The 57,671-nt window shown below is 72.6% G+C and carries 41 protein-coding genes and 8 pseudogenes (2 of these 49 running past the window's edge); 28 read left to right on the top strand and 21 right to left on the bottom strand.

Features of this window, described 5'->3' with window-relative positions; genetic code table 11:
- Both OJ254_RS07015 and OJ254_RS07010 read left to right on the top strand, forming a co-directional pair.
- Positions 1-69, top strand: the final stretch of a protein-coding gene (locus OJ254_RS07015; protein WP_265365078.1) for an ABC transporter substrate-binding protein. Its footprint begins 867 nt before the window's first position; only the last 69 of its 936 coding nucleotides appear in the window; its start codon lies beyond the left edge, outside the window; it ends in the stop codon at positions 67-69.
- 64 nt (positions 70-133) lie between these two features.
- Entirely contained in the window at positions 134-1,453 is a 1,320-nt protein-coding gene (locus tag OJ254_RS07010) for a coiled-coil domain-containing protein (RefSeq protein WP_265361669.1), read from the top strand.
- Positions 1,454-1,661: 208 nt separating this feature from the next.
- Here OJ254_RS07010 and OJ254_RS07005 read toward each other — a convergent pair whose 3' ends face one another.
- Together OJ254_RS07005 and OJ254_RS07000 are read right to left on the bottom strand one after the other, a co-directional pair.
- On the bottom strand, positions 1,662-2,804 hold the full coding sequence (locus tag OJ254_RS07005) for an NADH-quinone oxidoreductase subunit D (RefSeq protein WP_261956385.1): 1,143 nt from the start codon (positions 2,802-2,804) through the stop codon (positions 1,662-1,664).
- Between the two features lie 249 nt (positions 2,805-3,053).
- Positions 3,054-4,090: pseudogene (locus OJ254_RS07000) on the bottom strand (SAM-dependent methyltransferase).
- Between the two features lie 172 nt (positions 4,091-4,262).
- Between OJ254_RS07000 and OJ254_RS06995 the strand changes: the two are divergent.
- Together OJ254_RS06995 and OJ254_RS06990 are read left to right on the top strand one after the other, a co-directional pair.
- Positions 4,263-5,468, top strand: coding sequence for a sensor histidine kinase (locus tag OJ254_RS06995; RefSeq protein WP_265361668.1), 1,206 nt, complete (start codon positions 4,263-4,265; stop codon positions 5,466-5,468).
- Positions 5,469-5,692: 224 nt separating this feature from the next.
- A pseudogene (locus OJ254_RS06990) lies at positions 5,693-6,370 on the top strand (response regulator); the annotation flags it as partial.
- Positions 6,371-6,481: 111 nt separating this feature from the next.
- On the opposite strand, the gene OJ254_RS06985 reads toward OJ254_RS06990, so the two are convergent.
- Together OJ254_RS06985 and OJ254_RS06980 are read right to left on the bottom strand one after the other, a co-directional pair.
- Positions 6,482-7,591 carry a DUF5937 family protein gene (locus OJ254_RS06985; RefSeq protein WP_265361667.1) on the bottom strand — a complete coding sequence of 370 codons (1,110 nt, stop codon included), beginning with the start codon at positions 7,589-7,591 and terminating at the stop codon, positions 6,482-6,484.
- A gap of 533 nt (positions 7,592-8,124) precedes the next feature.
- Complete coding sequence (locus OJ254_RS06980; RefSeq protein WP_423835850.1) at positions 8,125-9,408, bottom strand: threonine aldolase family protein; 1,284 nt, start codon at positions 9,406-9,408, stop codon at positions 8,125-8,127.
- 473 nt (positions 9,409-9,881) lie between these two features.
- Between OJ254_RS06980 and OJ254_RS06975 the strand changes: the two are divergent.
- The 10 genes and pseudogenes from OJ254_RS06975 to OJ254_RS06930 all read left to right on the top strand — a co-directional run bounded on the left by OJ254_RS06975 (position 9,882) and on the right by OJ254_RS06930 (position 18,560).
- Positions 9,882-10,913 (top strand): annotated as a pseudogene (locus OJ254_RS06975) (Rossmann-like and DUF2520 domain-containing protein).
- A 21-nt stretch (positions 10,914-10,934) separates the two neighbouring features.
- Positions 10,935-12,086, top strand: coding sequence for a pantoate--beta-alanine ligase (gene panC / locus OJ254_RS06970; protein ID WP_265361666.1), 1,152 nt, complete (start codon positions 10,935-10,937; stop codon positions 12,084-12,086).
- Positions 12,083-13,857: pseudogene (locus OJ254_RS06965) on the top strand (L-aspartate oxidase). The gene panC and the pseudogene OJ254_RS06965 overlap by 4 nt, the downstream one beginning before the upstream one ends.
- A gap of 63 nt (positions 13,858-13,920) precedes the next feature.
- Positions 13,921-15,006 (top strand): carboxylating nicotinate-nucleotide diphosphorylase, encoded by a 1,086-nt coding sequence (gene nadC / locus OJ254_RS06960; protein ID WP_265361665.1) that lies wholly within the window; start codon positions 13,921-13,923, stop codon positions 15,004-15,006.
- Positions 15,007-15,011: 5 nt separating this feature from the next.
- Complete coding sequence (locus OJ254_RS06955; protein WP_030416769.1) at positions 15,012-15,809, top strand: type III pantothenate kinase; 798 nt, start codon at positions 15,012-15,014, stop codon at positions 15,807-15,809.
- Between the two features lie 178 nt (positions 15,810-15,987).
- Positions 15,988-16,605, top strand: coding sequence for a hypothetical protein (locus OJ254_RS06950; protein WP_265365077.1), 618 nt, complete (start codon positions 15,988-15,990; stop codon positions 16,603-16,605).
- A 61-nt stretch (positions 16,606-16,666) separates the two neighbouring features.
- Positions 16,667-16,846 (top strand): hypothetical protein, encoded by a 180-nt coding sequence (locus OJ254_RS06945; RefSeq protein ID WP_261956375.1) that lies wholly within the window; start codon positions 16,667-16,669, stop codon positions 16,844-16,846.
- 178 nt (positions 16,847-17,024) lie between these two features.
- Positions 17,025-17,540, top strand: coding sequence for a BlaI/MecI/CopY family transcriptional regulator (locus OJ254_RS06940; protein ID WP_423836003.1), 516 nt, complete (start codon positions 17,025-17,027; stop codon positions 17,538-17,540).
- 9 nt (positions 17,541-17,549) lie between these two features.
- Positions 17,550-18,068: an amino-acid N-acetyltransferase gene (locus tag OJ254_RS06935; protein ID WP_030801698.1), complete on the top strand. Its 519-nt coding sequence runs from the start codon at positions 17,550-17,552 to the stop codon at positions 18,066-18,068.
- Positions 18,069-18,224: 156 nt separating this feature from the next.
- On the top strand, positions 18,225-18,560 hold the full coding sequence (locus tag OJ254_RS06930) for a histone-like nucleoid-structuring protein Lsr2 (protein ID WP_030416764.1): 336 nt from the start codon (positions 18,225-18,227) through the stop codon (positions 18,558-18,560).
- Here the strand turns inward: OJ254_RS06930 and OJ254_RS06925 are convergent.
- Positions 18,491-19,224, bottom strand: a pseudogene (locus OJ254_RS06925) (SCO3374 family protein). The gene OJ254_RS06930 and the pseudogene OJ254_RS06925 sit on opposite strands and share 70 nt — an antisense overlap.
- Before the next feature lie 498 nt (positions 19,225-19,722).
- Between OJ254_RS06925 and OJ254_RS06920 the strand changes: the two are divergent.
- Positions 19,723-22,246 (top strand): annotated as a pseudogene (locus OJ254_RS06920) (ATP-dependent Clp protease ATP-binding subunit).
- 315 nt (positions 22,247-22,561) lie between these two features.
- Here OJ254_RS06920 and OJ254_RS06915 read toward each other — a convergent pair.
- Positions 22,562-25,135, bottom strand: a complete 2,574-nt coding sequence (locus tag OJ254_RS06915; protein WP_265361663.1) for an NACHT domain-containing protein — start codon at positions 25,133-25,135, stop codon at positions 22,562-22,564.
- A 58-nt stretch (positions 25,136-25,193) separates the two neighbouring features.
- The gene (locus OJ254_RS06910; protein ID WP_481004321.1) at positions 25,194-28,418 is read right to left on the bottom strand and encodes an NACHT domain-containing protein; all 3,225 of its coding nucleotides are present in this window, start codon (positions 28,416-28,418) and stop codon (positions 25,194-25,196) included.
- Positions 28,419-29,098: 680 nt separating this feature from the next.
- Here OJ254_RS06910 and OJ254_RS06905 point away from each other — a divergent pair.
- Positions 29,099-29,797: a M23 family metallopeptidase gene (locus OJ254_RS06905; protein ID WP_265361661.1), complete on the top strand. Its 699-nt coding sequence runs from the start codon at positions 29,099-29,101 to the stop codon at positions 29,795-29,797.
- Here OJ254_RS06905 and OJ254_RS06900 read toward each other — a convergent pair.
- Entirely contained in the window at positions 29,779-30,393 is a 615-nt protein-coding gene (locus OJ254_RS06900; protein ID WP_265361660.1) for a TetR/AcrR family transcriptional regulator, read from the bottom strand. The genes OJ254_RS06905 and OJ254_RS06900 overlap by 19 nt on opposite strands.
- A 146-nt stretch (positions 30,394-30,539) precedes the next feature.
- Between OJ254_RS06900 and OJ254_RS06895 the strand changes: the two genes are divergently transcribed.
- Entirely contained in the window at positions 30,540-32,174 is a 1,635-nt protein-coding gene (locus OJ254_RS06895) for an MDR family MFS transporter (RefSeq protein ID WP_265361659.1), read from the top strand.
- A 389-nt stretch (positions 32,175-32,563) separates the two neighbouring features.
- Here OJ254_RS06895 and cseC read toward each other — a convergent pair whose 3' ends face one another.
- The 5 genes and pseudogenes from cseC to OJ254_RS06870 form a co-directional block, all read right to left on the bottom strand.
- Entirely contained in the window at positions 32,564-33,865 is a 1,302-nt protein-coding gene (gene cseC / locus OJ254_RS06890) for a two-component system sensor histidine kinase CseC (protein WP_261956367.1), read from the bottom strand.
- An 8-nt stretch (positions 33,866-33,873) separates the two neighbouring features.
- Positions 33,874-34,585 (bottom strand): annotated as a pseudogene (gene cseB, locus OJ254_RS06885) (two-component system response regulator CseB).
- A 9-nt stretch (positions 34,586-34,594) separates the two neighbouring features.
- On the bottom strand, positions 34,595-35,047 hold the full coding sequence (locus OJ254_RS06880; protein ID WP_265361658.1) for a hypothetical protein: 453 nt from the start codon (positions 35,045-35,047) through the stop codon (positions 34,595-34,597).
- A gap of 497 nt (positions 35,048-35,544) precedes the next feature.
- Entirely contained in the window at positions 35,545-36,165 is a 621-nt protein-coding gene (locus OJ254_RS06875; protein WP_078871998.1) for a SigE family RNA polymerase sigma factor, read from the bottom strand.
- Positions 36,166-36,891: 726 nt separating this feature from the next.
- A complete protein-coding gene (locus tag OJ254_RS06870; RefSeq protein ID WP_265361657.1) occupies positions 36,892-37,851 on the bottom strand; it encodes an HhH-GPD family protein in 960 nt (319 codons plus the stop codon).
- A 672-nt stretch (positions 37,852-38,523) separates the two neighbouring features.
- Between OJ254_RS06870 and OJ254_RS06865 the strand changes: the two genes are divergently transcribed.
- The 3 genes from OJ254_RS06865 to OJ254_RS06855 all read left to right on the top strand — a co-directional run bounded on the left by OJ254_RS06865 (position 38,524) and on the right by OJ254_RS06855 (position 41,495).
- Positions 38,524-39,003: a pyridoxamine 5'-phosphate oxidase gene (locus OJ254_RS06865; RefSeq protein ID WP_265361656.1), complete on the top strand. Its 480-nt coding sequence runs from the start codon at positions 38,524-38,526 to the stop codon at positions 39,001-39,003.
- A gap of 745 nt (positions 39,004-39,748) precedes the next feature.
- On the top strand, positions 39,749-40,153 hold the full coding sequence (locus tag OJ254_RS31480; protein ID WP_423835849.1) for a hypothetical protein: 405 nt from the start codon (positions 39,749-39,751) through the stop codon (positions 40,151-40,153).
- Between the two features lie 352 nt (positions 40,154-40,505).
- Positions 40,506-41,495 (top strand): NAD-dependent epimerase/dehydratase family protein, encoded by a 990-nt coding sequence (locus tag OJ254_RS06855; protein WP_265361654.1) that lies wholly within the window; start codon positions 40,506-40,508, stop codon positions 41,493-41,495.
- A gap of 286 nt (positions 41,496-41,781) precedes the next feature.
- Here OJ254_RS06855 and disA read toward each other — a convergent pair whose 3' ends face one another.
- From disA to OJ254_RS30945, 4 genes are all read right to left on the bottom strand, one after another.
- Positions 41,782-42,906 (bottom strand): DNA integrity scanning diadenylate cyclase DisA, encoded by a 1,125-nt coding sequence (disA, locus tag OJ254_RS06850; protein ID WP_030415811.1) that lies wholly within the window; start codon positions 42,904-42,906, stop codon positions 41,782-41,784.
- A 125-nt stretch (positions 42,907-43,031) separates the two neighbouring features.
- Positions 43,032-44,444, bottom strand: a complete 1,413-nt coding sequence (gene radA / locus OJ254_RS06845; protein ID WP_265361653.1) for a DNA repair protein RadA — start codon at positions 44,442-44,444, stop codon at positions 43,032-43,034.
- A 517-nt stretch (positions 44,445-44,961) separates the two neighbouring features.
- The gene (locus OJ254_RS30950; RefSeq protein ID WP_341483791.1) at positions 44,962-45,588 is read right to left on the bottom strand and encodes a hypothetical protein; all 627 of its coding nucleotides are present in this window, start codon (positions 45,586-45,588) and stop codon (positions 44,962-44,964) included.
- A gap of 261 nt (positions 45,589-45,849) precedes the next feature.
- Positions 45,850-46,140: a hypothetical protein gene (locus OJ254_RS30945; protein WP_341483790.1), complete on the bottom strand. Its 291-nt coding sequence runs from the start codon at positions 46,138-46,140 to the stop codon at positions 45,850-45,852.
- On the opposite strand from OJ254_RS30945, the pseudogene OJ254_RS31475 reads away from it, so the two are divergent.
- Positions 46,097-46,222, top strand: a pseudogene (locus OJ254_RS31475) (hypothetical protein); the annotation flags it as partial. The gene OJ254_RS30945 and the pseudogene OJ254_RS31475 overlap by 44 nt on opposite strands.
- Positions 46,223-46,643: 421 nt before the next feature.
- Here OJ254_RS31475 and OJ254_RS06835 read toward each other — a convergent pair.
- Positions 46,644-47,480, bottom strand: a complete 837-nt coding sequence (locus OJ254_RS06835) for a DUF3109 family protein (protein WP_265361652.1) — start codon at positions 47,478-47,480, stop codon at positions 46,644-46,646.
- 140 nt (positions 47,481-47,620) lie between these two features.
- On the opposite strand from OJ254_RS06835, the gene OJ254_RS06830 reads away from it, so the two are divergent.
- The 3 genes from OJ254_RS06830 (at position 47,621) to ilvD (ending at position 51,693) form a co-directional block, all read left to right on the top strand.
- Positions 47,621-48,544 carry a Ppx/GppA family phosphatase gene (locus OJ254_RS06830; RefSeq protein ID WP_265361651.1) on the top strand — a complete coding sequence of 308 codons (924 nt, stop codon included), beginning with the start codon at positions 47,621-47,623 and terminating at the stop codon, positions 48,542-48,544.
- Positions 48,545-48,774: 230 nt separating this feature from the next.
- The gene (locus OJ254_RS06825) at positions 48,775-49,599 is read left to right on the top strand and encodes a sugar phosphate isomerase/epimerase family protein (RefSeq protein WP_265361650.1); all 825 of its coding nucleotides are present in this window, start codon (positions 48,775-48,777) and stop codon (positions 49,597-49,599) included.
- A gap of 240 nt (positions 49,600-49,839) precedes the next feature.
- Positions 49,840-51,693, top strand: a complete 1,854-nt coding sequence (gene ilvD, locus OJ254_RS06820) for a dihydroxy-acid dehydratase (protein WP_265361649.1) — start codon at positions 49,840-49,842, stop codon at positions 51,691-51,693.
- Between the two features lie 72 nt (positions 51,694-51,765).
- Here ilvD and OJ254_RS06815 read toward each other — a convergent pair whose 3' ends face one another.
- Together OJ254_RS06815 and OJ254_RS06810 are read right to left on the bottom strand one after the other, a co-directional pair.
- On the bottom strand, positions 51,766-51,978 hold the full coding sequence (locus tag OJ254_RS06815; RefSeq protein ID WP_265361648.1) for a DUF397 domain-containing protein: 213 nt from the start codon (positions 51,976-51,978) through the stop codon (positions 51,766-51,768).
- Positions 51,960-52,802 carry a helix-turn-helix domain-containing protein gene (locus tag OJ254_RS06810; RefSeq protein ID WP_265361647.1) on the bottom strand — a complete coding sequence of 281 codons (843 nt, stop codon included), beginning with the start codon at positions 52,800-52,802 and terminating at the stop codon, positions 51,960-51,962. Before OJ254_RS06810 ends, OJ254_RS06815 begins: the two co-directional genes overlap by 19 nt.
- A 179-nt stretch (positions 52,803-52,981) precedes the next feature.
- On the opposite strand from OJ254_RS06810, the gene OJ254_RS06805 reads away from it, so the two are divergent.
- Entirely contained in the window at positions 52,982-53,200 is a 219-nt protein-coding gene (locus OJ254_RS06805; RefSeq protein ID WP_265361646.1) for a hypothetical protein, read from the top strand.
- Positions 53,201-53,330: 130 nt separating this feature from the next.
- Here OJ254_RS06805 and OJ254_RS06800 read toward each other — a convergent pair whose 3' ends face one another.
- Positions 53,331-55,826 carry a serine/threonine-protein kinase gene (locus tag OJ254_RS06800; protein ID WP_265361645.1) on the bottom strand — a complete coding sequence of 832 codons (2,496 nt, stop codon included), beginning with the start codon at positions 55,824-55,826 and terminating at the stop codon, positions 53,331-53,333.
- 269 nt (positions 55,827-56,095) lie between these two features.
- On the opposite strand from OJ254_RS06800, the gene OJ254_RS06795 reads away from it, so the two are divergent.
- The 3 genes from OJ254_RS06795 to OJ254_RS06785 all read left to right on the top strand — a co-directional run.
- Entirely contained in the window at positions 56,096-56,404 is a 309-nt protein-coding gene (locus tag OJ254_RS06795; protein ID WP_265361644.1) for an SH3 domain-containing protein, read from the top strand.
- 230 nt (positions 56,405-56,634) lie between these two features.
- Positions 56,635-57,240 carry a hypothetical protein gene (locus OJ254_RS06790; RefSeq protein ID WP_265361643.1) on the top strand — a complete coding sequence of 202 codons (606 nt, stop codon included), beginning with the start codon at positions 56,635-56,637 and terminating at the stop codon, positions 57,238-57,240.
- 290 nt (positions 57,241-57,530) lie between these two features.
- Positions 57,531-57,671, top strand: partial view of a hypothetical protein gene (locus OJ254_RS06785; RefSeq protein WP_265361642.1) — the beginning only. The gene runs 489 nt beyond the window's last position; only the first 141 of its 630 coding nucleotides appear in the window; it begins with the start codon at positions 57,531-57,533; its stop codon lies beyond the right edge, outside the window.

The following is a 57,671-nucleotide window of genomic DNA, read 5'->3' as shown; positions in this document are numbered from 1 at the left end:
GCCGCGCGTCTCAAGCCCGCGGATGTCGCACGGTCATATGTGGAGTCCAAGGGACTGGTCAGGAAGTAACCAGCCGGAAACGGATTTGTGGGCCGGGCCCCATAGATCCCGCACGCACGGTAAGTTTCTGGCCATGCCACGAGGACGCCACCGCCATTCCCCACCCCTCCACCGGCTGCTTCCTCCCACGACGGTCGCCGGTGTGTCCCTTGTCTGCGCCGCGGGCCCGTGGTTTGTCGGCGATGATCTGGTCCAACGCGTGCTCGCCGCGGGCGCGGCGGCCGCGGCCGTCACCGGCGCCGTCCTGCTGCGGAGCTGGGACCGCAAGGCCGGCCGACGGGTCGCCGAACTCACCCGCGCCCGGGTGCGCGACGAGTGGCGCACCGAGGAACGGATAGCCGAGCTCGAAACGGACCTCGAGGAGTCCCGCGAGCTGCGCACCGCCCTCGACACCAAGCTGCGCGCAAAGCGCGCCGAACTGGCCCGGCTGCGCAGCGAACACGCCGAGCTGCTCCGCCGTTACGCCACCGCCGAGACCGAGCGGGCCAGCGCCCTGGAGGGCCGCCGGCTGCTCGCCATAGAGGCGACCGCCCCGGCCCGGGCACTCCCGGCCGCCGCCGGCGCCACCCGGGTGCCCCGGCCCGCGGGAGCGACCAAGGCCACCGCCCCTGACGCCCCGTCAGCGGACCGCCGGGGACGAGCGGACGGTCAGACGTCGGCCCGTCAGGCGTCCGCGGACCGCCAGGCATCGGGCCGGCCGTCGACGGACCGGCCGGCGGCCCCGACCGCCGCTGCGTACGCGCAGGCCGACCAGGCGCTGTGTCAGCTGGCGCGCAACGCCGCCCGGCAGCGCGCCGCCGCCGAGCGGCCCGCGCAGTCCGCACCGGGCGGCCACACCGGCCAGGACGGGGACCACAGCCAGGGGAACGGCCAGGCGGCCGCCGCACAGCGCACGGGCGGCGCCCTCCCCGCCCGTACGGCCCCCGCCGCCGGACCCGCGCTCCGCCCGGTCCCGTCCGCCGCCGCGGTCGCCCCGTCCCGTCCCACCGCCCCGCGCACCGTGGGCGGCTTCGACTTCTTCGGCAACGCGACCGCCTCCGGCCCCCGTCAGCTGCCCGCGCCGCTGGAGGACGACCTGGCGGACGTCGTCGGCGACGAGGCCGTCGCCGAGCACTCGGCCCGTACGGCGGCCCGTGCGGCCCTCCCCGGGGCCCGTACGGAGACCGCGGACGCGCCGGAGGCCGGTGCCGCGCAGGCCGCCGGTGAGCGGGCCGCGGACGACGGGCGGGACGCGGAGGAGCCGGCGTCCGCGGCGTCCGCCGAGGGTTGCCAGGACGATGTGCCGGCCGCGGACGGCACGACGACCAGCGGCGTCGGCGAGGTCATCGACCTGACCGCCCACGACGAGACCGAGCAGCTCGACCTCGGCGCCCTCCGGAGCGCCATTTCCTGACCTGACCGCTGTCGTCCGAGCCGGCGGGCTCCCGACCGCCCGCCCTCGCTCCGCACTCGGCCCCGAAGCCCGACCGGCCCGAAGCCCGACCGGCTCCGGGGCCGAGCGGTTTTTGGGGCCGGGTGGTTTTCGAGGCCGAGGGGATTCGGGACGGCAGGGGCCAGCCTCGCGACACTGTTGTCCACAGGCTGTGGACAATGTCGCCGCTCTACTTGTCGATGTCGCCGACCACGAAGAACATCGAGCCGAGGATCGCGACCATGTCGGCGACCAGCGTCCCCGGCAGCAGCTCCACCAGCGCCTGGATGTTGTTGTACGACGCGGAGCGCAGCTTCAGGCGGTACGGCGTCTTGTCGCCCTTGGAGACGAGGTAGTAGCCGTTGATGCCGAGGGGGTTCTCGGTCCAGGCGTACGTCGTGCCCTCGGGCGCCTTCAGCACCTTCGGCAGGCGCTGGTTGATCGGCCCCGGCGGCAGCTCCGCGATCCGGTCCAGGCAGACGTCGGCGAGATCCAGCGCGTTGTGGCTCTGCTCCAGCAGGCACTCGAAGCGGGCCAGGCAGTCGCCCTCCTCACGGGTGACCACCTTGAGCGTGGACGCCAGCTCCCCGTACGCGAGGTACGGCTCGTCCCGCCGAAGGTCGAAGTCGACGCCCGAGGCGCGGGCGATCGGCCCGGAGACGCCGTAGGCGTGCACCGTTTCCGGGGCGAGCACCCCGACGCCGCGCGTCCGGCCGCGGAAGATCTCGTTGCCCAGCACCAGGTTGTCGAAGACGTCCATCCGGGACCGCACGTCCGCGACGGCCTGCCGGGCCCGGCCCAGCCAGCCGGCCGGCAGGTCCTCCTTGAGGCCGCCGACGCGGTTGAACATGTAGTGCATCCGGCCGCCGGAGATCTCCTCCATGACGGTCTGGAGCTCCTCGCGCTCACGGAACGCGTGGAAGACGGGGGTGATACCGCCCAGTTCGAGGGGGTACGAGCCGAGGAACATCAGGTGGTTCAGCACGCGGTTCAGCTCGGCCAGCAGCGTCCGCGTCCACACCGCGCGCTCGGGCACCTCCATGCCCAGCATCCGCTCGACGGCCAGCACCACACCCAGCTCGTTGGAGAACGCCGACAGCCAGTCGTGCCGGTTGGCGAGCATGATGATCTGGCGGTAGTCGCGGGCCTCGAAGAGCTTCTCGGCACCCCGGTGCATGTACCCGATCACCGGCTCCGCGTGCTGGATCCGCTCGCCGTCCAGGACGAGGCGCAACCGCAGCACACCGTGTGTGGAGGGATGCTGCGGGCCGATGTTCAGCACCATGTCGGTGCTCTCCGCCGCGCCGCCGATGCCGACCGTCGTCTCCGTCATGGGAACAGTTTCGCAGCCCGCCACCCCGGCGGACGTCCTGGGCCTGCGCCGTCCCACCCCTTGGAACGCCGCCACGGCCACCCGCCGGAACGCCTCCGTCCGGGAGCCGCCTCACGACTCGAACGGGCCCGGCCCTCGCTGCTGGAGCGGGCCCGGCCTTCGCTGCTGGAGCGGGCCCCGGCCCTCGCAGCTGGAGCGGCCCCGGTGGTACGGCCCGCGCTCCCAGCCGTACGGCCCGAGCTCCCGGCCTCACGGCTTGAGCAGGCCCGCGCACTCCCCGCCCACCGGCTCCACGAGCCAGCCGAAGCCGCCGAGGCCCGCCGGATCGGTCAGTTCCGCCGCCGCACCGGCCGCACCGAGGGCCCGGACGTACGCGGCCGGGTCGGTGGACGCCAGGGAGAGCGGCGGACGCCGGCCGTCCACCCCCAGGGCGTGCAGCGCCTCGCGCTGGGTCAGCAGCTCGGCCGACGGCCCCGCGCACGCGTCCAGCGCCACATGCGCCGTGATGTCACAGCTGCCGTCCGGGACGGGGCGCACCTCGCGGCCCTCACGGAAACCGGTGAGGGTGCCGAAGGGCGGACGGTCCTCCCGCGCATGCGCGTAGTCGGCGGCGACCGCGAGCCCGGCGCGCAGCGTACGGACGGCCCGCGCCCACGCCTCGTCCCGAGGACGCCCGATCTCCGCCCGGAGCCCGGGGGAGGGCGCGGTACGGCCGGTGGCAGCAGTGGACGGGGCCGGCAGGGGCGACCACCATCGCCGCAGCCACTCCGCGTCCGCGCCGTCGACCGGTTCACCCAGCCGCTCCGCGCCGTCCGCGCGGACCAGCACCCGGCGGGCCACACCGTCCCCGTCCGTCTCGACGACGTCCACCGGCACGTTGTCGAGCCATTCGTTCGCGAACAGCAGCCCGGTGACCGATTCCGGCGCCGGCAGCTCGTCCCGCCAGTCGATCCGCGGATCCAGCCCCCGGGGCGCGCGGCCCGCTCGACGGCGTACGGGCGGAGCCGGGCGGCCACCCCGTCCGGCAGCGCGGCCAGCACCCCCGTCAGCAGCTCACCGCGGCCCGCGCCCACATCGACCAGCGCCAGCTCCTCCGGATGGCCCAGCGCGCTGTCCACCCGGCACAGAAGCCCGGCGACGGCACCGGCGTACAGCGGGGAAACATGCACCGACGTGCGGAAATGGCCGGCCGGACCGGGGCCGCCGGACCGCGTGTAGAAGCCGTCGTCCGCCCCGTACAGCGCCCGCTCGGTCGCGTCCCGCCAGCCGCACCACTCATTCGTCACCACCCCACGGTACGGGCGGGGCACCAAGTCAACCCACGGGTTGATGTGCAGGCCGTCCCCCGGTCCGACACATTTGACGCATAGGGTCTCCACCTTGGGGAGTAGAGCTGACGTAGAGGATCGCCCCTCCGGTTGACTCGTACACCTTTCCGCTCTGCCTACGCTGGGTTACGTGCAGCGCCTCTATGACTTCCTCCGCAGGCACCCGACGGGAGTGGACACCTTCTGGGCCGTCCTTCTCCTCGGGTTCACCAGCCTGTGGATCGTCGCCGACGTGAGCGGCATGCGCCAGCTCCCCGCCGTGATCTTCACGGTCGGCCTCTGCCTCGTCGTGGCGCTGCGCCGCAAGGCGCCGGTGAAGATGCTGCTGCTGACGGCCGCCATCGGCGTCGGCCAGCTGATCTTCAACCTCCCGCCCAACCCGGGCGACTTCGCGATGTTCGTGATCACGTACACCGTCGCGTCCGGCACCTCCACCGCCCGCTGGGCCTCCCGCTGCGCCCTCCTCGGCGCCCTCGTCGGCCCGGCCCTGTCGCTGTTGCGCTTCGGGGAGGGACCCGGGAACCGGCAGCCGTGGGAAATGCTGTTCTTCACGGCGCTGCTCACCGTCCCCTTCGTGCTGGCCTGGGTCCTCGGCGACTCCGTGCGCACCCGCCGCGCCTACTGGGCCCAGCTGGAGGAGAAGGCCACCCGGCTGGAGAAGGAGCGCGAGGCCCAGGCCCGCATCGCGGTCGCCGCCGAGCGCGCCCGGATCGCCCGCGAACTGCACGACGTCGTCGCCCACAACGTCTCGGTCATGGTCGTCCAGGCCGACGGCGCCGCCTACGTCCTCGACGCCGCGCCCGAACAGACCCGGCAGGCCCTGGAAACGATCTCCGGCACGGGCCGCCAGGCACTGGCCGAGATGCGCCGCCTGCTGGGCGTGCTGCGCACCGGCGAACAGTCCGAAGGCGGCGAGTACGTCCCCCAGCCCGGCGTCGAACAGCTCACCGACCTCATCGACCAGGTCCGCGGCGCCGGACTGCCCGTCGAATTCCGGGTGGAGGGCGAACCACGCTCCCTGCCCAGCAGCGTCGAACTGACCGCGTACCGCATCGTCCAGGAAGCGCTCACCAACACCCGCAAACACGGCGGCCCCGACGTCGGCGCCACCGTCCGCCTCACCTACCAGGACGAGGACCTCGACCTGCTCGTCGAGGACGACGGCCGCGGTGCGCAGCACGAGCTCTACGAATCGGGCGGGGCGGACGGCCTCGGCCACGGCCTGATCGGCATGCGGGAACGGGTCGGCATGGTCGGTGGCACCCTGATAGCCGGCCCGCGCCCGGGCGGCGGGTTCCGCGTCAGCGCCGTACTCCCCCTGAAACCGGGCCGGTGAGCATGTGATGCGGTGAGCCGAGCAGGTCGCCCTCGCGGCGGCCCGCTCGCCCCACACAGCCCCACGCGACCCACACAGCCCCACTGGACCGGCACCGCCCGACTGGCGCCGCCCCACTGGACACACACAGCCCCACGCGACCCACTGCACCCTGCCCGACCCGCTCCACCCGATCCCCCTGCCCACCCGCTCCGCTCATCAGCCCACGAAGGGACCCCTCACCCATGACCATCCGCGTGATGCTCGTCGACGACCAGGTGCTGCTGCGCACCGGGTTCCGGATGGTGCTGGCCGCCCAGCCCGATATGGAGGTCGTCGCGGAGGCGGGGAACGGCGCCGAGGCGCTGGAGGTGCTGCGCTCCGCCAAGGTGGACGTGATCCTCATGGACGTCCGGATGCCGCATCTGGACGGCGTCGAGGCCACCCGCCGGATCTGCGAGGGCGGCCAGAAGGAGGACGCCCCCAAGGTGCTCATCCTGACCACCTTCGACCTGGACGAGTACGCCTTCTCCGCGCTCAAGGCCGGGGCCAGCGGATTCATGCTCAAGGACGTGCCGCCCGGTGAACTGCTCGCGGCGATCCGCGCGGTGCAGAGCGGCGACGCCGTCGTCGCACCGTCCACCACCCGCCGGCTCCTCGACCGCTTCACGCCCATGCTGCCCGCCACCTCAGGCGAGCCCAGCCGCCCCGAGCTGGAGCGGCTCACGGACCGCGAGCGCGAGGTGCTGCTGCTGGTCGCCCAGGGGCTGTCCAACGGCGAGATCGCGGCGCGGCTGGTGCTGTCCGAGGCGACGGTCAAGACGCACGTGGGCCGCATCCTGACGAAGCTGAGCCTCCGCGACCGGGTCCAGGCGGTGGTGCTGGCCTACGAGACGGGCCTGGTGCGGGCCGGCGGGCGGGGGCGTAGGGCCCCGTATCGGGGGCAGCGGGGGCGTAGGGGCCGACGGGAACGTAGGGCTGCGGGAGGCCGCGGGCGCGTAGCCAGGAGTCGGGGGGAGGTGCCGGGGAAGGTCTCAGCGCAGTACGCCCTCCAGGAAGTCGCTGCCCAGCCGGGCCACCACCTGGAGGTCCAGCTGGTGCAGCACATAGCGCCCACGGCGCCGCGTCTGGATCAGCCCGGCCTTCTTCAACGTCGTGACGTGCCGCGACACCTCCGGTGAGGTGATGCCGTACGCGTTCGCCAGCTCCCCCGTCGTATGCGGCCCCCGCGCCAGCGTGCGGCACAGCTGCATCCGCATCGGATGCCCCAGTGCCTCCAGCCGCTGCTGGGTGAGTTCGAGCGTGACCGGCGCCGGCAACTCCCGGCCGGCGACGGGGTACTGGATCACCGGACGCCAGCCCGGGGCGTGACTGACCAGCAGATGCGGCCAGCCGAACGACGTCGGCAGGAACGTGACACCGGGATCCCCGGGGTTCGCGAACGCCGTCGTACGGCCCCTGGCCAGCTTGTCCACGACGATGCGGACGCCGCCGCTCCCGTCCTGCGCCTCCTCCAGCGACAGCGCGGCCGAGGTCGCGGGCAGCGTCTCGGCCAGGCCCTTGCGCCGCAGCAGTTCGGTCTTGTGCCGGGCGTCGGCCGCCAGTTGGATCCCCACCCGGCGCCAGATGTCCCCGAAGAACGCGTCCTCGCAGTCCTCCAGCAGGCGCCGCAGCCAGATCCGCAGGCCGTCGGGGTCGGTGAGCATCCGGTCGGTGAAGGCCGCCTGCCGCGGACCGCGCGCCGCGGCCATCTCCCGTACCCGCGCCCGTTCTTCGGCATCGACCAGCGGCGACGGCGTGCAGCGGGTGTACGTCGTCGAGCAGGAGATCTCGAACGCGGCGGCCACGAACCGCTCGTCGTCGATCTTGTCGAGCTCGTCCAGTTCCTCGCCCAGCGTCGATCCGGGGCGGGCCGGCAGCAGGATGTCGGAACGGGAGGACCGCCACAGGAAGTCCGCCTCGCACAGCCGGTCGGCGAGGTCGGTCTTCAGGGCCGCGTTCGTGGCGGTGACCCAGCCGTGCAGCCCGGGGTGGTGCCCCGGCTCCGACAGCGCGTGCAGCGCGGCGGCCAGCTCCGCCAGGGGAGAGGGGGCGAAGACGATGCGCTCCGAAGGCAGCCCGGTGATGTCGATGACGTTGGCCATGTGCCCATCATGCGCGAGCCCGCGACCTGCACGGTCGTCGATTGACGGCTCCCGTCAATCGATGCGCCACGGGCGGACCGTCCGCTCCAGAGTGGCGGCATGAACGTGAACCAGCAGCACCTTCTCGACGCCTACCGAGCCGCCCGACGAGGCGAGACCACCCCGCCCCTCCCCGGCGCCCACACCGTGCGCACCGTGCGCGAAATCCGCTGGTGGCGACGCCTCCGGAGGGCGGCATGGGGAACCTCGGGCGCGGAGCGGGGTGCGGGCCGGGGCGCCGGGCGGGACGCCGCGAGTGCCGGGCGGAACGCCGCGAGTGCCGGGCGGAACGCCGCGAGCGTCGGGCGGAGAACTCCAAGTGCCGGGGGGGGCCGGCGTGGGGGAGTGGAGGGGGCGGGAGGCGGGGTGGGGTAAGGGGGCGGGGCGAGGGGTGCGAGGGACGGGCCTTGGGGGGCTCCCCCGGCCTCTCCCTCCCGCCTCCCCCGGGGGCCTCCCCCCCACCCCACCCACCCCACCCCCTCGACAAAGGCCCGTTAAGCCCCCGCCCCCGCCCCCGTCCTTGCCCCCGCTCCCACCTCCGCCCGCACCTCGTCCACGTACCGCACGAACTCCGCAACTGCCGTACGGACGTCCTGCGGTGTCCAGTCCAGGGCGGGCGCGGCGATGGTGACCTCGGTCAGGGCCACTCCCGGCGGTTCGGTCAGGCCTCGTTCGAACCAGCCGCGGAACAGCGCCGTCCTGCTCTCCTCCGCCTGCCGAATGACGGCCTCGTCCAGGACCTTCGACGGGTGCGGCAGCCACACCTGGAACTGATGGGTGTGCGGCACCTCCGGATTGACCCTGAACCAGGGCACGCCGGCCGCCGTCAGGCCCTCGCGCAGCGCCTGCGCGACGACCTTGGCGTGGGCGACGTACTCCGGCAGCCGGGGGAGTTCGCGGTCCAGGCCCGCGAGGGCGGCCAGTGCGGCGGGCCACTGCTGGAACAGCTGGCCGCCGTAGCGGTGGCGCCAGGCACGTGCCTCGGCGACGAAGTCCTCGGAGCCGGCGAGCGCGGCGCCCGATATGCCGTCCAGCGACTTGTAGTACGAGACGTAGACGCTGTCCGCGAGTGCGGCGATCTCGGGGAGGGTGCGGCCGAAGTGCGGGCCGCACTCCCACAGCCGGGCACCGTCGAAGTGCACCACCGCATCCCGGTCCCGCGCGGCCGCCACCACCGCGGTCAGCTCGTCCCATTCGGGCAGGACGAAACCGGCGTCGCGCAGCGGGAGTTCGAGGGCCAGGGTTCCGAACGGCTCCTGCAGGCCGTAGATCTCCTCGGCGGTCGGCAGTCGGGGCGCGCGGGTCGGATGGACCATCCGCAGCCCGCTGACCACCGCGTACGCGTCCCGTTCGTGCATCTCGAGGTGGGAGAGCGGATGGCCGGCGACCGTCGCGTTCCCCGTACGCCCCGCCCAGCAGCGCAGTGCCACCTGCTGCGCCATCGTGCCGGTCGGGAAGAAGGCGGCGGCCTCCGTGCCGAGCGCCTCGGCGGTGCGGCGTTCCAGCGCGCCGACTATGCCGTCGTCGTCGGCGTAGACATCGGTGAGGTTGTCCAGGTCGTAGGCGGTGGGGGCGTCGGCCACCAGGCGGTCCAGCCGCTCGCGGACCGTCTCGGGCCGCGGGCCGGCGCGAGCGACCGCTTCACCCGGCGCAGGGCGGCGATCCGCCGCGCATCCCGGGAGCCGCCGCTCCCGGCTGCCTTGCTCGCGCCGTGGCCGTGCTGCTCCCCCTCGCTTCCGTCCCCGCGGATGCCGGGCCGTCGGCAACGCCCTGGGCATTGCCTTCACCGACGCCCGCTGCGGCACCCTCGCCGCCACCTTCACCGTCGCGCACGCCGGCACTCTCACCGACACCCGCGCCGAAGCCCGTCTCGCTGCCCTTCATGATTCCCTCATCCCCTCATCCCCGTCATCCCCCTCATCCCCGTGATCCCCCTCATCCCCGCCATTTCCCTCGTCCCCCTGCTCCTTCGTGAGCCTGAGCCCGCCCTCGGCCTGCGCCCACCCCCCCTCGCGTGCCGTTTCGCCCGTGCGGTGGGTTGCCGTCGGGACCGATCATGGCGCAGCCGCGCACAGCCCGCGAGCCCTGTGGAAAACTCTGTGGATAACTCTGGTGGGAGATCTGGACGACACTGGTGAGAGATCCCCGTCTCACCCTCCGCACAGCTCTGAAGTCCCCCGGAAACACTCGCGTAGCATGGCGAGGAATCGTCCGGTACCCCCTGAGGACTGGAACGGAAGGCCATCGCCACGTGAACGCACATCCGCCCACCGAGGCCCAGGACCGCCCCGCCCGGCTGACCGTCGGGGTCGTCGGCGCCGGCCGGGTCGGCCCCGCACTGGCCGCGTCCCTGCAGCTCGCCGGGCATCGCCCGGTCGCCGTCTCGGGGGTCTCCGACGCCTCCGTCCGGCGGGCCGCCGAGCTGCTGCCGGACGTCCCGCTGGTCACCCCGGCCGAGGTGCTCGCCCGCGCCGAGCTGGTCCTGCTGACCGTCCCCGACGACGCCCTCGCGGGCCTGGTGAGCGGCCTCGCGGAGACCGGCGCCGTACGGCCGGGGCAGCTGCTGGTGCACACCTCCGGGCGCTTCGGAACGGCCGTGCTGGACCCGGCCACCCGGGCCGGGGCGCTGCCGCTCGCGCTGCACCCCGCGATGACGTTCACCGGCACCTCCGTGGACGTCCAGCGGTTGGCGGGCTGCTCGTTCGGGTGACCGCGCCCGAGGAGCTCCGGATGGCCGCGGAGGCGCTGGTCATCGAGATGGGCGGGGAGCCCGAATGGATCGCGGAATCAGATCGTCCGCTCTACCACGCGGCGCTGGCCATCGGCGCGAACCACCTGGTCACCCTGGTTGCCCAGTCGCTGGAGCTGCTGCGTGACGTGGGCGTGCAGGCCCCGGACCGGATGCTGGGCCCGCTGCTCGGCGCCGCCCTCGACAACGCGCTGCGGTCCGGCGACGCCGCACTGACCGGCCCGGTGCGCGCGCGGTGACGCGGGCACCGTCGCCGCCCACGTCGCCGAACTGCGCCGGCACGCTCCCCAGAACGTCGCCGGATACCTCGCGATGGCCCGGGCGACCGCGGACCGGGCGCTGGCCCACGGGCTGCTGAAGCCGGAGCTGGCCGAGGACCTCCTCGGCGTGCTCGCCGGTTCCGCCCCCGACACCACCACCGCCCCGGCGCGAGCGGCCCAGGACCGGACAACCCCGGCCAGGACGCCCCCGACAACGACGCCCCGACAAGGACAACCCCCACCACGACGGCCACGGTCCCGATGCCTTTGGTAACGGCCCCGAGGGAGACGAGCGATGACCCTGCTCCACACCGCCGCCGCGCTCCGTGACCTGCCCCGCCGTAGTGGCGCGCGGGCCGTCGTCATGACCATGGGGGCGCTGCACGAGGGCCATGCGACCCTCGTCCGCGCCGCCCGCCGCCGGGCCGGAGCGCAGGGCCAGGTCGTCGTCACGGTCTTCGTCAATCCCCTGCAGTTCGGGGCCGGCGAGGACCTGGACCGCTACCCGCGCACCCTGGAAGCGGACGTCGAGCTGGCCCTGGCGGCCGGTGCGGACGCCGTCTTCGCGCCGTCCGTCGACGAGGTCTATCCGGGCGGCGAACCGCAGGTCCGGATCACCGCCGGGCCCATGGGGACGCGCCTGGAGGGGGCCAGCCGGCCCGGCCACTTCGACGGCGTGCTGACCGTCGTCGCCAAGCTGCTCCACCTGACCGCGCCCGACCTCGCGTTCTTCGGGCAGAAGGACGCCCAGCAGCTCGCCGTCATCACCCGCATGGCCGCCGACCTCAACTTCCCCGTCGAGATCATCGGCGTCCCCACGGTGCGCGAGGACGACGGTCTCGCCCTCTCCAGCCGCAACCGCTATCTGTCCGCCCCGGAGCGGCGCACCGCGCTGACGCTGTCCGCGGCCCTGTTCGCGGCCCGCGACCGGCTCACCGCCGAGGAGGCGCTGCGCGCCCGGGCCGCCTGCACGGCCCACGCCGCCCAGGACCGTTCGGCTGCGCTGGCCGCCCTCGGGGAGGACCGGGCGGCCGCCGACGCGCACGCCGTCGCGTACGCCGCCGCGGTCCCCCGGCACGCGCCGTCCGTCGCGCGCGCCGCCGCCCGCGCCGTCCTGGAGGACGCCGCACGGCTCGACCCGCCCCTGGTGCTCGACTACCTGGCGCTGGTCGACCCGTCCGACTTCACGGAGATCTCCGACGCGTACGTGGGGGAGGCGATCCTGGCGGTGGCCGCCAAGGTCGGCACCACGCGCCTCATCGACAACCTCCGCCTCACCTTCGGCGCGGAGTCGCCGGCCTCCGGCGCCGCTTCCGGGTACCGCGACGACGCGGCGACCGGGCACCAGGAAGCTCCGGCCCCCGCACCCGCCGCCCGCGAGCGGTCCGCCCCCGCGACCGCCGCACCACCCACCCCACCCCCCGGCCCCCTCGGAGCGACCCGATGACCGCGCCCGCCACCGGAACAGCCACCGGCCCCGGCCCCGTACCCGGCACCGGCATACGTCTGAAGGCCCCCGCCCCCGGCTGGGCCATCGAGGCCGACGTCGTCGTCGTGGGGTCCGGTGTGGCCGGGCTGACCGCCGCCCTGCGCTGTGCCGCGGCCGGCCGGCGGACCGTCGTGGTCACCAAGGCACGCCTCGACGACGGCTCCACCCGTTGGGCGCAGGGCGGTATCGCCGCGGCCCTGGGGGAGGGCGACACCCCCGAGCAGCACCTGGACGACACCCTCGTCGCGGGCGCCGGACTCTGCGACGAGGCGGCCGTACGCCTCCTGGTGACCGAGGGCCGGACGCCGTCCACCGGCTGATCGCGGCCGGCGCCCGCTTCGACACCACCCCGGGCGGCGACGAGATAGCGCTCACCCGTGAGGGCGGCCACCACCGGCGCCGGATAGCGCACGCCGGCGGCGACGCCACCGGAGCGGAGATCTCCCGCGCCCTGGTCGAGGCGGTCCGCGCCGCCGGACTGCGCACCATCGAGAACGCCCTCGTCCTGGACCTCCTCACGGACGAGGCCGGCCGCACCTCCGGCGTCACCCTGCACGTCATGGGGGAGGGCCAACACGACGGTGTGGGAGCCGTGCACGCCCCGGCCGTGGTCCTCGCCACCGGGGGCATGGGGCAGGTCTTCTCCGCCACCACCAACCCGGCCGTGTCCACCGGCGACGGCGTCGCCCTCGCGCTGCGCGCCGGCGCCGAGGTGTCCGACCTCGAATTCGTGCAGTTCCACCCCACCGTCCTGTATCTGGGCCCGGACGCGGAGGGCCAGCAGCCGCTGATCTCCGAGGCCGTACGGGGCGAGGGCGCGCATCTCGTCGACGCCGACGGCGTCCGCTTCATGGCCGGACAGCACGAGCTCGCCGAACTGGCGCCGCGGGACATCGTCGCCAAGGCGATCCTGCGCCGGTCGCTCGAACAGGGCGTCGCGCACATGTACTTGGACGGCCGACACTTCGGCGCCCCGATGTGGGAGAGCCGTTTCCCGACCATCCTGGCCGCCTGCCGCAGCCACGGCATCGACCCGGTCACCGAACCGATACCGGTCGCCCCGGCGGCGCACTACGCCTCCGGCGGCGTCCGCACCGACCTGCACGGCCGCACCACGGTGCCCGGCCTCTACGCCTGCGGTGAGGTCGCCTGCACGGGCGTCCACGGAGCCAACCGGCTCGCCTCCAACTCCCTTCTGGAGGGCCTGGTCTTCGCCGAGCGGATCGCCGCCGACATCGTCGGGGGCGGCCTCGCGCCGCGCTCCGCGGACGGCCCCGCCCCGGTGGCCGGCGGGGCGCCGGCCGCGCCCCGGACGACCCTCCCGCTGCTGGCGCCCGAGACGCGCACGGCCGTCCAGCGGATCATGACCGCCGGCGCCGGCGTGCTGCGCAGCGCCGAGAGCCTCGCCCGTGCCGCCGCCGAACTCGACCGCATCCACCGGGAGGCCACCGAGGCGGCCGCCCAGGAGGCCGGCGCCCCGGAGGCCGCGCAGAAGGCCCCCGAGCCCGGTGTGGAGGCCTGGGAGGCCACCAACCTGCTGTGCGTCGCCCGGGTGCTGGTCGCCGCCGCCCGGCGCCGCGAGGAGACCCGCGGCTGCCATTGGCGCGAGGACCACCCCGACCGCGACGATGCCTCCTGGCGCCGGCACTTCCGCATCACCCTGGACGCGGACCGCGCGCTGACCATCCGTACGACCGAGGACGCCGGCTTCCCGCCGGCCCTCCCGTAGCCCGCCGGGCCCCCGCCCGAAGACCCCCACCGACCACCCCATCCCGAAGACGGAGCCCATCCCGTGAGCAGCACCCCCGACGACCTCCCCCTCCTCCAGATCGGCGGGCCCAGCGGCGGCACCCCCACCGGTGGCTGCGGCGACGCCTGCGGCTGTGGTGGCGGTGACGACGCCTCGTACGAACTCGACCCGCTGACCTGCGGGCTCGACCCCGATCTGGCCGCGCTCCTGGTGGCCGCCGGGCTCGACCCGGTACAGGTCGAGGACCTCGCGCACCTCGCCATCGAGGAGGACCTCGACCAGGGTGTGGACGTCACGACCGTGGCCACCGTCCCCGAGGACGCCGTCGCCACCGGCGACTTCACCGCCCGCGAGGCCGGCACGGTCGCCGGTCTGCGGATCGCCGAGGCGGTGCTGTCCATCGTGTGCACCGACGAGTTCGCGGTCGAGCGGCACGTCGAGGACGGCGACCGCGTCGAGGCCGGCACCAAGCTGCTGAGCGTCACCACCCGCACCCGCGACCTGCTCACCGCCGAGCGCAGCGCGCTCAACATCCTGGGCCGGCTGTCCGGTATCGCGACCACCACCCGCGCCTGGGCGGACGTCCTCGAGGGGACGAAGACCAAGGTCCGCGACACCCGTAAGACGACGCCGGGACTGCGCGCCCTGGAGAAGTTCGCGGTGCGCTGCGGCGGCGGCGTCAACCACCGGATGTCGCTGTCGGACGCCGCGCTGATCAAGGACAACCACGTCGTCGCGGCGGGCGGGGTGGCCGAGGCGTTCACCGCCGTCCGCACCGAGTTCCCCGGTGTGCCGATCGAGGTGGAGGTCGACCGGATCGACCAGATCCCGCCGATCCTCGCCGAGGGCGCCGACCTGATCCTGCTGGACAACTTCACCCCGGAGCAGACCAAGGAGGCCGTCGAGCTGGTCGCGGGCCGCGCGATGCTGGAGTCCTCCGGCCGGCTCACCCTCGCCAACGCCCGCTCCTACGCCGAGACCGGCGTCGACTACCTGGCCGTGGGCGCGCTCACGCACTCCTCGCCGGTCCTCGACATCGGCCTGGACCTGCGCGAGGAGGACGGCGGTCACGACGACGACGGCGAGGAGGCCGGCTCCCGGGACGCCGAGCCGCGTGAGGACCGCTGACCGCCATGCTGCTGACCATTGACGTGGGCAACACCCACACCGTCCTCGGGCTCTTCGACGGTGAGGAGATCGTCGAGCACTGGCGGATCTCCACCGACGCCCGCCGCACCGCCGACGAACTCGCCGTGCTGCTGCAGGGCCTGATGGGCATGCACCCGCTGCTCGGCGACGACCTGGGCGACGGCATCGAGGGCATCGCCATCTGCTCCACGGTGCCCTCGGTCCTCCACGAACTGCGCGAGGTCACCCGCCGCTACTACGGCGACGTGCCCGCCGTCCTGGTCGAGCCGGGCGTCAAGACGGGCGTGCCGATCCTCATGGACAACCCCAAGGAGGTCGGCGCCGACCGCATCATCAACGCCCTGGCCGCGGTGGAGCTCTACGGCGGCCCCGCGGTGGTCGTCGACTTCGGCACGGCCACCACGTTCGACGCGGTCAGCGCGCGCGGCGAATACGTCGGCGGGGTCATCGCGCCGGGCATCGAGATCTCCGTGGACGCGCTGGGCGTCAAGGGCGCCCAGCTCCGCAAGATCGAACTGGCCCGGCCGCGCAGCGTGATCGGCAAGAACACCGTCGAGGCGATGCAGTCCGGCATCCTCTACGGCTTCGCCGGCCAGGTCGACGGCGTGGTCCACCGGATGGCGCGGGAGCTGGCCGACGACCCCGACGAGGTGACCGTGATCGCCACCGGCGGCCTCGCGCCCATGGTCCTCGGCGAATCCTCGGTGATCGACGCGCACGAGCCCTGGCTCACCCTCATCGGACTGCGCCTGGTCTACGAGCGGAACGTCGCCCGGTCCTAGGGCCTGCCCCATCGGACAGACCCCAGGAGCCGGTGGCCCGGCGCGGGTGGCGGCCGCCCGCGCCCGCCGTACCGGTTCTGTCGGGTTCTGCCGCGCCACCATTCACGAATTAAGCCGGTTTTGTCGGAATCGGTCGTAAAGTCGCCATATGCCAATGCCAAACGGAACCCGCGGCGGCATGGCGTTCAGCGCCGATGAGTTGCGTGTGCTCCGTCGCGCCCTCGCCCATGCCCTGACGACGACGTCCTCCGCCGCCCCGCCCGGGACCCCCGGGCCGGAGCGCGACCGGGACATCCAGGAATACCTCCGGCTGGCCGAGGCGGTCGACGAGGCGGTCCGCGAAGGCGGCCGGCTGCGCACCTTCCTGCTGGCCGACCTCGCCCGCTACCGCGACGCCCTGCCCGGCTCCGCCGCCGGCTACCTCGCGCAGCTGAAGGAGGCACTGGCCGCCGGGCACGTGCCCGGCCCCGACGACCTCGCCGCACTGCGCGCGCTGCGCACCTGCTGCGCCGGCGGGGCCGAACGCGCGCGCCGCAGCGCCCTGCTGCGCCACTGCGAGCAACTGGCCGAACAATCCGTACGGGTGCGGCTCCGCGCGCTGCCTGGCGGCCGCTCAGGGGCCCGCAACGGCCGGGACCAGGAACCCGCGCGGGAGCCCGAACCCAAGCGGCCCTCGCAGCCGGAGCGCGAGCCGCGGCCGAAGGCCCCCCGCCCGGACCGCCCCATCCCCACTCCCGGGGAGGTCTTCCCGCCCCGCCGCAAGCCCGCCCCGCCCCCGGAGAGCCGCACCGCCTGAGCGCTGCGTACCCTGGGTGCGTACCCGCGGCGGCTTACGCCCTATAAGGAGGCCATACGCCATGGATTACGTCGCAGCCCTGCTCCCGCCCGTCGTGATGGCGGTGGCTTTCACCTGCCTGATCGTGACGATGATCAAGAGCCAGGGCGGTGCGAACAAGTCCAAGGAGGACGCCGCCGTGGACGCGGCGCTGGCCCGGGCCGAGTCCCCGGGGCAGAAGCCCACCGCGCACGGCGCCTGATCCGCCGGCCGCCGCACCGGCGGCCCGCACGCATCCACGGCCCGGGACCGAGCGTCCCGGGCCGCCTCCTTTTCCGGCTTTCCCTGCTCCAAACGCAACGAGATCAACGGGCATTCTGGACATCTCCCACTATTGTTCTTGTGTGCCGAGACGCTTGGGTGATCTGGAAGACGCGGTGATGACGCGGGTCTGGGAGTGGAACCGCCCGGTCACCGTTCGAGAAGTCCTGGAAGATCTCCAGAAGGAACGGTCGATCGCCTACACCACGGTCATGACCGTATTGGACAACCTCCATCAGAAGGGCTGGGTGCGCCGCGAAGCAGAAGGCCGCGCCTATCGATATGAGGCGGTCTCCACTCGCGCCGCCTACGCCGCCGCACTGATGAACGAAGCGTGGTCCGCCAGCGACAACCCCGCCGCCGCACTTGTGGCCTTCTTCGGCATGATGTCGCCGGAACAACGGCAGGCTCTGCGCGATGCCGTACGGATGGTGCAGGTCGACGACCCGGCGGAAGACCCGGAAGAGCGGGAAGGCACCGAAGGCCCGGGAGAGGCCGCCGCACAAGGCGAACGGGCGGAACCGCCCGGGCCCGTGGAAGAAGACCGGACGCCCGCGCCACCGGAAGCGGCCGGCGAACCCGGATCCGGTGAAGGGGATGAGCCCGGGGCGAACGCCGGCGGCAAGGGGCGATAGCGTCCCGGCATGCCCGCGCATTCAAAAGGCCTCACCGTCCGCCGCGCCAGGACCGGCGATGTCCCCGCCGTACGCCGTCTCATCGACGCCTACTCCCGCGACGGGATCCTGCTCGACAAAGCCACCGTCACGCTTTACGAGGACATCCAGGAGTTCTGGGTCGCCGAGCGCGACGAAGACGCCGAGGTCGTCGGCTGCGGCGCACTCCACGTGATGTGGGAAGACCTGGCGGAGGTCCGCACCCTGGCCGTGGACCCGCAGCTCAAGGGGGCCGGCGTGGGTCATCAGGTGCTGGAGAAGCTGCTGGCCACCGCGCGCTGGCTCGGAGTACGGCGCATTTTCTGTCTCACCTTCGAAGTCGACTTCTTCGGCAAGCACGGCTTCGTCGAGATCGGCGAGGCCCCGGTAGACGGTGATGTCTACAGCGAGCTGCTGCGTTCCTATGACGAGGGCGTTGCCGAGTTCCTCGGCCTCGAACGAGTGAAGCCCAACACCCTGGGTAACAGCCGGATGCTTCTGCACCTGTGATGAGTGTTCTATGTCCGAATCGCTCCCCTATCTCATGGCTACGGAAGCATGCGTTCCCCGGTCTGCGGGCAAGTGAACCCTACCCAAGGGTTTGTGTTTTTCCCGGAAAAGCGGTTTGCTTTCCGTCGTAATCCGCATTCGATGAAAGGGAAACCGGTGGCACAGAAGGTTCAGGTTCTTCTTGTCGACGACCTCGACGGCGGCGAAGCCCACGAGACCGTGACGTTCGCGCTCGACGGTAAGGCCTACGAGATCGACCTCTCCGACAGCAACGCCGAGAAGCTGCGTGAGTCGCTCGCGGACTTCGTGAAGGCCGGCCGTCGTACCGGTGGACGTTCCGGCGGTCGCGGCAAGGCACGTGCGGCGGCTTCCGCCGGCAGCCAGGACACCGCGAAGATCCGCGCTTGGGCGAAGGAGAACGGCTACAACGTCAATGACCGCGGCCGTGTCCCCGCCGACATTCGCGAGGCATTCGAGAAGGCCAACGCCTGATCTCCGCACACGCGGTCCGATTGGGCATTACGAACACGCAACAACCGGGCACGGTGGCACTCCGTCGCCGCCGCGCTCACGAGCCGTACGAGGTCGGGGACGCCACCACCGTCCCCGATTCCTGCCCCGAACCCCGTGGCGGGCAGGGAATTCTCCGCCTCGTGCCCGGTCCGGGGAGGTCGCACCCATACCGCGGCCTCCCACGAACCGAATGCAGCAGGCGATGAGGGGTCGAAGGGGAACGCCGGCGCGGGCATCCGGCCACCGGCCCCCGCGCCGTGAGATCCCCGGCCAGCGGGCCCCACTCCAGCCATTCCAGGATTCCCGGGAGTTCCTCGGCACCGCCCGGCGCGACGAGGACGAGCAATTTCGGCCGGTTACCCGGAGGGTTCGCGTCGCCTCCCGGCCGCAGCAGCGCCACCGGGCCCAGCAGCGGCCACCGCCGCAGCACCGCGCTCCCGGCGCCGGCCGGCATCTCCAGCACGTCGAAACGCACCCCGGTCAGCAGCTCCAGCGGCTCCGTGGGCGCCGTCGGCCACCCCATGTCGTGCTCGTACCGGTGACGGACGGCGGCGAGCGGGCCGAGGGGGCCCGCCGGACCGGAGGCACCTTGCGGGCTGTGCTGGCTGTACGGGCTGTACGGGCGCGGGAGCACGCGGGGCATGCCCGGTGCAACTGCCCCCGATCACGGAAGTTACGGTGGGTGTGGCCGCGCATACGGACCGTGCTCGCGTAAGAGGCGTGGCGGGGCTTCCGGCGGCGCGCGGATGTTCGCCCATAGCGGATGGAAGCGGCCCGCGCCGCATGGAGTGTCAGAGGCAGCGGGTAAGACAGTCTCAGTGGGAAGAGACGGTGTGACCGGCGCACGAAGCGCCTCGGCCCGGCTTTCGGCGGGATGCGGGCGGCGTGTCGGGGGAGGGCGCGTTCGCCACGGGCGTAGTGGCGGAGGGCGTATATGCCTGGCCTGCGGGAACATCGTCTCGCACCATCGAGTTGGAGCAGATGTCAGCTGTTCGGCAGTAAATTTCCCCGCCGGTGCGGGGGTGATCCGGACGGGTGTCGGCAGTTGGAATGAGCTGTCCCGCCCCGCGGGACTAGCATGCGGAAGGACAGGGAGGGGACCGACCCCTAACTGCCTGACCGCTCTGAGGAGCGATTAACGATGTTCGAGAGGTTCACCGACCGCGCGCGCGGGTTGTCGTCCTGGCTCAGGAAGAAGCCCGGATGCTCAACCACAACTACATCGGCACCGAGCACATCCTCCTGGGCCTGATCCACGAGGGTGAAGGTGTCGCCGCAAAGGCCCTGGAGAGCCTCGGCATTTCGCTTGAGGCGGTCCGTCAGCAGGTGGAGGAGATCATCGGTCAGGGCCAGCAGGCCCCGTCCGGGCACATTCCCTTCACCCCCCGTGCCAAGAAGGTCCTGGAGCTGTCGCTCCGCGAGGCCCTCCAGCTCGGCCACAACTACATCGGCACCGAGCACATCCTGCTCGGCCTGATCCGCGAGGGCGAGGGCGTCGCCGCCCAGGTCCTCGTGAAGCTGGGCGCCGATCTCAACCGGGTGCGGCAGCAGGTCATCCAGCTGCTCTCCGGCTACCAGGGCAAGGAAGCCGCCACGGCCGGCGGCCCCGCCGAGGGCACGCCCTCGACCTCCCTCGTCCTGGACCAGTTCGGCCGCAACCTCACGCAGGCCGCTCGCGAGACCAAGCTCGACCCGGTCATCGGGCGCGAGAAGGAAATCGAGCGCGTCATGCAGGTGCTGTCGCGCCGTACGAAGAACAACCCGGTCCTCATCGGCGAGCCCGGCGTCGGCAAGACGGCGGTCGTCGAGGGCCTGGCCCAGGCCATCGTCAAGGGCGAGGTGCCCGAGACCCTCAAGGACAAGCACCTCTACACCCTCGACCTCGGTGCCCTGGTCGCCGGCTCCCGCTACCGCGGTGACTTCGAGGAGCGCCTGAAGAAGGTCCTCAAGGAGATCCGCACCCGCGGCGACATCATCCTGTTCATCGACGAGCTCCACACCCTCGTGGGTGCGGGCGCCGCCGAGGGCGCGATCGACGCCGCCAGCATCCTCAAGCCCATGCTGGCCCGGGGTGAGCTGCAGACCATCGGCGCCACCACGCTCGACGAGTACCGCAAGCACCTGGAGAAGGACGCGGCCCTGGAGCGCCGCTTCCAGCCGATCCAGGTCGCGGAGCCGTCGCTGCCGCACACGATCGAGATCCTCAAGGGCCTGCGGGACCGCTACGAGGCGCACCACCGCGTGTCCATCACGGACTCCGCGCTGGTCGCCGCGGCCACCCTGGCCGACCGCTACATCTCCGACCGCTTCCTGCCGGACAAGGCGATCGACCTGATCGACGAGGCCGGCTCCCGGATGCGGATCCGCCGGATGACCGCGCCGCCGGACCTGCGCGAGTTCGACGAGAAGATCGCCGACGTGCGCCGGGAGAAGGAGTCCGCGATCGACTCGCAGGACTTCGAGATGGCCGCGGGCCTGCGCGACAAGGAGAAGCAGCTCCTGTCCGCGAAGGCGAAGCGGGAGAAGGAGTGGAAGGCCGGCGACATGGACGTCGTCGCCGAGGTGGACGAGGAGCTGATCGCCGAGGTCCTGGCGACGGCCACCGGCATCCCGGTCTTCAAGCTCACCGAGGAGGAGTCCTCGCGCCTGCTGCGCATGGAGGACGAGCTCCACAAGCGCGTCATCGGCCAGAAGGACGCCATCAAGGCGCTCTCCCAGGCCATCCGGCGCACCCGTGCCGGCCTGAAGGACCCCAAGCGTCCCGGTGGCTCGTTCATCTTCGCCGGCCCGTCCGGTGTCGGTAAGACCGAGCTGTCCAAGACGCTGGCGGAGTTCCTGTTCGGCGACGAGGACGCGCTGATCTCCCTCGACATGTCGGAGTTCAGCGAGAAGCACACGGTCTCCCGGCTGTTCGGCTCGCCCCCGGCTACGTCGGCTACGAAGAGGGCGGTCAGCTCACCGAGAAGGTGCGCCGCAAGCCGTTCTCCGTGGTCCTCTTCGACGAGGTCGAGAAGGCCCACCCGGACATCTTCAACTCGCTGCTGCAGATCCTGGAGGACGGTCGCCTGACCGACTCCCAGGGCCGGGTCGTGGACTTCAAGAACACCGTCATCATCATGACGACGAACCTCGGCACCCGGGACATCTCCAAGGGCTTCAACCTCGGCTTCGCGGCCCAGGGCGACACCAAGTCCAGCTACGAGCGGATGAAGAACAAGGTCAACGAAGAGCTCAAGCAGCACTTCCGCCCCGAGTTCCTCAACCGTGTGGACGACACCGTCGTCTTCCACCAGCTCACCGAGGACGACATCATCCAGATCGTCGACCTCATGATCGCCAAGGTGGACGAGCGGCTGAAGGACCGCGACATGGGCATCGAGCTCAGCGGCACCGCGAAGTCGCTGCTGGCCAAGCGCGGGTACGACCCGGTGCTCGGCGCCCGTCCGCTGCGCCGCACGATCCAGCGCGAGATCGAGGACGCCCTCTCGGAGAAGATCCTCTTCAGCGAGCTGCGCCCGGGCCACATCGTGGTCGTCGACACCGAGGGCGAGGGTGACAACGCCAAGTTCACCTTCCGCGGCGAGGAGAAGTCCGCCCTGCCGGACGCCCCGCCGATCGAGTCCGCGACCGGTGGTTCGGGTCCCAACCTGAGCAAGGACGCCTGAGCGGAAACGCCTCACCGCACAAAGCGGCCATAGCGCCCCAACCGAATAAATCGGAGCAGGTGCACCGGAACTGCCCGGAATCGTACGAAACGATTCCGGGCAGTTCCGTTTCCGTTTGCGGATACGTGCGGATACGGGGGCTCGGTATACGGCGGATACGCACGATGCAGTAGATACGGATGAGACACCCGGCGCCGCGGAAACCCCTCTTCCGGATCTCCTCTTCCGGATCCCCTCTTCCGGCGCGCTTCCCGCGGCACTTCCGCACACTTCCATGATGCTTCCGCGAGCTTCCGGAACGATTAGCTCCGGTAATTACCGCCGCACCACACGAATTCCGTCCGGGACCCCCTGCACCGGCGGAATGCGGCGGCCGATCCGCAGCGTGTCCAGATTCGGAAAGGCGGACAGCCACTCCATCGAAACGCCGAGGTCGTACGCGAGCCACAGCCGGGTCAGGCCGTCGGCCGGCGCGATGCCCTCGACCAGCTGGTCCGGGGTGAAGTACCCCGCGATCCGCAGGTGCGGACGGCCGCCCAGCCGGCGCAGCGCCCGCAACTCCTCCGGGCCGGACACCGGGAAATACAGCTCGGCCGGATCGAGGTGGGCGATGATCTCGCGGGCGTAGCGGGCCGTGTCGTAGCGCCGCCACGCCCCGGCGAGCTGCGCCCGGATGTCGTGGTGCGCCCGGTCGCGCAGCCCCGTCAGATAGTCGATCGCCATGTCGTCCGCGATCGACGTGGCGGTGATCGCCAGAAGGACCGCTTCCCGGTCCGGGACCTCCGTGGGGTCCGGCAGCATCTCCAGCACGATCGGCCCGATCCAGCCCAGCGCCCGGGCCGCCGACGGCGTCCCGGGACGCACCATGTCCCGGGTGAAGCGCTGCACCCGCGCCCGGACCGCCGGATCCAGCTCCGCGGCGTGCTCCAGACAGGCCGCCGCCAGCAGCTTGCGGTGCCGGGCCTCCGCGGCCCGCACGCCCGCATGCGGGGCCAGCAGCCCGTCCAGCAGCGCCGCGCACTCGTCCGGCCGGGCCAGCGCCACCGCCATCCGGATGACGTCCTCCCACGCGTCGTGGTGCGCATGCTCCAGCAGCAGCGTGAAATCGTGCCGCTGCACCACCGCCCGCGCGGACAGATAGTCCTGGAACGTGCGGTGCACGAAGTCGACGGTGCCGGGCGTCGGCTCCCGCAGCAGCCCGGTCCGGTTGAGCAGATGCCGGAACACCTCCTCCGGCCCGCCCTGCCGCGCGGCGTCCGGAACGGCCGGCAGATGCTCCGCCAGCGTCGCGACCGCCGTCGCCCGGTCCATCTCCGAACGGCCGTGGATCAGCATCCAGTGGGCCAGCTTCTGCAGCAGCTGGATCTTCGGCTGCCGGGTCAGCTCCACCCCGTCGGGCGCCCCCATCGCCCGCTCCCGGTCACGCCGCTCCAGCAGCATCGACAGCGCCGCGTCGTAGAGCTCCTTGCGGCCGTGCGGCAGATAGCCGCGCCGGTCGCGGTGGAGGGCGCACAGCAGCCCGCACATCAGCGGATTGGTCGCCAGCCGCCCCAGATCGCGGGTGATCCGCACCGCGTTCAGCAACGTCCGCTCGTAGTCGGCGAGCCGGTCGAGGTCGGCCGGGCGCTGCTGGGCCGCGGCCCGGTGCCAGCGCTGGATGAACGCGGCGACGTCCTCCCGGCTCATCGGCGCCAGCGCCACCTCCCCGAAGCCCTCGTCGGCCAGCCAGTTGCCGGGCACCGCGGACGGCCGGGAGGTGACGATCCAGACGTTGTCCGGGTAGCGGCCGGTCCACTCGCCGAGCTTGCGGCGCAGCTGCTCCCGCTCGTCCTCCGGCGCCTCGTCGACCCCGTCGACCAGCAGCAGCGCCCGCCCCTCCGCCAGCACCCGCTCCGTCCAGCCGGCCGGCGCCCGGTCCGCGTCCTGATAGCCGACCGCGTCCAGGAACGTCTCCGGGGCGGGCAGCCCCGCCCGGGCGAAACGGCGCACCGGCAGCAGGAACGGCACCCGGCCGCGCAGCTCCGCCAGCGCCTCCGGCAGCTCGTCGCGGGCCGTGGCGACGGTCAGCCACTGCAGCAGCGTCGTCTTGCCGGACCCGGCCACCCCGCGCACCAGCACCCGCCCGCGCCCGGCCAGCGCCCGCTCGGCGGGCAGCGGCGGATCGTCCTCCGGGGACCCCGGCTCGCACTGCAGCCCCAGATAGGCGGCGTCCAGCGGCCAGCTGTCCGGGGAGTGCGCGAGGTCGATGCCGTAGATGGTGAGGTGGTTGTGGAGGGCGGCGGTGCGCCGTGCGTACTCCTCCTCGAAAGCCGCCTCGTCGACGGCCTCTTCCTCGACGGCCTCTTCACCAGGGGCGCGGTCCGACCGTGCGGCGGGCGCGGTGTGCGGCCCGTGGATCAGCTCGGCGAGCGTACGGGTCTGCTCGGCGAGGGTGTGGGCCACGTACGGCGACCGCCGGGTGAGGAAGTACAGGACGTGCCGGGCCACCACGTCCACCAGCAGCCCGTACAGCCGCGCACGGTCCCCCGCGAGCCGGCGCGCGGCCGCGGGCACCCGCGCGCACAGCCGGCGGGCGAACTCCGCGGGCAGCAGCCGCGCCGCGTCGACGTCGTCCATCCCGGTCTCGGCGAGCGCCCGCAGCGTACGGGCCAGCGCGGCGGCCAGGTCCGGGTCCCCGGCACCCGTCGCCCGCGCGACGAGGGACGCGGCCAGGTCGTCCAGGTCGGACGCGCTCAACTCCGGCTTCTCACCGGTGAACGACACCAGCAGCGCGATCGGAACGGGCCGGCCGACCAGCTCGGTGACCGGCCCGTCGGTGCGGAACAGCCTGCGGACGAGGGGATCGACGATGTGCGGGGCGAGACGTGCGGCGAGGCTCGTGGGATCCATGGACTTCCCGTAACTGCGGTACCGGGCAGGGACGTTGAGCGCCTTTACCCGGCCCAGCCTAAGTGCGGGGGCGGGGACGGAGGGTGAGTTCGACGCCGGGCGGGAGGTCGGGGAGGGGGTCGGGGCGGAGGTTGTAGAGGCCGACTTCGCGGAGTGCGGACAGCCCGGTCAAGGGGGGAAGGGCGATCGGGGCGTCGATCACGCCGTAGATGTTGAGCCTGGTCAGGCGGGGGAAGGCCGGAAGGAGCGTCTCCAGAAGCACGCTCAGCCGGGCAGCGGACACCCGTGCCGGATTGGTCAGGTCGAGGGTGGTGACCTGGGGGAGCCGGACGCCCGGCGGAAGGTCCAGCGACCACACCTCGGCGGACGCCAGGCCCACGGACAGCCAGCGCAGCTCCGCAAGCGAGGCCAGTTCGGCCCATTGGTACTCGCCGAAACCATCCGTGAGCCGATGGAGGTACAGGCTGCGCAAACCGGGCCAGGAAGCAAGACCAGCGCACTCGGCCCCAAGGGGCTGGCCGAGGGCGAGGAACCTCAGCGGGGCACCGGCGGGCAGCGCCGCGGTGCCGTCCGGCAGCCGGGTGTAGACGTAGAGGTCGGTGAGGCCGGTCAGCGCATCGAGCCCGCGCGGGGTCGGCAGGTCCTGTCCCGGCGGCGCGGAGAGGATCAGGGTACGGATGCCGAGGTCAGCGAGCGGGGCGAGGTCCTCGACCGCGGGGCACCCCCACAGCGACAGCCACTCCAGATTCGGGAACTCGCGGAGGAAACCGAGGTCGGCGATCTCCGGGTTCGACTCGATCGTCAGGCTCCTGAGCGGTTCGTGGACCAGCTCGTCGAGGAGCTCGCGAGCGGTGAACGCGCCGCTTGCCACGACACCGCGCCGGCCCCCGAGCCCCTTGAGCGCACGCAACTCGGCGGTGGATTCGGCAGTGACCATCACGTCCTGGTCGAGGTGCCGAAGAACGTCCCGGGCGTACGACTCGGTGTCGAACGCCCGCCAGGAAGCGGCCAGTTGCACCTGGGTGCGGCGCGAGTCATGGGAACGGAACCGCTTGATCACCTCCAGCCCCGCATCCGACCCGACCAGCGCCGCCGTCGCCACCACCTCCTGCGCCTCGTCGTCCTCCAAGCCGTCCGGGCCGGGGAGCAGCTCCACGACCAGCGGCCCCACCGAGGCCAGCAGCCGTGACTCCTCCCGGCTCCGCGGCGGCAGGATCGCCCGTGCCCGCGCGTTCACCTCCTCCCGTACGGCCGGGTCGAGTTCCGTCGCGTGCTCCAGGCAGGCCAGGGCGAGCAGGTGGATCCGCAGCCCGGCCGGCGGGTCGGCGGCGGCGTCGCCGCGGGCGAGCAACTCCCGCAGGAGTTCGGCCCGTTCGCGCGGGCGGGCGTGCGCCACTGCCAACCGGATCACGTCCTCCCACTGCACGTCGTCCGCATGCGCCACCAGCAGCCCGATGTCACCGTCCTCGACGGCCGCCTTGGCACCCAGGTAGTCCTGGAACGTGCGGTGGACGAACTGCACCGAACCGGCCACCGGCTCGCGCAGCAGCCCGCTGCGCAGCAGCAGATGGCGCAGTACGGCCGACGCGTCCCCCTGCCGGGCGGCCGCCGGCACCGCCGGCAGCGCCTCGCCGACGATCCGCTCGGCCCGCTCCCGGTCCAGCTCGGTCCGGCCGTTGCGGATCAGCCAGTACGCCAGCCGCTGCAGCAGCTGGATCTGCGGCTCGTCGTTCAGCTCGATGCCCGTGGGGGCGGCCATGTCGCGCTCGCGGTCGCGGCGGGAGAGCAGCATGACCAGCGCCGCGTCGTACAGCTCCTTGCGGCCGGTGGGCAGATAGCCGCGCCGGTCGCGGTGCAGGGCGCAGATCAGCCCGCACATGAGGGGGTTGGTGGCGAGCCGGGCGAGGTCCTGCTTGGTGTGGACGGCGGCCAGCAGCGACTGCTCGTACGCGTCGAGGCGGGCGGGGTCCTCGGCGTCGCGGCGGGCCGCGTCGTGCCAGCGGCCGATGAACGCGGTGACCTCGGCGCGGCGCAGCGGCGCCAGCGTCAGCTCGTCGAAGCCGTCGGGGGCGAGCCAGTCGTCGCGCACCGCGGAGGGCCGGGTGGTGACCAGCCACAGGTTGTCCGGGAACGCGTCGAGCAGATCGCGCAGCCAGTGCCGGGCCTGTGCGCGCTCGCGGTCCGGGATCTCGTCCAGCCCGTCGACGAGGAGCAGGCCCCGCCCGGAGGCCAGGACCCGGTCGGTCCAGCCGTCGGGCCGGGCGCCGGACAGCGGGCAGCCGACGGCCGCCAGGAAGTGGTCCGGGGTGGGCAGCGGCGCGCCGTCGCGGGTGAGGGTGCGCAGCGGCAGGACGAACGGGATCCGGCCGTAGAGGTGGGGGAGCGGCGTCTCGCCGGGGGCCTTGGTGCAGGAGACGGCCAGCCACTGCACGAGGGTGCTCTTGCCGGAGCCGGCCACGCCGCGCAGCAGCACCCGGTCGCGGCCGGCCAGGGCCTGGTCGGCGGGGAGCGGGGCCGGGGCGCCGGCCGGGTGGGCGCCGTCCTCCTCCCACGGGCCGGGGGTCTCCGGTCCGCGCCCGGCGGCCGGCGTCGCCGCGAGGCTCAGGTACGCGGCGTCGAGCGGCCACCGGTCCGGGGAGTGGGTCAGGTCGATGCCGTAGATGGTGAGCCGGCTGTGTTTGCGCGCCACGTAGGTGAGATAGCTGCGCTCGAAGGCGAGGTCCGCGGCCCGTGGGGAGGGGTGCCGTTCGAGGAACGCGTCCATGGTGGCGATCAGGCCGTCCAGGCTGCGGCTCTGCTGGACGAGGGTGCGGGCGACGAAGGCCGACCGCTGGCTGAAGAAGTGCACGATGTGCAGGCAGGCGGTGTCGAGCAGGGCGCGGTGCAGCAGCTCGGCGTCCCGGGACAGGTCGCGGGCGGCGGCCGGGGCCGCGGTCCGCAGGCGGTCGGCGAGGGCTCCGGCGCCGAGCCGGACGGCCTGGACGTCGTCCATGTCGAGGTCGCCGAGGGCGTGCAGGGTGGCGGCCAGCGCGTCGGCCACCGCGCGCTCCTCGTCCTCGGGGACCGGCCGCTCGCCGGGGCCGTGGCTGCGTAACGCCCGCCGCACCAGTTCCGCGGCGAGTGTGTGCAGGTCCTTGCGGGTGAGGGTGCGCTGCTCGCCGGTGAAGGACACCAGGGCGGAGATCCGTACGGGGGCCGCGACGAGGCCGGCGCCCGGCCCCTCCTTGACGAAGAGCTTCCGGACGAGCGGCGCGACCACGCCGGACGCGAGTCGTATGCCCACTGCTGACGGGTCCATCGTGCGCGCCGCCTCCCCCGTGGCCGGTGGTCCGGGACCGGTGATGTGGCCGTCGTGCGGCCGGTCATGTGGTGGGGCCAGGCTAGCCGGGACGGTGTGGCGGCGGTCACGGAATTCGCCATCCCGGGCCCCCGGACCGTCCCTCCGCAATAGCCGGATGAATGCCCGCGAGTAATGCGGGTCACAGCTCTCCGGTAATCCAGGTCACATCGTCCGGGTAACCCAGGTCACAAAGGAACCGGGCCGGTGGTGACATGACGCACAGCCGGTTTCGGGTCTACTAGCGGAATTAGAAGAAAGGGTGGGCGGGGGAGCGGGGGTTTTCCGGGGGCGCGGCGGGGTCCGGTGGGGGCGGAGGTCCGAGCGGCACCGCCACCTGGGCAATGTGTGAGTAAAAGGCCTGATCAGCTGCGGTTTCGTAGGCTATCCGGCTGTCCGTTATGCGGTGATTCATGCCGGTCATGCAAAGGTCCGGGCGGAATGCAAGAGGCTCTTTCCCGACGACTTTCGTACGGGCCCGCTTAGTAGCGGAGGGTCTTGGCCAGGCGGCCCCGACCGGTTACCAAGGAATGGCGCTACCGGGCCGCAGCCGGGAAGTCGCGAAATTCCTGATCTCTCTGATCTCCCAGATCTTGCTGATCGAATTCCGGAAGGAAAAAACCCGCATGTCGAAGTTCGCCGCCATTCGCCATTCCAAGAACTCCGCCGGTACCCCGAAGACCGCGAAGTCCCTGCTGCGCCGCCGGGCCGCCGTCGTGGCCGCCGGTGTCGGTGTGACCGTCGCGCTCGGCGCCGGTGCCGCCTCCGCCGCCGACGGGGGTCTGCTGGGCCTCACCTCGCACGTCGGCTCGACCGTCAGCGCGCAGGCCGACGCCCAGGCCAAGGCCGCCGCCGGCGCCAAGGCCGCCGCGGCCAAGGCGAAGAAGGACGCGGCCAAGAAGGCCGACGCCTGGGTCAAGCCGGTCGACAAGTACACGCTGGGCGAGCCCTTCGGCATTCCCGGCAGCCACTGGGCCCACAAGCACAGCGGCCAGGACTTCGTCGTGCCGAGCGGCACCGCGGTCAAGGCCGTCCACAAGGGCACCGTCATCAAGGCCGGCCCCTGGGGCGGCGGTGACGGCCCGGCGTACGGCAACGCCATCGTGATCCAGCACGAGAACGGGACGTACACCCAGTACGCGCACCTGTCAGTGATCCAGGTCCACGTCGGCCAGCAGGTCGGCACCGGTCAGCAGATCGCGCTGTCCGGCAGCACCGGGAACTCGACCGGCCCCCACCTGCACTTCGAGGTCCGCACCGGCCCCAACTACGGGTCGGGCATCGAGCCGACCGGATTCCTGCGGGCTCACGGCGACGCCGTCTGAGCTGAATCCGGCCGGGCTGGCCGGCGGTTCGGCGGGTTCGCCGCCGTGACCAGTTCTGTGGCGACCTCGAGGATGGCCCTGCGCTTCTCCTCGGGGTCGCCTTCGACGTGCTGCATCGCGAACATGCCCGCGTGCATGGAGAAGAGCGCCGTGATGCAGCGCACCTGATCCGTCAGCTCCGCATCGTCCTCCTTCAGGAGGCCGAAGAGGGTCAGCATGCGCGCCTTGAAGGTCTCGCCGATGCTCAGATCGCGCACCGCGGCCTGGTTCTCCTGCATGAAGCGGAACAGCGGCTCGGCCGAACGCAGCGCCTCGTTGTAGCGGCGGATCACCTCCAGCTTGGTCTGAAGGGTCCGCGGCTGCCCCTCGGCCCAGGCGATCAGCTCGTCACAGGGCCGGGCCAGGTCCTGGAACAGGCTGATGACGATGTCTTCCTTGGTCTTGAAGTGGTAGTACAGCGCCGCCTTCGTGACCTCCAGCTTCTCCGCGATCTCCCGGAGCGAGGTCTTCTCGTAGCCCTGTTCGGAGAACAGCTCCAGAGCGACGTCCTGAATGCGCTGGCGGGTGTTTCCCCGGCGCGGCTGCCCTGTGCTCATGGTGCTCTCCTGCGTCGTCGATGCTGGTGGGAGGCGTGCCCAGGACCGGGCCAAAGAAACTTACTTGACGCCCGGCTAGTTAGCCGCCTACCTTCCTCACTGTACTGAACTAGCCGGGCGGCAAGTAAGTAGGAGAGGGAAGGCAAATGGGGAAGTCGCAGTCTGCGACCCCGACGGGGGACGGAAGAACCGCGGCGGCCGGGGCACAGCCCCCGGCCGCACCGGAGGGCAAGCAGCCGGCGAGCGTGCGGCTGGTGCTCTTCGCGCTGATGATCGCGATGCTCCTCGCGATGCTGGACAACATGATCGTCGGCACCGCGATGCCGACCATCGTCGGTGACCTGGGCGGGCTGGAGCACCTGTCCTGGGTCGTCACCGCCTACACGCTCGCCACCGCCGCCTCGACCCCGATCTGGGGCAAGCTCGGCGACATGTACGGCCGCAAGGGCGTCTTCCTGACGTCCATCGTGCTCTTCCTGATCGGCTCCGCACTGTCCGGCATGGCCCAGGACATGGGCCAGCTCATCGGCTTCCGCGCCGTCCAGGGCCTCGGCGCCGGCGGCCTGATGGTCGGCGTCATGGCGATCATCGGCGACCTGATCCCGCCCCGGGAACGCGGCAAGTACCAGGGCATGATGGCCGGCGTCATGGCCGTCGCCATGATCGGCGGCCCGCTCGTCGGCGGCACCATCACCGACCACCTCGGCTGGCGCTGGAGCTTCTACATCAACCTGCCGCTCGGCGCGGTCGCACTGATCATGGTCACCGCGGTGCTGCACCTGCCGAAGAAGCGCTCCCAGGCCCGCATCGACTACGTCGGCTCCGCGCTGCTCACCCTCGGCATCACCTCCCTCGTCCTGATCACCACCTGGGGCGGCACCGAGTACGACTGGCTGTCGCCGCAGATCATCGGCCTCGGCATCCTGGGCGTCGTCGCCCTGATCGCGTTCATCCTGGTCGAGCGCAAGGTCGCCGAGCCGGTGCTGCCGCTGCACATCTTCCGCAACGGCAACTTCTCGCTCGTCACCGTCATCGGCTTCCTCGTCGGCTTCGTGATGTTCGGCTCGATGACCTTCCTGCCGCTGTTCCAGCAGACCGTGCAGGGCGCCTCGGCCACCAACTCCGGCCTGCTGCTGCTGCCGATGCTGCTGGCGATGATGGCCGTCTCGCTGTTCGCCGGCCGGGTCACCACCCAGACCGGCAAGTACAAGGTCTTCGTCGTGGTCGGCAGCGGCCTGCTCACCGCCGGCATGGCCGTACTGTCCCTCATGGACACCGAGACCACCCGCTTCACCTCGGGCGTCTACATGGCCGTGCTCGGCGCCGGTATGGGCTTCCTGATGCAGACCACGATGCTGATCGCCCAGAACAGCGTCGAGCTGAAGGACATGGGCGTCGGCTCCTCGTCCGCCACCCTCTTCCGCACCATCGGCGGCTCCTTCGGCGTCGCGATCCTCGGCGCGATCTTCACCAACCACGTGCAGTCCACGATGGCCGCACGGCTCGGCAAGGCCGCCGGCGACAAGATGGCCGGCGGCGGCGCCCAGATGGACCCCAAGCGCCTGCCCGAACTCCCGCCGGTGATCAAGGACGCGTACGCGCACGCCGTGGCGAACGGTGCCCACCAGGTCTTCCTCTGGGGCGCCCTGGTCAGCATCATCGGCTTCGCCGCGGCCTGGTTCCTGAAGGAGGTCCCGCTGCGGGGCGGCCCGGCCGCGAAGTCGGCCGCGGACCCGCAGGGCGGCTCCGCGGAGCCGGAGCGGGTGGCGGCGGCGGTCTGACACCCACGTACTCGGCCGTCCCGCCACGGTGACGGACCTCCCGTTGTGAGTGGTGAAAAACCCTGAGTGGGGGTGCACGTGAACGATCACGTGCACCCCCACTCAGCTATCTCCCCCCACTCACGGGGGGGCTGGACCGGAGGACGAAGTCCGGAGGGCCGGCACCGCACCCGACAAACAACGCCCGCCGCGTGGGGGTACCTCCCACGCCCTTTAGGCAGTGGGGGAGCGACGGCGAGTGAGCCCCGCGGCGGGAGAGACGGGTACGTACGGGGCGCCGCAAAGCGCACAACGCCGAGCGAGCCCCGCGGCGCGAAAGACGGGTACGCACGGCCGCAAAGCACTACGGCGAGCAACAACCGCGGCGCGACAGCCACGTACGTGGGCGGCTACCGATCCGGCAGGTGGATGACCGGAAAGCTCCCCGTACTCGTCGGGGCGTTCTCCGGCAGCCAGAGGACGGAGATCGCGCCCGTCGAGCCGTCCGTCAGCTCGTCCGCGTTGCGGAAGGTCAGACGGGCGCCCAGCACACGGGCCTGGCCCGCGGCGATGGTCAGGCCCAGCCCGTGGCCGCGGCCCGCCCGGTCGCTGCTGCCGGTGCGGAACCGGCTCGGGCCCTCGCGGAGCAGCGCCTCCGGGAAACCGGGCCCGTGATCGCGCACCCGCAGCACCCGGCCCTCGACCGTCACCTCGATCGGCGGCTTGCCGTGCCGCGCCGCGTTCGCGATCAGATTGCCCAGGATCCGCTCCAGCCGGCGCGGATCGGTGGTCGCCTCGGAGTCCCGTACGACATCGATCTTGATGTCCGGGTCCAGGGCCCGCACCCGGCGGGTCACGAACTCACCCAGCGCCACGTCCTGCAGCTCGGCGCGCTCGGCGTAGCCGTCCAGCCGGGCCACCTCCAGGACGTCCTCGACGAGCGTCCGCAGCGCCTGCGCACGGTCCCGGACCAGCTCCGACGGGCGGCCCGGCGGCAGCAGCTCGGCCGCGGTCAGCAGACCGGTGACCGGCGTGCGCAGCTCATGGGCGATGTCCGCGGTCACCCGCCGCTCCGCCTCGATCCGCTCCTGGAGCGCGTCCGACATGGCGTCCACCGCCCACGCCAGATCGTCCGTCTCGTCCCGGACCCGGCCGCCGACCTCGTCACGGATCCGTACCGAGGTGTCCCCGTCGGCCAGCTTCCCGGCCGCCGCGGCCGCCTTCCGCAGCCGCTTCGACAGCCGCCCGCCGACCAGTACACCCAGCGCACAACCGCCCACCACCACGGCGGTCGAACCGATCAGCAGCGCCTGGTCAAGATCGTCCAGAACGGCGAACCGGTCCGGGAACCGGTCGTGCATCGACAGCACCCGGCCGTCGCTCAACGGCGTCGCCGCCCACACCTCCGGCGCCGTCTCCCCGGTGTCCTGCAGATACGTCGCGCGCTCGTTCTCCGCGACCTCGCGGCGCAGCGGCTCCGGCAGCGCCGGATCGTCGATCTTCGCCCCGAACTGCAGCCGGCTGGTCGACTCGAAGATCTTCTGGGTGAAGTTCAGCCGCTCGACCTGCACGTCCCGGCTGTTGTCGAGCATGGAATGGCGGGCCGCGTTGTGCACGACGAGGCTCAGCGCGATCGCGACCAGCGCTCCGACGAGCGCGATCGCGGCGCTGAGCTTCCATCTCAGCCCTGTCCGCAGGGCCAGCCTCACCACCGGCGGCGTCAGCCTCTCAGCTTGTATCCGAAACCGCGGACCGTCTCGATCCGGTCCTGGCCGATCTTGCCGCGCAGCCGCTGGACATGGACGTCCACGACCCGGGTGTCACCACCCCAGCCGTAGTCCCACACCCGCTCCAGCAGCCGGTCGCGCGAGAGGACCGTACCCGGCGCGTTGGAGAACTCCAGCAGCAGCCGCATCTCGGTCGGCGTCAGCGCCACGTTCTCGCCGCCCTTGCGGACCTCCATGCCCTCGGTGTCGACCTCCAGATCACCGAAGCGCAGCACCGCCTCGTCCGGGGCGTGGTCCGCCGCCGCGGCCGGCTTGGCGCCGTCCGGGCCGCTCGCGTGACCGAAACGGCGCAGCACCGCACGGATCCGCGCCACCAGCACCGCCCCGTCGAACGGCTTGGTGACGTAGTCGTCCGCGCCCGCCTCCAGGCCCAGCACCACGTCGATCGAGTCGGCCCGCGCCGACAGCATGATCACCGGAACCGTCGACTCGTCACGGATCCGCCGGCACAGACTGACCCCGTCCAGCCCCGGCACCATCACATCGAGCAGCGCGATGTCCGGACGGTTCGCACGGAACGCCTCCAGCCCCGCGAGCCCGTCCGGCATCGCGGTGACCACGAATCCGTCCCGCTCCAGCGCGAGCTGCGTCGCCTCGCGGATGACGTCGTCGTCCTCGACGAAAAAGCACATGGGTGTCGGCCATGCGGTTGTCTCAACCCTCCGGTCCCGCGCCGCTGTCCCCGGTCGCCGGGATGCTGTCGACGGTGGTCTTGCTGTAGTCGGTGTGGTACTGGTCGGCCTGGGTGAAGCGGCCGCCCGCCCAGTGGTACGTCGTCACGTCCTCACCGGACGGACAGCACACCTTGTCGCCGGCCGCGTAGGTCTGCTTCGAGACCTCCAGCTCACCCTTGTTCACCGCGGCGGAGACCGACGGCTGCTCATTCGCATACACGTTGTCATACCCGTCCTTCGCCCCGCTGTCCCTGCGGTACACGTAGGACCCGATCCCCACGGAATCCGCGCAGGTCATGACGTTGACGATGACATCGGGCGACGAACCGCCGGTCAGCGACGCATACGTCACCTCCACCGGGTACTCGTCGGCGGCGCACGGCTTGTACAGGGACTTCTTCACGTCCGCGCCGACCCTCGGATCGTCCCGCATCAGCCGGACCGCGTCGACCTTCTTGTACCCGGCCGACGAGGTCGGACTCGGCGCGCTGCTCGCCGCCCCTTGGGCATCGGGGTGCTGCTCGCCGACCCCTCGCTGCGCACACCCTCGCCCCCGGATTGCACCCGGCCAGCAAAAGGCCGACGGCGGCCACCCCCGCCGTGGCCGCGCCGCCTCTGGTCAACCCGATCCTGGTCAACCTGTTCCTGGACAATCCGCTCCTGCTCACCGTGCTGCTCGCACAGCCGCCGATCCCGCTGCTGTTCGTTGAGTGACTGAGTTGAGTGACTGAGTTCAGTGACTGAGTTCAGTGACTGAACTCAGTGCCTGAAGTGAAGGTATTCGTGCGTTCCCTGATGTGATTGTGACGCCTCGACCTATGAACCGTACGGCTCCGGACCACGTGACCGTTTTCACACATTTGTCATGCGTGTGATCACTGAGGGCTCCCCCCGCACGTCAGGCCGCACACCGGCCCGCGCCACCCGCCATCAGGCCGCGCACCGCTCCTGGTCCTGCCGCGCCCGGTCCTGCTCCCCGCGCTCCAGCATCCGCGCGTCGATGTCGCGGGCCTGCAGCTCCTGACGCAGCCGCGCCAGCGCACGGTGCAGCGTGCTCTTGACCGTACCCGTGGACATCCCGAGCGCGGCAGCCGTCTCCTCCGTGCTCATCTGCTCCCAGTGCCGCAGCACCACGACGCTGCGCTGCTTGGGAGCCAGCACCCCGAGGATGTCCATCAGCAGCGCCCGGTCCGCGCGCTGCTCGGTGCCGTCGTCCACGCTCGCGTCCGGAAGCTGCTCGGTGGGCACCTCCTCCAGCTTGCGGGCCCGCCACCACTCCGTACGGGTGTTGATCATGACGCGGCGGAGGTAGGCGTCGGCCAGCGACTTGTCCGCGATCCCGTCCCAGCGGCCGTACGTGCGCACCAGCGCCGTCTGCAGCAGGTCCTGGGCGTCGACCGGATCGGGCACCAGACGCCGGGCGCTGCGCAACAGGGCCTCCTGCCGCGTCCGCACGTACTCTTCGAAGTCCAGTACCTTGCCGCCGCTGGTCGCCATCCCGACGCCTCCGATCCGCTTGCGATTCCCCACGTTGACTGCGCTGGCGGTCATCTCCAGCACGTGGAAGACGCTACGGAGGGGGTGTTGCGGCGTAATGTGCGTCGGCCCCACAGCGAGTGCACGGAAAACCCTCGGTTGTGTAACAGCGCGCCGGGGGTCATACCTCGGGGGGACGGCGACCCCCGCGCCGTCATACTCCGGTCGGACAACACCCCCGCCGAAAGGCCCATGAGGCCCACGGCATCCGTCACGGCGCACGTGACGACGCGCGTCACGGGACCTTCACCACCAGGTGGTCCGGCACCACGCCGCCCGGCCGAAGAATCACCATCCGGCCAACTACCGACCCTTTTCGGCCGTGAAAGACAGTCAGGGACGGCTGCGGGTGCAGCCGCCCCTGACTGTGCGGGGGTGCCGGGGCCGTGCGGGGCGCCGGGCGCACGGACCCGCCGTACGGCGGACGGAGTACGGCGCATGGGTACGGCGCATGAGGTACGGCGCGTGAAGTACGCACGCACGAGGGCGCGGCGTGGTCACGCACGGGCGGCCCGGACCGGCACCGGTAACTCGGCCGACCACGTCGGCCGAGACCGTCGATCGAGGTCACCGGTCGGGGCCGTCGGCCGAGGTCATCGATCGGGTCACCGGTCGAGATCATCAATCGGGGTCACCGGTCGAGGTCAGCGACCGGGGTCACCGGTCAATGACCCCGAGCGGGGCGACCGGTCGAGGTCAGCAGCCAATGACCTCGACCGGGGGTGTCGACCGACGTGCCGCCTACGACAGCGGCAACCGGTACCGTCCGCCGCCCAGCGGTTCCACCAGGCCGTCCGAGACCAGCCCGTCCAGCGCTCGGGCGCGCTGCACCGGCTCGTCCCATACCGCGTCCAGCACCTGCTGCGGAACCGGAGCCACCGCCTCCCGCAGCACCGCGAGCAGCTTCCCGCGCACCTGCCGGTCGGTACCGGCGTACGTCTGGGTGCGCCGCGGCGGCCCGTCGTGCGCAGGGGAGCCGGCCAGCCGCCACGCGCACCGCGAGGCGATCGGGCAACGGTGACACTCCGGCGTGCGCGCCGTACACAACAGCGCACCCAGCTCCATCGTGGCCGCTGCCCAGCGCGCCGCCAGCTTCTCGTCCTCGGGCAGCAGTTGGCGGGCGAGCTTGCGCTCGGCGGCGGTGGTGGCGTTCGGCGGGAACTGCCGGCCGGCCACTGCGCGCGCGAACACCCGCCGCACGTTCGTGTCCAGCACCGCGTGCCGCTGCCCGTACGCGAACGAGGCGACCGCCGCGGCGGTGTACTCGCCGACGCCGGGCAGCGCCAGCAGCTGGGCGTGTTCGCGCGGTACGTCACCGCCGTGCCGCTCCTGTATGGCGGACGCGGCGGCGTGCAGCCGCAGCGCGCGCCGCGGATAGCCGAGCCGGCCCCAGGCGCGGACCGCCTCGCCCGGCGCCTCGGCGGCCAGGTCGGCGGGGCGCGGCCAGCGGGCCAGCCACTGCTCGTACACCGGCAGCACTCTGCTGACCGGCGTCTGCTGGAGCATGAACTCACTCACCATCACACCCCAGGCGCCCGCCTCGGGGCGGCGCCAGGGCAGATCGCGGGCATGCTCGTCGAACCAGTCGGTGACCGGCCCGTGCAGCGCGGTCCCGTCTGCGGCCTCCGCGGCCGGAGCGGCGGCGGAAGCGGTCTCGGCGGCGTCGGACGTGGCAGATGAGGTGACAGGCGTCGAAGTCATGGCACCGACGATCCTGGCACGTCCGCACGCGCCCAGGAAACGCACCGGCCGCGCCCCGCCGCACGCCCACCCACTCGCAGGACGACTGCATACGCACGCCTGGCCGCTACCGCCGGTACGCCACCCCACGACCGCCTCCGAAAACTCACTACAATCCGAGGGAACTGATTACTCTCCGTAATCGTTGCCGGGATTAGGAAGGAGGCGACAAGGCGAAGCAAGGGAAGGCGGGGCCGGGCGATAACGGGGCGCGGCAGGACGCGCAGGAAATGCGCACGGGTGCGGGGCGCGGGGCACAGGGCACGGGGTGCAGGGTGGAGGGCACAGGGCACAGGGCACAGGGCGCGCGGCGCAGGACACAAGGAGCGAGGCGCGAGGCGCGAGGCGCGAGGTACGAGGCACAGGGCGCAAGGCCGGGATACGGACATGGCGAAGGCGAACGACAGCGACGGGCAGATGCAGATGCCGCAGGCACCAGACGCGAGCGACAGGCGTACGGCAGAAGCGAGCGAGGGGCATACGGCGAGGACGGGCGGCAGCGCTGGTGGGTCCGTTGGGTCCGTGCGCGGTGACGAGTCCGTGCGTGGCGGCGCGACCGCCGCGGGCCCTGCGCCCTGCCCGCCTGCGATCGAGCAGGCACTGGCCGCTCACACGACGATCACCCTGGCGTACGTGGACGAAGACGGCCCCCAAGCCTGCGCGGTGCTGTACGCCACCGAGGCAGCCGACGTGACGGAGGCAGGTGCGGGTGCAGGTGCAGGCGCGGCCGGCGGGCCGGTGCTGTACTTCGTCACCGCGGCCACGACCCGCCACGGCCGGGCCCTGGCCGAGCCGGGTGTCCTGGGCGAACAGGGGGCCCGGGCCGAGTCGAGGACCCGGGTCGCCTTCACGGCGCAGCGCGACGGCCAGGAGTGGAGCGCCCTGACGGGGATTCAGGGTCGAGGTCGCTGCCGGCCCCTGTCGGGCGCCGAGCGGGCCGTCGGCTGGCGGGCCTATACCCGGCGCTTCCCGTTCGTCGAGGCGGACGAGCGGCTCCGGGCCGCGTTGGAACGCACCACCCTCTGGGAACTGCGCCCTGACTGGCTGCGGCTGATCGACAACGGCCAGGGCTTCGGTCACAAGGAGGAGTGGCGGCGGCCGGAGGGGACGTAGGCACTGGGCGGTGCCGGGAGGCGCCGGGGGCGGCGCCGGTGGCGGTGCAGGGGGGCGGGGTGCCGGGGGCGGGGGTGCTGCCCGCAGCGGTGGCGGTGGCGGTTGGCTGGCGGGTTGGTCGTGTGTGTGGGGGCGGTTGAGCGGGGTGTAGGAGGGGTGGGGGATGGGTGGGGTTGGTGAGGCGGAAGGGATGTGTGTGGCGGGTTGGGTGGGTGTGGGTGGTGGGGGCCGGGCTGATCATGGGAAAAGTTGCAGTCTGATGCGGCGGGTAGTGGCCGGTGCGGCTGCTGATCTCTCGTAGAGTTTCCGCGTGGGATCACTGCGCAATCCGATCGGGCCGCTTCCCTCCTCCATCTACTGGCGGCGGAGGGCCGTTGCGCTGGCCATCGTCGTCCTGCTTGCCCTACTGGTCGTGTGGGCCCTCAACTTGGGCGGCGGGGGTAACAGCGGCGACGAGGGCAAGGGCGGTGCGCACGGGAAGGGGCCCGCGACGTCGATCACGCCCGGACCCTCGTCCGCGGGCCCTGCGATCAGCCAAAAGCCGGGCGGACGCGGTGAGTCGGGGTCCGGAGGGGAGTCGGGGGACGGCTCCGGGTCCGGTGGCGGAGCCGGCTCTTCGGGCGGCGGGAGCGGTGGCGCCGGCGGCGAGGACGACGGGTCCGATGGTGGTTCCGGGGGCGGTGGCGCGGGAGCCGGCGGGCCGATCGGACAGGGGTCCGGCAAGGGCGTTCCGGCCAGTTCTTCGTTGCCCAACTGCACCGATCCGAAGGTCGAGTTGGTGTTGCGGAGCGTCAAGGACTCGTACGCGCCGGACAAGAAGCCGAAGTTCGAGCTGACCATCAAGAACACGGCCGATGCGGCCTGCAAGGTGGACCTCGGGCGGAAGGCGGCAGTGCTCACGATCAGCGACGCCGCGGGTGACGACCGGGTGTGGGCCTCGAACGACTGCCCCTCGGGCACCGCACCGGCGCTGTTGCAGGTGCCGGCCAACGGCTCGGTGAAGCGCACCGTCGAGTGGGACCGGCGGGCGAGCGGACCGCAGTGCGCGACGCCCAGTTCGGCCACGGTGCCGTCCGGCAAGTACCGGATCGAGGCAAAGGTGCCGGGGCTGAAGTCCGCCCGTACGTCGTTCGTTCTGGCCGAGGACTAAAGCGGTCACCGTCTTTACCGCCTTCACCGCGTTCACCTCCTTCACCGGTTCGTCGTCGGCCGTTCGTTGATCGCTGTTGGCCGTCGCCCCTCAGCCGTCGCCCCTCAGCCGTAAGCCGTCGGCCGTCAGCGGCTGGCGGCTCGTCGTTCGCTGGGCGCTGGGGAGCCTTGGCCATTCGCGTTTCACGTTTCACGTTTCGCGTTTTGCCTTCGCGTTCGTCGTACGGCGTTGGGCGTCGGGCTCGGGGCGGCCCTGATTCGGAGGCGGGGCCTCCGGTAATTCTGCTGGTGGGGATTTCGCTGATGGCGTGCGGTGCTGGTTCCGGCCGTCGGGGTCCGGCACAGTCGGCGGTATGAAGCTACTGATGCTGGGCGGTACGGAGTTCGTGGGGCGGGCGGTCACCGAGGCGGCGGTGGCGCGGGGCTGGCAGGTGACGGTCTTCCACCGGGGGAGGCATGCGGCACCGGAGGGCGTGACGGCCTTGCACGGTGAACGGGGGGTGGCGGGCCCGGAGGGTCTCGCGGCGTTGCGGGAGGGGGAATGGGACGCCGTAGTGGACACCTGGAGCGGTGCGCCCTCGGCGGTGCGGGACGCGGCGCGGCTGCTGGCCGGGCGGGCCGGCAGGTATGCGTACGTGTCCAGCCGGTCGGTGTACGCGTACCCGGCGGCGTACGGGCTCGACGAGGACGGGCCGCTGGTGGCCGGGTCCGCGGACGCCACGGACGCCGAGGACTACGCGGCGGCCAAGCGGGGCGGGGAGTTGGCGGCGCTGGACGCGTTCGGGGAGCGGGCGCTGCTGGTGCGGGCCGGGCTGATCCTCGGGCCGTACGAGAACATCGGGCGGCTGCCGTGGTGGCTGGGCCGGATCGCCCGTGGCGGACCGGTTCTGGCGCCGGGGCCGCGGGAGATGGCGCTGCAGTACATCGATGTGCGTGATCTCGCGGAGTGGACGCTGGACGCGCTGGAGGCCGGGCTCGGCGGGGCGTACAACCTGGTGAGCGAGACCGGGCACGCCACGATGGGGGAGCTGCTGGAGAGCTGTGTGAAGGTCACCGGCTCGGATGCGGAGCTGCGCTGGACGGCGCCGGAGGACGTGCTCGCGGCCGGTGTGGAGCCGTGGACCGAGTTGCCGGTGTGGCTGGCGTCGGATGAGTCGCGGGATGCGATGTTCGGGGCGGATGTGTCCCGTGCGCTGGCGACGGGGCTGCGGTGCCGGCCGGTTGCGGAGACGGTGGCCGATACGTGGGCGTGGTTGCGGAGTATCGGTGGGGTGGCGCCGCAGCGTCCGGACCGGCCGGTGGTGGGGCTGCCCGAGGAGAAGGAGGCGGCGGTCCTGCGGTAGGCAGGAGCCGGGGGATTCGGGCGGGGCGGGGTGGCGGGGAGAGGAGGGGAAGGCGGCGGGTGGGGGCCCTTAGGGGGAGCCGAACGGATCCCGTAGGGGACGCGCGGGCCCCTGCGAGGCCACAACGGCGAGGGGTGGGTGGGCTATTCCGCACCCACCTCCTGCACCCGCCACCTACCCGCAGCTCTCCACGCGTACCGCTGCACGCGTACCGCTCCAGGCTTACCGCGCCACGCGTACCGCGCCACGCCTATCGCGCCACGCGTACCGCTCCACGCCTACCGCTCTACACGTACCTCTCCAAGATCGAGGACTCCGCCAGGCGGGAGAGGCCCTCGCGGACGGAGCGGGCGCGGGCCTCGCCGACGCCGTCGACGGTCTGGAGGTCGTCGACGCTGGCGGCGAGGAGTTTCTGGAGGCCGCCGAAGTGGTCGACGAGGCGGTCGATGACGGTGCCGGGGAGGCGGGGGACCTTCGCCAGGAGGCGGAAGCCGCGCGGGGAGACGGCGGAGTCGAGGGTCTCGGGGGCGCCGCTGTAGCCCAGCGCGCGGGCCACGTTGGGGAGTTCGAGGAGTTCCGCGTGGGTGAGGGAGTCCAGCTCGGCGAGCGCCTCGGAGACCGTGCGGGCGCGCTTGGCGGTGGGCTCGGGTACGTAGTCGCGGACGACCAGTTCGCGTTCCGGTTCGACGCCGGCGATGAGCTCTTCGAGCTGGAGGGCGAGCAGCCGGCCGTCGGTGCCGAGTTCGACGACGTACTCGGCGATTTCGGTGGCGATGCGGCGGACCATTTCCAGCCGCTGGGCGACGGCGGTCACGTCCCGGACGGTCACCAGGTCCTCGATCTCCAGGGCGGAGAGGGTGCCGGCGACCTCGTCGAGGCGGAGCTTGTAGCGCTCCAGGGTGGCGAGGGCCTGGTTGGCGCGGGAGAGGATGGCCGCGGATTCCTCCAGGACGCGGCGCTCGCCGTCGACGTAGAGCGCGATCAGCCGCATGGACTGGCTGACGGAGACGACGGGGAAGCCGGCCTGGATGGAGACGCGCTGGGCGGTGCGGTGGCGGGTGCCGGTCTCCTCGGTGGGGATGGAGGCGTCGGGGACGAGCTGGACGCCGGCCCGGAGGATCTTGGTGATGTCCTTGTCGAGGACCAGTGCGCCGTCGAGCTTGCAGAGCTCGCGGAGGCGGGTGGCGGTGAATTCGACGTCGAGGACGAAGCCGCCGGTGCACATGGTCTCGACGGTCTTGTCGAAGCCGAGGACGATCAGGCCGCCGGTGTTGCCGCGGAGGATGCGTTCCAGTCCGTCGCGCAGGGCCGTGCCGGGGGCGACGGCGCTCAGCGAGGCGCGCATCAGGCTCTCGGTGCCGGATCCCCCGCCGGACCTGCCGGGAGTCGATGCCCGGTCGTTGGCTGCCACTGCACTCCTCCGTCGCACGGTCTGTCGGTCCGCGGGCCGCCCGGCCCTTGCTGTGGTTGACGTACCACCGGAGCGTACGTGGCCGACAGGCAATTCTGCGGTGACGGGCGAGACCAGGGCAAAGTCTACCGGCGCACACCCTCCTCCTGTGGGGCCTCCCGGCGTACGCGCTTGGGCAGGACGGTGAGCGCCTGTCCGACGTCGGCGACCTCCAGGACCCGCATGCCGTCGGGGATCTTGCCGGGGTCGGTGGGGACGAGGGCGTGGGTGAAGCCGAGCCGGGCGGCTTCGGAGAGCCTGCGCTGGACGCCGGTGACGCGTCTGACCTCGCCGGCGAGGCCGACCTCGCCGATGGCGACGAGGTTCTTGGGCAGGGGGGTGTCGCTGGCGGCGCTGGCGAGGGCGAGGGCGACGGCGAGGTCGGCGGCGGGTTCGGTGAGCTTCACGCCGCCGACGGTGGCGCTGTAGATGTCGCGCTTGCCGAGGGCGCTGATCCGGCCGCGCTGTTCCAGGACGGCGAGCATCATCGAGACGCGGGAGGTCTCCAGGCCGGAGGTGGTGCGCCGGGGTGAGGGGATCTGGGAGTCGACGGTGAGCGCCTGGACCTCCGCAACCAGCGGGCGGCGGCCCTCCAGGGTCACCGTGAGGCAGGTGCCGGGGACGGGTTCGTCGCGGCGGGTCAGGAAGAGTCCGCTGGGGTCGGCGAGGCCGGTGATGCCTTCGTCGTGGAGCTCGAAGCAGCCGACCTCGTCGGTGGTGCCGTAGCGGTTCTTGACGCCGCGGACGAGGCGGAGGCGGGCGTGCCGGTCGCCTTCGAAGTGGAGGACGACGTCGACGAGGTGTTCCAGGAGGCGGGGGCCGGCGATGGCGCCGTCCTTGGTGACGTGGCCCACGAGGAGGGTGGACATGCCGCGTTCCTTGGAGGCGCGGATGAGGGCGCCGGCGACCTCGCGGACCTGGGCCATGCCGCCGGGGGCGCCGTCGATCTCGGGGGAGGCGACGGTCTGGACGGAGTCCAGGACCAGCAGGGAGGGCTTGACGGTGTCGAGGTGGCCGAGGACGGCGGAGAGGTCGGTCTCGGCGGCGAGGTAGAGGTGGTCGTCGAGGGCGCCGATGCGGTCGGCGCGGAGCCGGACCTGGCTCGCGGATTCCTCGCCGGTGACGTAGAGGGTGGGGTGGGCGGCGGAGGCGGATTTGGCGGCGGCGTCCAGGAGGAGGGTGGATTTGCCGACGCCGGGCTCGCCGGCGAGGAGGACCACCGCGCCGGGGACCAGGCCGCCGCCGAGGACGCGGTCGAGCTCGTCGACGCCGGTGGAGCGGGCGGTGGCCTGCTTGCCGTCGACCTGGCCGATGGGCAGGGCGGCGGTGGTGACCCGGCCGGGCGCGGTGGTGCGGACGGCGGGGGTGCCGCCGAACTCCTCGACCGTGCCCCACGCCTGGCATTCCGGGCAGCGGCCGAGCCACTTGGCGGTGGTCCAGCCGCATTCGGTGCAGCGGTAGGAGGGGCGGTCCTTGCCCGGCGCTTTACGAGTTGCCATGGGGTTCACGGTAGCGGCGGGGTCCGACAACGCCGCTACCGCCGCCGGACCCGGCCACCGCCGGCCGCCGGTGCCCTGGGCCCGGGCCGCGGGCGACGGGTGGCCGCCGGTGCCGGCCGGGCCCCGGGCGGTATCGCCTCAGGTCCGGGCCGCCTGGCGGCGTTGTGCCGTCCGCGCCCGTCGTTCGTTGCTCCGACCGGGTGGCGCACGCCGCGTGCGTTCCCGGTGCCGCGGCGGGGTCGTGTCCCTTTTGAGGGAGATGGTCACCCGTAAGGGTTAAAAGTGGTCCGGGAGAGTAAGTCCGGCTGCATCATCCGCCTACCGTCGCCGGGGTGATGAGCAGCAGGCCCGAGCACCCCACGCACTCCACCGGCGCACACCGGTCGCGCGGCGACGACCGGCGCCGGAGCCGTCCGCAGTCCGCCCAGCCGTCCCCCCGGCCCCTCCAGCCGCCCGTCCCGGGTGTCCCGGACGGGCCGGGTGACGGCTATCAGCCGTATCTGGACGGCCTGTTCACCTACTGCCTGTCGGTGCTGTGCGAGCACGACGCGGCGACCGCGGTGCTCGGCGAGGTGCTGGCGCTGGCCGAGCGGCACCACCACCGCCGCCCGGCCGACCCGGCGTTGCTCCGCGCCTGGCTGTACGCGCTGGCCCGCTGGGCGTGCCTGCGCCGGCTCGCCGAGCGGACCGGCACCGGCACCGCTGCCGGCGCCGGTGCCGCGGCGCCCCGGGACAGCGAGCGGCGGCAGCGCGAGCTGGCGGTGCTGGCCTGGCCGGAGGCCGCGGGCACCGCTCCCGGGCAGCGGGAGGCGCTGGAGCTGTCGGTGCGGCACCGGCTCTCCGCCGACGAGGTCGCCGCGGTGCTCGGCGCCGACCCGATCGCCACCCGCGCGCTGCTCGCCACCGCCTCCTGCGAGGTGGAGCGGACCCGGGCGGCGCTGGCCGTCGTCGAGTCCGGCCGGTGCAAGGAGGTGGCGCAGCTGGCGGGGGACAGCAAGGTGCTGCTGGGGGCGGCGCTGAGCCGGGAGCTGGTGCGGCACGTCGACGACTGTGCGACCTGCCGGCGGACCGCGGAGCGGGCCACCGCGCCGGGGCCGTGGCCGGGCACCGCGCCGGCGGCCCGGGGTTCGCTGCCGTTGGTCACCGCGCCGCAGGAGGCGGTGCTGGGGGCGCTGGCGGCGGCCCGGCGGTCCCGTACGGGCCGGGCCGACGGCTCCGCGGCGGCGGCCGGGCGCCGGGGCCGCTCGGGTGGGCCAAACGGTTCTCCTCGCTACGACCGCAACGGTTTCCCGGTGGGCCCGCCGCCGGACCGGTCGGCGCGGCGGCGCCGGCTGCGCGCCCGGGCGCTGACCACGACGGTGGTCGCCACGGTCATCGCGGCGCCGGTGCTGGCCCTGTGGGCGGCCTACCGCGGGGCGCCCGCCACGGGGGAGACCGTGGCGGACGGCACGCCGTCGGTGACGGCGAACGACACGGACGCCGGGGCGCGGCTGGACGGCGGGTACGAGAACGCCGGGAACGCCCGGACCACGCCGTCGCCGGCCACCAGGGGCGACGGCCGGACGCCGGACGTGTCGGTCGCGGTGATCGGCGCGGACGGCACCCCGCTGCGGCCGGGCGAGGCGGACCGTACGGCGTCGGGTCCGGGGCGGCTGACGGTCGCCGCGCAGCCCAGCGGCGGCACGACGGCGATCACGATCAGCGCGTCCGGTGGCGAGCCGGTGCACTGGACGGCGACGCCGGGCGCGGCGTGGCTGCAGATGAGCCAGACGGCGGGCTATCTGCGGCCCGGGCAGTCCACGACGGTCACGGTCTACGTCGACCACGACCGGGAGCCGGCGGGCCACTGGCGGACCCGGATCGCCATCCGGCCGGGCGGCACCGTGGTCACGCTGGAGGGCCACGGCGGTGCCGGCCCGGCGACCGCCCCGCAGGGCCCGTCGCCGGCCGGCCCGTTGCCGTCGCGTCCCCGCACACGCCGGCGCCCACGGACCCCACGCCCGCGGATCCGACGCCGGCCCCGTCGCAGTCGAGCCCGACGCCCGGCCCCTCGGACCCGTCGCCGTCGCCGTCGCCGAGCGGTTCCGCGGCGACCTCCGGGGCGACGCCCTTCAAGCCGTCGGACACCCCGTCGCACACGACCCGCCCGGCCCGCTGAGCTGCGGGCCGGGCGGGGGCGGAGCGGTGATCGCCGTGGGTCTACGGCCGGGGGTCCGCCGGGTGCGGGGCCATCGGCAGCTGTGCGGCCAGCCGCTGTTCGCACAGTTCGGCGAGCTTGGCGTAGCCCTTCTTGCCCATCAGCTCGGTCAGTTCCGGCTTGTAGGAGACGTAGACCGGTTCGCCGGCGCCGTGCGCGGAGGTCGCGGAGGTGCACCACCAGTGCAGGTCGTGGCCGCCGGGGCCCCAGCCGCGCCGGTCGTACTCGCCGATGGTGACCTGCAGCACCTGGGTGTCGTCGGGCCGGTCGATCCAGTCGAAGGTGCGCCGGACCGGCAGCTGCCAGCAGACGTCGGGCTTGGTCTCCAGCGGCTCGCGGCCCTCGCGCAGCGCGAGGATGTGCAGCGAGCAGCCGGCGCCGCCCTGGAAGCCGGGGCGGTTCTGGAAGATGCAGGAGCCCTGCCAGCGGCGGGTCTGCCGTTCGCCGTCCTCGTCGACCTCGACCCAGCCGCTCTCCGTGCCCACGTCGTGGAACTGCCACAGGTCGGGCGTGAGCCGCGCCACGTGCTCGGCGACCCGCTTCTCGTCGTCGTCGTCCGAGAAGTGCGCGCCGAGCGTGCAGCAGCCGTCGTCCGCCCGGCCGGCCTGGATGCCCTGGCAGCCGCTGCCGAAGATGCAGGTCCAGCGGGACGTCAGCCAGGTCAGGTCGCAGCGGAAGAGCTGTTCGTCGTCGGCCGGGTCGGGGAAGGTGACCCAGGCGCGGGCGAAGTCGAGTCCGACCTCGTCGGCCGGGGGCTGGTTCCCCTCGGCCGCCTGGGCGCGCCGCTTTTCTGCCTTCTTCGGCGCTTTTTCGTGCTTCGCCTTTTTCGTCTTTGCCACGACTCCAGCGTACGGCGCGCCGTGCGCAGCCCGGACGGGGCGGGCTGCGCGCCGCGCCGGGGCCGCCGGCCGTACCGTTCCCGGCAACGGTACGGACCGCGCCGACCAGCCCTGCCGGGCGTCGCGTTAGGTTTCCCGGTATGAGACTCGGTGTCCTCGATGTGGGTTCGAATACGGTCCATCTGCTGGTGGTGGACGCACACCCCGGCGCGCGGCCGCTGCCCGCCTACTCGCACAAGGCGGAGCTGCGCCTGGCCGAGCTCCTCGACGACGGTGCGATAAGCGATGCCGGGGTGGAGCGGCTGGTGGCCACCGTCCGGGAGGCGCTGCAGGTGGCCGAGGACAAGGGCGTGGAGAGCGTGCTGCCGTTCGCGACGTCCGCGGTGCGGGAGGCGTCCAACGGGGAGGACGTGCTGCGCCGGGTCGCCGAGGAGACCGAGGTGGAGCTGCAGGTGCTCTCCGGTGAGGACGAGGCGCGGCTCACGTTCCTCGCCGCCCGCCGGTGGCTGGGCTGGTCCGCCGGCCGGCTGCTGGTGCTCGACATCGGCGGCGGTTCGCTGGAGATCGCCTACGGCCTCGACGAGGACCCGGACGTGGCGGTGTCGCTGCCGCTCGGCGCCGGCCGGCTGACCGCGGCCGCGCTGCCCGGCGATCCGCCCGACCCCGAGGACGTGCGCACGCTGCGCCGCCGGGTGCGGGCGGAGATCGCCCGCGTGGTGAGCGAGTTCCGCCGCTACGGCACCCCCGACCAGATCGTCGGCACGTCCAAGACGTTCCGGCAGCTGGCCCGGATCGCCGGTGCCGCCCGTTCCGCCGAGGGCCTCTACGTCCAGCGGGAGCTGACCCGCAAGAAGCTGGAGGAGTGGGTGCCGAAGCTGGCCGGGATGTCCGCGCGGGAGCGGTCCGAGCTGCCCGGGGTGTCCGAGGGGCGGGCGCGGCAGCTGCTGGCCGGGGCGCTGGTCGCCGAGGCGGCGATGGACCTGTTCGGCGTGGAGACCCTGGAGATCTGTCCGTGGGCGCTGCGCGAGGGCGTCATCCTGCGGCGGCTGGACCACCTGCCGTAGGGGGCATCCCCTGGGGCCGGCCGGGCCGGGGCGGCGGTGCGTAGGGCGGCTGCGGCGGTTGCCGGACGGTCCCGGGCCGCGGGCGGAGGCGAAGACACGCACGTGAGACTCGTCACGCCGTCGATCAGCCCCGTCACCTGCGTACCCCCCGCCCCACAAGCCACAACGGTGGGCGCCGGGGGTCCGGGCCTCCCGCCCCGCGCACAGCTCCGGCCCTTACGCTGTCCCTCGTGACAGAGCCAGTGGTGCGCATCCCGGATGCGAAGGTCGCGCTGTCCACGGCCTCGGTGTATCCGGAGTCGACGGCAACGGCCTTCGAGATCGCCGCGCGCCTGGGGTACGACGGCGTCGAGGTCATGGTGTGGACCGACCCGGTCAGCCAGGACATCGAGGCGCTGCGCCGGCTCTCCGACTACCACGGCGTGCCGGTCCTGGCCGTGCACGCGCCCTGTCTGCTGATCACCCAGCGGGTCTGGTCGACCGACCCGTGGGTCAAGCTGCAGCGCGCCCGCAACGCCGCCGAGAAGCTCGGCGCCTCCACCGTCGTCGTGCACCCGCCGTTCCGCTGGCAGCGCAGCTACGCCCGGGAGTTCGTCCGCGGGGTGTGGCGGATGCAGAACGAGACGGACGTGCGGTTCGCCGTCGAGAACATGTATCCGTGGCGCTACCGGGACCGCGAGATGCTGGCGTACGCCCCGGACTGGGACCCCACCAACGACGACTACCGGCACTTCACCGTCGACCTGTCGCACACCGCGACGGCCCGCAACGACGCGCTGGACATGGTGGAGCGGATGGGCGACCGGCTGGCGCACGTCCACCTCGCCGACGGCAACGGCTCCGCCAAGGACGAGCACCTCGTACCGGGCCGCGGCAGCCAGCCGTGCGCCGAGGTGCTGGAGCGGCTGGCCGCCCACAACTTCTCCGGGCATGTGGTCGTCGAGGTCAACACCCGCCGGGCGATGTCCGCCGCCGAACGCGAAGCCGACCTGGCCGAGGCGCTGGCCTTCACCCGGCTGCACCTGGCCTCGCCGACCTGGGTGCCGGGGTCCTGAGCGGGGCGGGTTCCTGACCGGGACGGGGCGGCCGATGCCGGGGCCGCGGCCCAGCCGGCCACGGCCGGCCCCAGCCGGTCCCGCCGGGCCGCCCGGGGGCGCTGTCCGTACTCCGGTCACCCGTCTCACATACCGGAGCCGGTGTCCGGATCTTGGATCAAGAGCGTAACCTCGGGATCAGCCGCGGTATGCCGCTGCTGCTGTACGGCTGAACGTACGTATCCCGAGGGAGTGACCATCGTGCCCGAGCTGAGGTCCCGCACCGTTACCCATGGCCGCAACATGGCGGGCGCCCGCGCCCTTATGCGCGCCTCGGGCGTAGCGGGCGCGGACATCGGCCGCAAGCCGATCATCGCCGTGGCGAACTCCTTCACCGAGTTCGTGCCGGGCCACACCCACCTCCAGCCGGTCGGCCGGATCGTCAGCGAGGCGGTCAAGGCGGCCGGCGGCATCCCCCGCGAGTTCAACACGATCGCCGTCGACGACGGCATCGCCATGGGCCACGGCGGCATGCTGTACTCCCTGCCCTCCCGCGACCTGATCGCGGACAGCGTGGAGTACATGGTCGAGGCGCACTGCGCCGACGCGCTGATCTGCATCTCCAACTGCGACAAGATCACCCCGGGCATGCTGAACGCCGCGCTGCGGCTCAACATCCCGACCGTCTTCGTCTCCGGCGGTCCGATGGAGTCCGGCCGCGCCACCCTCGTCGACGGCACGGTCCGCACCCTCGACCTGGTCGACGCGATCTCGGACGCGGTGAACGACAAGATCTCCGACGCGGACATCCTCCGCATCGAGGAGAATGCCTGCCCGACCTGCGGTTCCTGTTCCGGCATGTTCACCGCCAACTCGATGAACTGCCTCACCGAGGCCATCGGCCTCTCCCTGCCGGGCAACGGCTCGGTGCTGGCCACGCACACCGCCCGCAAGGCGCTGTACGAGAAGGCCGGCCGCACGGTCGTCGAGCTCACCACGCGCTACTACGAGGGCGGCGACGAGTCGGTCCTGCCGCGCAACATCGCCACCTTCGACGCGTTCGAGAACGCCATGGCCCTGGACATCGCCATGGGCGGCTCGACCAACACGATCCTGCACCTGCTCGCCGCGGCCCAGGAGGCCGGCGTCCCGTTCGGCCTCGAAGCGATCGACGCCGTCTCGCGCCGCGTCCCCTGCCTGGCGAAGGTCGCCCCGAACGTCGCCAAGGACCGCACGTACTACATGGAGGACGTGCACCGCGCCGGCGGCATCCCGGCCCTGCTCGGCGAGCTGCACCGGGCCGGACTGCTCAACGAGGACGTGAACTCCGTCCACAGCCCGTCGCTCGCCGACTGGCTCAAGACCTGGGACGTGCGCGGCGGTTCGCCGTCCGCGGAGGCCGTCGAGCTGTGGCACGCGGCCCCCGGCTGCAAGCGCTCCGCCGAGGCGTTCTCCCAGTCCGAGCGCTGGGAGGCGCTGGACGAGGACGCCGAGGGCGGCTGCATCCGCTCGGCCGAGCACGCCTACTCCAAGGACGGCGGCCTCGCGGTCCTCAAGGGCAACCTGGCCGTCGACGGCTGCGTCGTGAAGACGGCCGGCGTCGACGAGTCGATCTGGACGTTCGAGGGCCCGGCCGTGGTCTGCGAGTCCCAGGAACAGGCCGTCGAGAAGATCCTGAACAAGCAGGTCAAGGACGGCGACGTGGTCGTCATCCGCTACGAGGGCCCCAAGGGCGGCCCCGGCATGCAGGAGATGCTCTACCCGACCTCGTACCTGAAGGGCCGGGGCCTGGGGAAGACCTGCGCACTGATCACCGACGGCCGCTTCTCCGGCGGCACGTCCGGCCTGTCCATCGGCCACGCCTCCCCCGAGGCGGCCGGCGGCGGCACGATCGCCCTCGTCGAGGACGGCGACCGGATCCGCATCGACATCCCGAACCGCACGATCGAGCTGCTGGTCGGTGACGAGGAACTGGCGGCGCGCCGCGAGACCCTCGGCGGCGTCTACGCCCCCAAGAACCGCGAACGCAAGGTCTCCGCGGCCCTGCGCGCCTACGCCGCGATGGCCACCAGCGCGGACAAGGGCGCGGTGCGGGACGTCAACCTGCTGGGCTGAGCCCCCTGGGCATCGCACATGGAGGAGCCCCCACCGCGGTGGGGGCTCCTCCATGTTCCGGCTGCTGCCACGTCAGACGGCGGGCAGCTCCCCGCCCTTGACGGCATCCACGAACGCCGCCCACGCGGCCGCGGGGAAGACGAGCGCGGGGCGGTGGGGGTCCTTGCTGTCGCGGACGGGGACGAGGGGCGGGAGGTCGGGGGAGACTTCGATGCACTGGCCGCCGTCGGGATTGCTGTAGCTGGACTTGCGCCACGTGACGGTGCTCAGGTCGATGGCTCGCACGGCACTTCCTCCAACATCCGCATGACGAACTTCCGCGATTCAGCCGGGCTCAACGCCAGGTCACGCACCGCATCGTACGCGCGTTGCAGTCGCTCAACTGGCCCGGTTTCTTCGATGAGTTCACCACGATGGGCGTTTTCGGTGTAAGCCACGGTTCGGCCGTCGGGGAGTCGCAGGAACATGACGTCGGTGCTCACGAGACCGTGCGGACCGGAAGCGTCAGGCAGCACATGGAGCGTGACGTTCGGGGTCGCGGCCGCGTCGGCCAGGTGCTCCAGTTGCCTTCGCCATTCCGTCGGGTCCTGCAACGACGCACGCAGCACGGCCTCGGAGAGGATCGTCCGGAACGGTGGCGCCTCATTGCCCCTCAGCAACTCGCGGCGCCCTATGCGCGCTTCCACCTGTCGCGCCAGGTCTTCCCCCTTGGCGCCACCTACCGCAAGCACTTCGCGTGCGTAGCCTTCCGTCTGCAGCATGCCCGGGAAGACGCTCACACCGAAGTGCCACAAGCTCAACGCCTCGGCCTCCAGCGTCATGTACCGCCGGTACCGCTCCTTGAACTGCGTAGGATCCCCCGCGGCCAACTCCCAAAGCGTCAGCAGCAGTCCAGGTGTCCCGTAGTGCTGGTCCAGGGCCTGGACGACCTCGGGGCTGCCGAGGGTCTGGCCGGATTCCATTTTGCCGAAGAGGGACCAGTCCCAGCCCAGCGTCTCGCCGAGCTGGCGGAGGGTGTCGCCCTTGCGGGAGCGGAGTAATCGCAGCTCCTCCACGAAGCGTTGGCGCGGCTCCTGGCTGCGGCCGGTGACCGCTCGTCTCGGCGGCATGGCGACCTCCTCCGTGGAAGGTGTGGAACGTACGTCTCGGCGCGGCGAAGTACGCCCGGCAAGGGGTATTCGCGTCCTTCTCCGCATGCATCCTGGTGAGGGTTGGAATACGCAGAGTAGTCGGCTTCCGGGGTCCCGACAGGGAAACGCAGGGAAGCGACAGAAGGGTTGGATGGGCCATGACGGCGGAACGGTTCAGTGGGCACGCGGCGGCGGAAGCGGCGCGCGATGAGTTGATGAGGGCACTGGCGCGGACCGGGATCGTGCTGCCCTCACTGAGTGTTGACCTGGTGTCGTGCAGCTATCCACACCCGCGTCCGCTCATCGAGTTGGGGCGGTGCAACCTGGAGACGACGTTCAAGCTGATCGCCGCGCTGAGGAAGGCGGCGGGGCGGTGAGCGGCCCGACCGGGTGTTCCGGGCGGCCGTCCCCGCCCCGCGTGCCGTTGCCGCGGCACCGCAGCCCGTACGCGTACGACGCCCTGAGCGGGCCGATGTTCATCGACACCCCGCTGCGGCCCGTACGCCCCTACCAGCTCGCGGGGTCCTTCAGCGGGGCCGAGAACACCGTGCCGTCGGGCGCCGCCGCGTAGATCCGGCCGCGGCGGGCGTCGGTCCAGGGGGCGGGCACCGTCTCCAGGAAGCCGTTGCTGCGCGTGCGGGACAGCCGTGGCCGGGTCTGGCCCACGACCCCGCCGTTGGCGGTGTCGACGGCGATCAGCCGGCCGTCGGCCGCGCTGAAGAACAGCCGGCCGCCGCTCACCACCGGCACCGAGCCCCGGCTGACCGACGTCTCGGTGTACCAGTGGTGCGCCCCGGTGGCCTGCAACGCCCCGCCCTCGCCCAGCAGATACACCGTCTCGCCGTGCACGACCGCGGACACCTGGTCCGGCGAGCCGGTCACCGGCAGGGTGCGGGTGCGGCCGGTGGCGGGGTCGTACCGGAGGACGGCGGTGGTGCGGTAGGAGAGTTTGGGGTCGGTGACGGTGAGGAACAGCGGGCCGGGCCCGCCCGTTCCGGCCCCGTCCGTTCCGGCCCCACCTGTGTGGGCCGGACCGGTCACCCCAGCCGGTCCGGCCGGGGTGAGGAGGCCGGGCAGCCGGTGCGCCCAGCGGACCGCGCCGGTGGCCGGGTCGATGGCGGTGACCTGGGAGTGGGTGCCGTCGGCGGTGGGCTCGGCGGCGTACGCGGTACGCGGCGCGCCGGCGAACGCGGTGAACAGCGGCAGTTGGTGGCCGGCGAAGCGCTTGTGCCAGCGCTGCCGGTGGGTGGCGCTGTCCAGTGCGGTGACCGTGCCGTCCGAGGCGGTCAGCAGCACGCGGTCGCCGAGGACGGTGGCGCCGCCCTCGTAACCGGAGACGTCCTTGCTCCAGCGGGTGGCGCCCCGGCCGCCGGGGGAGGGGTCGAGGGCCGAGAGGCGTGTGCCGTCGGCGGAGAAGACGTAGAGCAGCCCGCCGGAGAGCACCGGCGCGGTCGGGGTCGTGGCGCGTTTGCCGGCGGGGGGACCCTTGTGCCGCCAGGCCACATGGCCGGTGTCCGGGTCGAGCCGGGCGGCGGGGAGTCCGGACTGGCCGCAGAAGACGGCGCCCGAGCCGCCGGAGCAGTACGCCATCTCGGCGTCATGGCCCGGGGGCCGCGGGAGGATCGTGGTCCGCCAGGGGCGGGCGTCGCCGGTGGCGGTGTGGGGCGGGTGGGTCTGCAGCGCGGGGTCCTGGCCGGAGCCCGGGGACAGCAGCCGGACGCCGGCGAGGACGGCGGCCACGGCCACGGTCACGGCGAGGGCCACGGCGGAGAGCGGGGCGCGGCGCCGGGGGTGATGGGGGTTCGGCCCCTGCTGCCGGTGGGCGCCCTCCGGCGGTCGGGGCGGTGCCGGTGAGTCCGGTGGTGCGGTTGTTCCCGTTGGTGCGGGCACCTCCGGTACCGCTGCGGGTACGGGGGCGACGGCCCGTACGTGCGTGGTCTCCGCCCGCGAGGGGCTGGCCGCGGCCCGTACCGTCCCGCCACGCTGCTCGGGTATCCGCGACCCCGGGGCCGGGGCCGGGGCCGGGGCCGGAATCCGGCGTGCGCCCGGATCCGGGCCGGGGGCCTGCGACGACGGCATCCGGTCCGCCGGGGGCGGCGCACCTCCCGCCCCAACCTCCCCCGGCGGCACGCCCGCCGTCAGCCCCGCCACCGCGCCCGGCACCGGGTCGACCTCCGGCGCGTCGGTCCGCAGCAGCTCCATCAGGGCGTCCGGCGTCGGCCGGTCCGCCGGCTCCTTCGCCAGGCAGCTCTCGATCAGCGGCACCAACTCCCGCGGTACGCCCGCGAGATCGGCGTCGTCGTGCACCACCTGGTACGCGACGATGTACGGGCTCTCCGAGTCGAACGGGCCGCGCCCGGTGGCGGCGTGCACCAGCACCGAGCCCAGCGCGAAGACGTCCGCCGCCGGGCCGACCTCGCGCGGCCGCTGGAACTGCTCGGGCGCCATGAACGGCGGCGTACCGATCAACTTGCCGGTCTCGGTGCGCATATCGCTGTCGGACGGCCGCGAGATGCCGAAGTCGATGACTTTCGGCCCGTCCGCGGCGAGCAGCACGTTGCCGGGCTTCAGATCGCGGTGCACGACCCCGGCGCGGTGGATGTCGCGCAGCGCCTCGGCGAGCCCGGCGGCCAGCCTGCGCACCTCGCCGGGGGTCAGCGGGCCGTTCCGCTTCACATGGTCGGAAAGCGTCGGACCGGGAATGTGGAGGGTGGCCATCCAGGGGCGTCCGGCGTCCGGGTCGGCGTCCACGACGGGGGCCGTGAAGGCCCCGCTGACCCGGCGGGCGGCCGCCACCTCCTGCCGGAACCGCCCCCGGAACTCCGGGTCCTGGGCGAATTCGGCATGGATGACCTTGACCGCGAGCAACAGTCCGGAGGAGGAGCGGGCCAGGTGGACCACGCCCATACCGCCGGCCCCGAGCCGCGCTTCCAGCCGGTATTTCCCGGCGTATTCCGGACGCTCCGCTTCCGGCCCGACGCCGGAATCGCGCAGCGCTGGCATGGTTCCACCCCCGTGTCATTCCCCGTGCCATTCGGTCGCAGGTGCGACGCGCGGAGCCTAGTCGATGACACGTGCGAAAGCGGTGAGGCTTGCTAGCGTGCGCGTGGCACAACCGGCCCGGCACCGTTCGGGCACCGCACAACCGGCCCGGCACCGCCGGGCTGTCACACCGGCCCGGGACTGCTGGGCTGTCACACCGGCCCGGGACTGCTGGGCTGTCACACCGGCCCGGCATCGCCGGCCGGACAATCGTCAACGGGGGAATCGACATGACGACACAGGAATCCGCGGAACCGGCCGACGGCGGCCAGGTGCTCGCCGCAGCCGGGGGGCTCAGCTATCCGGTCGCGCCCGGCTACCGCGTCAAGGTCCGCAAGGGTCCCGGCACCGACTACCCGGTCGTCCGGCAGCTGGCGGAGGGCGCACGGATCGAGATCCGCTGCCAGCGGCACGGGGAGCGGGTCAGCGGCCCGTACGGCACCTCGGACATCTGGGACAGCATCGGGCCCGGCCAGTACATCTCCGACACGTACGTCCACACCGGCAGCGACGGAATGGTCGCGCCGCGCTGCATGTGAGCGCGGGACGGCGTGCTGCATGTGAGCGCTGGGCGGCGTGCGGGCGCTGGGCGGCGTGCGGGCTGCTGAGTGCTGCACGGGGTGGGCACGGTACGGGGTGAGCGCCGTACGGGGCGAGTGCCGTACGGGGTGCGTGCCGCTGCACGGGGTGAGCGCGGTACGGGATGCGTACCGCTGCACGGGGTGAGCGGCGACGTGTCCCGGACAGGGGCCCGGGGATAATCGGTGCCATGAGCGACGAGCAGACGCCGCCTCCCGGCCCTCCGAACGCCGGCGGGCCGGGAAACGGTCCGGAGAGCGGTCCGGTGAGTGGTCCGGAGAGCGGGGCGGAGAGCGACGGCCCGCAGCCGGAGCCGATCCGCTTCTTCGGCACCACCTGGGTCCACCACGACGGCGGCTACGCGCTGCGCCGGGCCGGCGTCGCGGTGGGCTCGCTGGCGCTCGCCGCAGCCGGGGCCGTCGTGCTGCGCTTCGCGTTCCAGGGGCTGGAGATCGCCGCGGTCGGCCCGTTCGTCGGCATCCTGGTGGTCGCCGGCTTCGCCATCTGCAGCGCGCTGGCCTTCCGCCGCACCTGGGACGGCTTCGTACGGCGCCCCGGCTCGTCGTCGTCGGCGGGCGCGGCCGACACGTCGGGGCAGAGCCTGATGCTCATTGGTTTCATCGGGTCGCTGCTGGCGTACTTCTGCCGCAGCCTCGTCGAGGCCCCGGGGGAGCGGCTGCACCGCGCGGAGTACGCCGAGGCCCGCGAGCGCCATGAACGCCGCCGCAGCACCCGTACGGGCAACCCGGCGGCCCGGAAGTCCAAGAACCCGAAGAGGCCCAAGAACCGCCGCTGAGGGGGACGAGGAGGGGACGAGAGTCACCACCGAGGGGCTCAAGAACCGCCACTGAGGGTCCCAAGAACACCACCGAGCGGCCCAAGAACCGCCGCTGAGGGAGCAGAGGGGCGCAAGAACCGCCATCGAGGGGCCGGGTGGCGCGGATTTCCGGTCCGCCCAGGCCTGTGGGCCCGGCCAGCCCACCAGCCCGCCAACCGGGCGGGGCTTGCGCTCCGGCCCGGCATGGCGCCGTGCCGGGGTGCGGCGGGCCCGGATGCTGAGGTCCTCCGAACCACGCGGGAGAGACCATGGGCCCCCACCCCGGCCTGCGACAGGCCCCGAAAACGACCTCCGTCGGCGCTGAGCATGCCGGTCCCGGCCAGCCGGGGGTCATCGGCATCGCGCTTGCCGCGGTACTCGCGGCCGCCCTCGCGCAGGGATCCTGGCAG

This window comes from Streptomyces endophytica (genome assembly GCF_026153355.1).
Taxonomy (GTDB): Bacteria; Actinomycetota; Actinomycetes; order Streptomycetales; family Streptomycetaceae; genus Streptomyces; species Streptomyces endophytica.
The sequence above is the reverse complement of the archived record's forward strand: the minus strand, read 5'-3'. Positions and strand labels throughout refer to the sequence as shown.

What these genes read in the sequence shown, in the direction of transcription:
- OJ254_RS07010 (WP_265361669.1), top strand. Translation starts at nt 134, where the DNA reads ATGCCACGAGGACGCCACCGCCATTCCCCACCCCTCCACCGGCTGCTT.
- OJ254_RS07005 (WP_261956385.1), bottom strand. Translation starts at nt 2,804, where the DNA reads ATGACGGAGACGACGGTCGGCATCGGCGGCGCGGCGGAGAGCACCGAC.
- OJ254_RS06985 (WP_265361667.1), bottom strand. Translation starts at nt 7,591, where the DNA reads ATGGCCAACGTCATCGACATCACCGGGCTGCCTTCGGAGCGCATCGTC.
- OJ254_RS06980 (WP_423835850.1), bottom strand. Translation starts at nt 9,408, where the DNA reads ATGCCCAGGGCGTTGCCGACGGCCCGGCATCCGCGGGGACGGAAGCGA.
- panC (WP_265361666.1), top strand. Translation starts at nt 10,935, where the DNA reads ATGACCCTGCTCCACACCGCCGCCGCGCTCCGTGACCTGCCCCGCCGT.
- OJ254_RS06955 (WP_030416769.1), top strand. Translation starts at nt 15,012, where the DNA reads ATGCTGCTGACCATTGACGTGGGCAACACCCACACCGTCCTCGGGCTC.
- OJ254_RS06950 (WP_265365077.1), top strand. Translation starts at nt 15,988, where the DNA reads ATGGCGTTCAGCGCCGATGAGTTGCGTGTGCTCCGTCGCGCCCTCGCC.
- OJ254_RS06945 (WP_261956375.1), top strand. Translation starts at nt 16,667, where the DNA reads ATGGATTACGTCGCAGCCCTGCTCCCGCCCGTCGTGATGGCGGTGGCT.
- OJ254_RS06940 (WP_423836003.1), top strand. Translation starts at nt 17,025, where the DNA reads ATGACGCGGGTCTGGGAGTGGAACCGCCCGGTCACCGTTCGAGAAGTC.
- OJ254_RS06935 (WP_030801698.1), top strand. Translation starts at nt 17,550, where the DNA reads ATGCCCGCGCATTCAAAAGGCCTCACCGTCCGCCGCGCCAGGACCGGC.
- OJ254_RS06915 (WP_265361663.1), bottom strand. Translation starts at nt 25,135, where the DNA reads ATGGATCCCACGAGCCTCGCCGCACGTCTCGCCCCGCACATCGTCGAT.
- OJ254_RS06905 (WP_265361661.1), top strand. Translation starts at nt 29,099, where the DNA reads ATGTCGAAGTTCGCCGCCATTCGCCATTCCAAGAACTCCGCCGGTACC.
- OJ254_RS06900 (WP_265361660.1), bottom strand. Translation starts at nt 30,393, where the DNA reads ATGAGCACAGGGCAGCCGCGCCGGGGAAACACCCGCCAGCGCATTCAG.
- OJ254_RS06895 (WP_265361659.1), top strand. Translation starts at nt 30,540, where the DNA reads ATGGGGAAGTCGCAGTCTGCGACCCCGACGGGGGACGGAAGAACCGCG.
- OJ254_RS06880 (WP_265361658.1), bottom strand. Translation starts at nt 35,047, where the DNA reads ATGCGGGACGATCCGAGGGTCGGCGCGGACGTGAAGAAGTCCCTGTAC.
- OJ254_RS06875 (WP_078871998.1), bottom strand. Translation starts at nt 36,165, where the DNA reads ATGACCGCCAGCGCAGTCAACGTGGGGAATCGCAAGCGGATCGGAGGC.
- OJ254_RS06870 (WP_265361657.1), bottom strand. Translation starts at nt 37,851, where the DNA reads ATGACTTCGACGCCTGTCACCTCATCTGCCACGTCCGACGCCGCCGAG.
- OJ254_RS06855 (WP_265361654.1), top strand. Translation starts at nt 40,506, where the DNA reads ATGAAGCTACTGATGCTGGGCGGTACGGAGTTCGTGGGGCGGGCGGTC.
- radA (WP_265361653.1), bottom strand. Translation starts at nt 44,444, where the DNA reads ATGGCAACTCGTAAAGCGCCGGGCAAGGACCGCCCCTCCTACCGCTGC.
- OJ254_RS06830 (WP_265361651.1), top strand. Translation starts at nt 47,621, where the DNA reads ATGAGACTCGGTGTCCTCGATGTGGGTTCGAATACGGTCCATCTGCTG.
- OJ254_RS06810 (WP_265361647.1), bottom strand. Translation starts at nt 52,802, where the DNA reads ATGCCGCCGAGACGAGCGGTCACCGGCCGCAGCCAGGAGCCGCGCCAA.
- OJ254_RS06805 (WP_265361646.1), top strand. Translation starts at nt 52,982, where the DNA reads ATGACGGCGGAACGGTTCAGTGGGCACGCGGCGGCGGAAGCGGCGCGC.
- OJ254_RS06800 (WP_265361645.1), bottom strand. Translation starts at nt 55,826, where the DNA reads ATGCCAGCGCTGCGCGATTCCGGCGTCGGGCCGGAAGCGGAGCGTCCG.
- OJ254_RS06795 (WP_265361644.1), top strand. Translation starts at nt 56,096, where the DNA reads ATGACGACACAGGAATCCGCGGAACCGGCCGACGGCGGCCAGGTGCTC.
- OJ254_RS06790 (WP_265361643.1), top strand. Translation starts at nt 56,635, where the DNA reads ATGAGCGACGAGCAGACGCCGCCTCCCGGCCCTCCGAACGCCGGCGGG.